Here is a 52,792-nt window from a genome sequence, read left to right as displayed (position 1 = left end):
CGCTCTGCCCGTGGTGACGACCAGCTTCACGGCCTCGTCTTTGTACTCAGGGGTGAAGTCCCGACGTGATCTTGCCATAGTGAACATTCTCTCTTGTGAGGTGTCCACACAACGGGGTCAAGGCCAGACTGATTCAAACGCACTGTGCGGGCGTTCTAGTGGCATCGCCAGGCTCAGCGACGTGACGCTGACAATCGAATCGACTGCGGCTCTTTCGCAGCCTTCACGACTGAGTGTGCCGACATAGATAACGTCGCCTGATACGTAGCCTTCGGTGCTCACCACAGGCAACAGGTTTACGCCAGCAGGGACATCCGCGATCAGCTCTGTTCGTTCGCGTAGGTTGATGTTCTTGAATGATGCTGTGCGAAGAGTTGTTGGCATTAATTCAGATGTGTCCTTTGCCCTGAATATGAACGAGCGGCTAGGAAAAGTAAATAGGAGCACACCCCAACTGCTAAAGTCGCCGTGTGACTCCAACTCCTACACCCTCTCCAATACTGATTGAAGTAGTAGGAGGTCAACCAGGTACACCGTCATGGGTCGTGCCAGTTATCGCAGGCATCTTTCTGGTTATCGGTGGTGGGCTGGGTGGAATTATCAGCTTTGTCACCGCTAAGGCGGCTGATATTCGAAAGGCTAAGCGTGACGACACGCAGCTATGGAACGAACGGCTGCTACTCCGAGCCAGCGAGTTTCTGGCGGCACGAGAGACGGCCGTTCACGAGCTCCGGGCTTTGCAACGTATCCCCACCATTCCGGGATCAGCGGATGCTTACAACGCCCAACACCACATCTACGGGCTCGCCATTCGCGCGATGGTATTAAAGGGTCAAGCTCTTGCTTTGATTGCGCCAACCAACGTTCGCATTGCTTCCAAGGGGTTCCTGCCTGATCTAGCACAACTTGAGAGCGACAAGACTGCCAACGACATCCAGTTGTTGAATACGTTCAACCAGAAGAATCTCGACTTCATTGACATGGTTCGCGAGATAGTGGGCGTTCCGGAGTACACAGGGGCCACGAACTAGTTTCGCAAAATCTAGTCCTTACGCCAGAACAGGAACATCGGCTCGTTTGGGGCGCACTGGCTGACTGATACGAGCGTCCACTCCCTTCGGTTCGCATAGACCGCAGAGTCCACGTTTTGCTTCTTCACGGGTGGAACGAGAGTTGTGACCTTATGATCCATGCGGTGACTGTACTCGAAGTGCTCAAAAGAGCTAGGGGATCAGGTGAGCGACCCTGCAAGACGGGCAGATCCAATACAGCGACACGTCAAAGCCAGCGACTTCTAGGCACTGCAAGCAGGCGTGACAGTTCGGGGTCTCGATGTCGTAAACGCTTTCAACGTAATGAGCCAAGTCAAGCGCTAGCCAACACCCCATCCAGCCGCTATCGTGCGATTACTGGGTCGGGCACAGGCGTCCAACCCTCATCGCCATACCAACTCCAGGGAGAGCTATGCGCATCACAGGCCCTACGACAGCACTCGTCAGTGGACTGCTAGCGATCAGCCTTCTGAGCAGTTGTTCGACGAAAGCTAGTACCGATGCTCCCGATCCGGCAGTTGACACCCCGGACACCGTATCCAGCCAAGAACCCATAACGCCCACCGAGCATATCTCCAACGGTAACGACCCCGCAATTACCCCTGAAAATGAAATAGCTACCTTAGAAAGCCTTCGTTTTACTCCCGATTTAGACGGTCAAGCGGTTGGCGAAAAATATACAAGTAATATTAGCCGATGGGGATCAGCTGGCGCGACCTCCGAAACTTTTTATGCATGGGTAGAAGCTGGGCTTCCAGATATGGATATATACGCAGCAGAAATTGCAAAAAACAACGTGCATGTATATGCTACTGGATTGTTCGGTCAGGACTATGAATCTAATCCGTACGTAATGGATTATATAAGCGGTGTCGAAAAAAGCAACGCTGCTGCAATTATCGGCTTCACACAAACCTATAGTGATGAAAACAGGCAAAACTCCAATTCTTTAAACAAAGAACCCCTACAAAGCGAGATCAAAACACTTAGCGTTTCGGTTGAGAGCGAATCCGAAGAAAAATTGATAATTGTGGTTCAACAGCGAGTAGAAATCAACGACGAGAATACTATGTATGCAGGTAGACTACCTAATGGTAATCATATGTCAAATACATACTTAGGGTTAATTAAAGATCCAAATATCGAAGGAAACCGCATTATCTCAACTTTAGATATCAACGATATTAACTAAAGTTAGTCTCCTCGCGTCGAACATAACCGATCAATAATGTCGATACAGTCTGTGAGCCTTCTTCTCTCGCAGGCTTTTGGGGAGATAAATAGCGCCCCGTGGGGCGCTAGATGTCGCGTTGACTGACGTTATTCAGTTTCAACAGGTGTTTCAGCTGGGGTCTTGGCTTGGACTTCGACAGGTGGTTCTACAACTTCTTCCGGTGTACGAGCCGCTTCGATAGCCGCGTCGATCTCTTTGTGAGTCTTCAGTCCAATGACGTCCAGGGTTAAGCCTTCAGCTTCCGCAGACCGTACGTGATGCTCCTATAGTTGTCAATTGATATTTTGGACGGCTTTTTGCTCGTGGAGCCAGTCCCGGAATTGGCTCGCGAGGTTGTCGTCTCGGCTGAGTTCTCGTTCGATTCGGGAGAGGGTGCCGGGCCAGGTGTTGAAGTGTCCGGCCGATTCGCGGAGGGTGATGTGGAGGTCTTCGCGAAATCGGGTGTTTCGACGCGGTTGGTTCGATGCGGCTGCCGTCGAAATCGGCGTGCCGGGACTGACTCCTCATGAACTCCGCCACACGTGCGCAAGCCTGGCCGTTTCTGCGGGAGCAAACGTCAAAGCGCTTCAACGAATGCTCGGGCATGCCTCCGCAAAAGAGACGCTCGACACGTACAGCGACCTCTTCGACGACGACCTTGACAGCGTCGCAACGGCGCTGAATCAGGTCATTATGAAACTAAATGTGGGCAAAATGTGGGCAAGTGACGATACGCCAGCTTTGGCGACAGCTGCTGAAGGGGCTTAGATCCGCGTGATTACGCGGATTTGGCCAATGTGCCCCCAGGCAGATTCGAACTGCCGCCCCTGCCTCCGGAGGGCAGTGCTCTATCCCCTGAGCTATGGGGGCCAGGGTGATTCAAGGTTAGCATCCTGGCTCGGCTGCCAAGACCCATGACGAGCCAGCTGGCAGAATCTGCTAGCCGAGGTGCGACAGCACCGTCGAGATGAGGGACTCCGCATCGCCGGGCTCAAAGAACGCGGAGGTGCTGAGAGTGACCCAGTACTGTTCCGTGAAGACCTGCGCCTGGCCCACGCCACCGGCGTAGGTGAAGAAACCGTCGACGGCCGGCGGGGTACCGTACGTCGGCACGGCCTGGCTGTCGGCATCCGCCTGCTGCTTGAGCGTGGTCATCAACACATCGTTGGGCGCGACGACCGAGACCTCGATGAGTTCGCCGCTGGTCTGGTTTGACCAGCCACAGGTTAGCCCGTTGTAGGTCGTGGCGGTCTCGGCGAGACCGTCAGCGGTTGGCGAATAATTCGGGGCGGTGCCGTAATTCGGGTTGAAATCGTAGACATCCTGCAGGGTGAGCAGGTCGCCACAGAGCTGCGCAATCGGAGAACCGGTCGCTTCCGCTGTCGGGGTGGGAGACGACGACGGCTCAGCTCGCGTCGTCGGGTCAGCGGATGCTTCGCCCGTCGCGGCCGCGGAATCCGTCGGCGTCGGTTCTTCTGCTCCGCTGCAGCCGGCCAAAAGGAGAGCGAGCAGTGCTCCGCCTGCGAGCATCAACCCGGCATGTCGGCGCGTGGCAGCTCCGCCGGTGCGTGCAGCGGTGCGAACAAAAAGGGGGTAGACGCGGGTATCAGTCACGCGTTGACCTTACCAACAGGAGGGGCCGGTACGATTGTGCAGTGACTCCTGCCGAACTCTCCCAGTCCCTTTTCGACCTCATCCAGGGCGTCAGCGAACGCCGACGCGAGGCTGACACGGCAGGGGTAGACCTCGGACTCACCCTCGCCGACGTCGCTGTCGAACGCCCGCGCAACCGCGACCACGGCGACTGGGCTTCAAGCATCGCGCTGAAGATCGCCAAACCCCTCGGTGCGAACCCGCGTGAAATCGCGGCCGAACTGGCCGCTGGTCTCGAACAGCTGGCGGATGTCTCATCCGTTGAAATCGCCGGCCCCGGCTTCATCAACATTCGCCTTGAGGCTGCCGCCGCCGGCGCGCTCGCCAAGACCATCGTCGACCAGGGCACTGTCTACGGCACCGGCCACCTGTATGACGGTCTCAAAATCAACCTCGAATTCGTTTCGGCTAACCCCACCGGGCCCATCCACATGGGCGGCGTGCGCTGGGCCGCGGTCGGCGACAGCCTGGCCCGCGTGCTGGCGGCCGAGGGCGCCGACGTGACCCGCGAGTACTACTTCAACGACCACGGTTCGCAGATCGACCGCTTCGCCCGCAGCGTGCTCGCCAGCTACCTCGGCGAACCCACCCCCGAAGACGGCTACGGCGGAGCGTACATCGGCGATATCGCCGCCAACGTGCTCGCGAAGTACGACGGCGACGTCGCCGCCCTTCCCCGGGACGCTCAGCAGGAGGTGTTTCGCTCGATCGGTGTCGACCTCATGTTCACCGAGATCAAGGACAAACTGCACGGCTTCGGTGTGGACTTCGATGTGTACTTTCACGAGGATTCCCTGCACGAATCCGGCGCCGTCGACCGCGCCATCGAACGCTTGCGCGAGCAGGGCCACATCTTCGAAGCGGATGGCGCCATCTGGCTGCGCACGACCACCTTCGGTGATGATCGTGACCGGGTAATCATCCGCTCGAATGGCGAACCGGCCTACATCTCCGGTGACCTCGGCTACTACCTTGATAAGCGCGAGCGCGGATTCGACCAGTGTCTGATCATGCTCGGGGCCGACCATCACGGCTATGTCGGCCGCATGATGGCCATGGTGTCGGCCTTCGGCGACGAGCCCGGCGTGAACCTGCAGATTCTGATCGGCCAGATGGTCAACCTGCTCAAAGACGGCGAACCGGTGCGCATGTCAAAGCGGGCCGGCACCATTGTCACCCTCGACGACCTCGTCGATGCCGTCGGGGTCGACGCCGGCCGCTACGCCCTGGTGCGCTCGAACAGCGACTCACAGCTTGACATCGACCTCGACCTGCTCGGAAAACGCACCAACGACAATCCCGTCTTCTACGTGCAGTACGCCCACGCCCGCACCTGCTCGGTCGCCCGCAACGCCAGTTCGAGCGGCGTCGAACGCACCGTCTTCGCCCCCGAACTGCTCGTGCACGACAGCGAATCCGCACTGCTGGGCGTGCTGCAGGAATTTCCGCGCGTCGTGGCCCAGGCCGCTGAACTGCGGGAGCCCCATAGGGTGGCCCGCTACATCGAAGAGGTCGCCGGCTACTACCACCGCTGGTACGACAACTGCCGGGTTATTCCCCTCGGCGAAGAACCGGTCACCGACCTGCACCGCACCCGTTTGTGGCTCAACGACGCGACGTGTCAGGTGATCCGCAACGGCCTCGGCCTGCTCGGCGTCACCGCCCCGGAGCGCATGTGATCATGGCCAAAACCAAGCGTCGCGGCCTTGTTCCGCTCATCATTGTCGGCGTACTCGCGATTCTGCTGGTCGTCGCCTATTTTCTCATCGACAGCGGCGTACGTGCGTTCGCGCAGGACCGCGCCGAAGTCGAAATCAGCAACCGGATGCCCGCTTCCGTGACCGGCGACATCACAGTCGCTATCGGCGGCACCTCCGTCATTGCGCAGTTCATCGCCGGCAGCTTCGATGAGATTGAGCTCACCGCACCGAACCTGGCGGTCGACGGCGTGCCGGCCTCCGTTCACGTCGTTGCCCGCGACGTGTCGACCAACACCGCCAAGGCCATCGGCTCGCTCAACGCCACGCTCGACCTCGATCAGGACGCGCTCAATCAACTGGTGCAGGCCTCCGGCACCGCTCCCGCCGACGCCGTGATGACCCTCGGCGACGGCACCGTGGCGTATACCGGCACCGTGAAGTTGTTCGAGTTCAATGTGGGCTATAGCGCCACGGCCACGGCCAGCGCAGCCGGGGACACGCTGAACTTCAGCCCCACCGACGCCACCGTGACGAGCGGCGTCGGCGACATCGACGCGACACCCCTCGTCAACCTGATCCTGCAGCAGGCACCGATCGGGGTCTGCGTTGCGAGTTATCTGCCCGAAGGAATCGAGCTGAGTGGCGTTGATATTTCGCCCGAGCGCGCACGCGTTACGCTGGAGTCAAGCACGCTTATGCTTACCGCGCAGTCGCTGACCACCCTCGGCAGCTGCGCTGGTTAATTCGAACGCCACCATCTGCGGCGGTAGAATACCGCAGGCACACCCGCTCACCCGGGCTGTCAATTTTCCGGCTTCAGGGACCAATCCGGGTTCGCTCGCTGAGATTCCCCTTCGACTCTCGTGAGGTAGTTCCCGTGACACCTAGACCAAATCCGCTGGCGCCCGACTGGCTGCGCCTACCCGCCGACGCCAACGACATCGCGCCCGGTCTGTGGCCCGCCTCGGCGACCCGCAGCCGCACCGGCGAACTCGTGCTCGGCAACGTGAGTGCCACGGCCCTCGCTGCCGAATTCGGCACCCCCCTCTACGTCATCGATGAAGCGGATGCCCGCGCGCGCGCCGCCGAGCTGCTGGCCGTGTTCCAAGCCGAGTTCGCCCGCATCGGCACGAGCGCCAAGGTGTACTACGCCGGCAAGGCTTTTCTCTCGACCGAGGTAGTGCGCTGGATGATCGCTGCCGGGCTCAACATCGACGTGTGCAGCGGCGGCGAACTGGCCGTCGCTCTGGCCGGCGGCGCCGATCCGGCCCGGCTCGGTTTTCACGGCAATAACAAGTCACTCGCCGAACTCGATCAGGCCACTCGGGTCGGTGTCGGCACGATCGTGATCGACAGCGAGGTCGAAATCGGCCGTGTTGCCGAAGCCGCCGCTCGAAACGGTCGGGTGCAGAACGTGCGCCTGCGCGTGAACAGCGGCGTGCACGCGCACACCCACGATTTTCTGGCCACCTCCCACGAAGACCAGAAATTTGGCATCGTGCTCACCGATGCGCCGAGGCTCGTCACGCTTATTCGCGCCGAAACGGCTCTCAACTTCGTCGGCCTGCACTGTCACATCGGCTCGCAGATCTTCGGTGCCGACGGATTCGCCGAGTCGGCCGCTCGGTTGCTCGATCTGCACGCCGTACTGCTCGCCGATGGCCCGATACCCGAGCTCAACCTCGGCGGGGGCTTCGGCATCGCCTACACGAGTGCCGACGAACCCACCCCGATTCGCGAACTGGCCGTCGCCCTGGCCGACATCGTCGCGGCCGAGTGCGCTCGGCTGAACATTCCGCTGCCGATCGTCGCGTTCGAACCCGGCCGCGTCATCATCGGTCGCGCCGGCGTGAGCCTCTACCGCGTTGGCACCACCAAGGCCGTCGACGTCTCCGGCACCTCGCGGCTCTACGTGAGCGTCGACGGTGGAATGAGCGACAACGTGCGCCCGGCCCTCTACGGCGCCGACTACGCTGTGCGCCTGGCTGATCGAGCGTCGAGCAGCGAGCCGGTGCTCGTGCGCATCGCCGGCAAGCACTGCGAGAGCGGCGACATCGTGGTCGATGCCGACTATCTGCCCGGTGATGTGACTCCCGGTGATCTGCTCGCTGTGCCGGCCACCGGCGCCTACTGCTGGGCACTTTCCAACAACTACAACTTTCAGGGCCGTGCGCCCGTCATCGCTGTACTCGACGGCACAGCACGAGTGCTCGTGCGCGGCGAGACAATTGCCGATCTGCTCGCGCGGGACACCGGGGCGCAGCAGCCCTCCAACGGAGGAAAATCTTGAAGATCGAATACCGTAATCTGCGCGTAGCCCTCCTCGGCGGTGGATCGGTCGGCGCCCAGGTCGCCCGCCTGCTGCTGGAACAGGGGCCAGAACTCGCCAACCGCATCGGCGCCACGCTCGAACTGGTCGGCATCGCGGTTCGCGATGTCAACGCGGAACGCTCTGTCGACCTGCCACGAGAACTATTCACGACCAACGCCGAGGAACTCATCCTCAGCGCCGACATCGTCATTGAACTGATGGGCGGCATCGAGCCGGCCCGCAGCCATATTCTGCTTGCGATCAGCAGTGGAGCGGATGTTGTCACCGCCAATAAGGCGCTGCTGGCCCTCCATGGATCCGAACTGTTCGAGGCCGCGAACCAGGTGGGCGCCCAGATCAACTACGAGGCCGCCGTCGCCGGGGCTATTCCCATCGTGCGTCCGCTGCGGGAAAGCCTCGCCGGAGACCAGATCAAGCGAATCCTCGGCATCGTCAACGGCACCACCAACTTCATTCTCGACCGGATGGATACCGAAGGGTCCAGTCTCGAAGACGCGCTGGCCGAGGCGACCGCGCTCGGTTACGCGGAGGCCGATCCGACCGCCGACATCGGGGGCTACGACGCGGCGCAGAAAGCGGCCATTCTGGCGAGTCTGGCGTTTCACACGACGGTTCCGCTGGCATCCGTTTATCGCGAGGGCATCACCTCGGTCACCTCCGCGCAGATCGAATCGGCACGCAAAGCTGGCTATGTCGTGAAATTGCTGGCTATCTGCGAGCGTGTTACCGACGAGAACGGCGTGGACGGGGTGTCGGCACGGGTCTACCCGGCGATGGTGCCGCGCAGCCATCCGCTCGCTGCGGTGCACGGCGCGAACAATGCCGTCTTCGTCGAAGCGGAATCAGCCGGCAGCCTCATGTTTTACGGGGCCGGGGCCGGGGGAGTGGAGACGGCTTCTGCTGTGCTTGGCGACGTCGTTTCCATTGCCAGGCGTCACGTCGCCGGAGGGCCGGGAGTGGCCGCATCGAGCTACGCTGCGCTGCCCGTCTTTGACATCGGCCGGGTCACGACCCGGTACGCGGTGACCCTCGAGGTCACCGACGAGCCCGGCGTACTCGCGACCATCGCGAGCGTGTTCAGCAAACGTCTGGTCTCGTTGGCGCTCGTGGAGCAATCCATGACACCGGCCGTGATGGCTACACAGAGTCGCGCAGCGCGCTCAGCCACGGCTACCCTAGTAATCGGGACCCATGACGCAACGGAGGCCGCACTCGCCGCCACCGTGCATGATCTGGCCACCAATAGTGTCGTCAGCGAAGTCGCATCCGTATTGAGAGTTGAAGGAGTCTGATGTTTAGCCCAAGCGAGACCAGTGCCAACCTGACCAAGCCCGGCGCGATTGTCAGCCGCCAGTGGCGTGGGGTGCTGAACGAATACTCCGATCGGCTGAATATCTCGGCCGCGACGCCGATCATCACTATGGGTGAGGGCGGAACGCCGCTTATTCCAGCCGCCGCGCTCTCCGCCCGCACCGGCGCCAAGGTCTGGATCAAGTTCGAGGGTATGAACCCGACCGGGTCGTTCAAGGACCGAGGCATGACCATGGCCATCTCCAAGGCCATGGAAGACGGCGCGAAGGCGGTCATCTGCGCGTCGACCGGCAACACCAGCGCCTCCGCTGCCGCCTATGCCGCCCATGCCGGTATCACCGCCGCAGTGCTCGTGCCGGAGGGCAAGATCGCCATGGGCAAGCTCAGCCAGGCCGTCGCGCACAACGCGCAGCTGCTGCAGGTGCAGGGCAATTTCGACGACTGCCTCGACATCGCCCGCGACCTCGCCACCAACTACCCGGTGCACCTGGTCAACTCGGTCAACCCCGATCGCATCGAGGGCCAGAAGACGGCCGCGTTCGAGGTCGTCGAGGTGCTCGGTGACGCTCCCGACTTTCAATTCGTTCCGGTGGGCAACGCCGGCAACTACACGGCCTATTTTCGTGGTTACAGCGAAGAGGTAGCTCGCGGCGCCACCACGAAGCTGCCGCGCATGTTCGGCTTCCAGGCCTCCGGCAGCGCCCCGATCGTGCTGGGCCACCGCGTCGACCAGCCCGACACCATTGCGAGCGCCATCCGCATCGGCAACCCGGCATCCTGGGACCTCGCGCTGAACGCACGTGAGCAGAGCGACGGCTACTTCGGCGCCATCACCGACGCGAAAATTCTCGAAGCCCACCGCATCCTCTCGGCCGAGGTCGGCATTTTCGTGGAACCGGCATCCGCTATCGGTGTGGCCGGTCTGCTGGAGCGTGCCGAAGCCGGGTTCATTCCCCGCGGCTCGACCGTGGTCATCACCGTGACCGGCCACGGTTTGAAGGACCCGCAGTGGGCTCTGCGTACCGCAGACGGCTCCGACGTTGCACCGACCATCGTTCCGGTCGACACCGCCGAAATCGCCAGCGTTCTCGGCCTGGCCAAGGCATGACCAGTCCCGTCTCGCTGATCGGACGCGCCGTCTCGGTACAGGTGCCGGCCACGACGGCCAACCTCGGTCCGGGTTTTGACACTCTCGGCCTTGCGCTGGCAAAATACGACCAGCTCGAGGTCACCGTGCGAAGCGTTCCCGGTGTGTCCGTCGAGGTGCACGGTGTGGGTGCCGGTGTGGTTCCCACCGACGAGAGCAACCTCGTCGTGCGCGCCATCGCGCACGCGTTCGCCGCCGTCGGCCAGCCCCTGCCCGGGCTCAACATCGTCGCGCACAACGTTATCCCGCACGGGCGCGGCATGGGCTCGTCGGGTGCTGCGATCGTGTCGGGCATCATGGCCGCAAAGGGCCTGCTCGAGGGTATCGTCGACATCGATGCGGAAATGCTGCTCGTGCTTTCCACCGAGATGGAAGGACACCCCGACAACGTCGCGCCGGCGCTGTTCGGCGGTCTGACCATAGCCTGGACCACCCCGGAGGGGCCGCGTCACAAGAAGCTCATGGTGCATCGGGGCGTCAAACCGCTGGTGTTCGTGCCCGAGCAGGAGATGTCCACCGCGCTCGCGCGGAGCCTCCAGCCGACCTCGGTGCCGCACGAGGATGCCGTCTTTAACCTCTCGCGCTCCGCACTTCTCATCGCCGCGCTTATCCAGAGCCCGGAGCTGCTGCTCGCTGCGACCGAGGACAAACTGCACCAGAGCTACCGCGCCGCCGCTATGCCGGAGACGAATAAACTCATCACCCTCCTGCGCGCCGCCGGCTTCGCAGCCGTCGTGTCCGGTGCCGGACCATCCATTCTCGTGCTGGCGAGTGATCCGGGCCAGCGCCTGGTGGCGGCCGAACTCGTTGCGAGCAAATCTGATACCCCGTGGCGTGCCCTGATGCTGGCCGTCGACGTTCAGGGCGCCACCGTGCATCCGCTTACCGCGGAGAACGCCGCGTAACGGGTATTCTGACCGGGCCGACCTGCCGCGTGCACGTCGGCCCGACTGGCGGTTCGGCTGGTTCGGGAGTGCTATGATTTTTGTGTACCCGATAGAGACCGCCCACGGCGACATCTTCTCCGGTGCATTCCCTGTACCTCACTGCTATTGCGATTTCGTGCGTAGCTGTGTGTGTTTACACCAATCCCCTCCACTGTCGGATTGGATCACCCGCAGCGCATTCGTCGCTGCATACATCTCTCCTGGCCTGAATTTTTGTTCGGCAGGGGAAAGGAACCCCTTTCGTGACTGATGTCAACCTCCGCGCCACTGGCTCGGATCTTCCCCGCCTGAGTACCCTCCGCGTGTCTGAGCTTCAGGCTCTGGCGCTTGGATTGAAAATCCCCGGCGCTTCCAAACTTCGTAAAGGAGAACTCGTTGAGGCAATCGAAACCGCTCAGGCCGGCTCGAGCGCCGCTGCTCCGGTTGAGGCTGCCCCGGTAGTCGAGGCTGCACCGGTCGAGGCTGCTCCGGGCGAGGCTGCTCCCGAGAGCGCACCAATCGCGAGCCTGGCTGAGGCACTCGAAACGGTTCCGCGCAAGCGTGCACCGCGTCGCGCCAGTACCACTACCGCCGCTCCCGCCAAGTCCCACGTCAATGCCGACGCCAGCACCGGATTCGGTATCATCCTGCCCGATGCTCCGGCGGCTGGCTCGCGGATCGCGCGTAATGCCCGTGGCGCGGTGGCATCCAACACCGTTGCTCCCGCCGTTGACGATGCTGCAACCGCCGCACCCGACACCGACAAGCCGGTACGGCAGGCACGCAAGCGCGTGCAGGTCTCACCCGTTCACCGCGATGACGCGGTTGCGGTCGTCGACTCCTCTGATGCTCCGGCCGATGCACCCGTCGAGGCCACACCGCCCGCTCGTCGTCCATCCCGCCGCGCTTCGTCGCTGCGCCCAGCCGCTGTGGTTCCCGATGAGTCGGCCGCCGAGTCGCCCGCTGAGCCAATTGATGTCGTCGTAGCCACTCCCGAAGCTGGCGATTTTGCCGATTCGGCCGACGAGACAACCGACCAGGCAAGCGATTCCGCGGCGCCCCGTCAAGGGCGCAGCCGGAGCCGAAGCCGTGGTGGTGACCGTGCGCAGGCTGCCGATCGCAACCAGGGTGACCAGAGCACCCAGAACCAGAACACCCAGAACCAGAGCACCCAGAACCAGAACACCCAGAACCAGAACGACCGCGGTCAGAGCGACCGCAACCAGAACGGCACCAACGACGAGGGCATGACCCGGGCGCAGAGCCAGCGTCAGGCTCGCAACGAGCGCAATCAGGAACGCAACCAAGAGCGTGCCCAGGCGCAGGCCGACCGCAATCAGGGTCAGAACGATCGTGGGCAGGACCGCAATCAGGGTCAGAACGATCGTGGCTCAGACCGCAACCAGGGCCAGGACCGCAACCAGGGCCAGGACCGTAACCAGGGTCCCGATCGGCTCGACGACGACCTGAACGGCCGTGGCAACCGCAACCGGTATCGTGACCGCAAGCGTCGCGGCCCGAACCAGGGTGACGACTTCGAACCCGAGGTCAATGACGACGACGTACTCATTCCCGTCGCCGGCATCCTCGATGTGCTCGACAACTACGCGTTCGTGCGCACCTCGGGCTATCTGCCCGGTGCGAGCGACGTCTACGTCTCGCTCGGACAGGTCAAGAAGTACAACCTGCGTAAGGGTGACGCCGTTGTCGGTTCCATCCGGCAGCCGCACGAGGGTGACCAGTCCGGTCGTCAGAAGTACAACGCCATCGTGAAGGTCGACTCGATCAACGGCCAGACCGTTGAGGAGGCCCAGGCCCGCGTCGACTTCCACAAGCTCACCCCGTTGTACCCGACGGAACGCCTGCGCCTCGAGACCGAGCCGGGCAAGCTCACCCAGCGCATCATCGACCTCGTCGCCCCGATCGGCAAGGGCCAGCGCGGCCTGATCGTTGCGCCGCCCAAGGCCGGCAAGACCATCGTCATGCAGCAAATCGCCAACGCCATCGCCACCAACAACCCCGAGGTTCACCTCATGGTCGTTCTGGTCGATGAGCGGCCCGAAGAGGTCACCGACATGCAGCGCACGGTGAAGGGTGAGGTCATCGCCTCGACCTTCGACCGTCCTGCCGAAGACCACACCGTTGTCGCCGAGCTCGCCATCGAGCGTGCCAAGCGTCTCGTAGAACTGGGTCACGATGTCGTCGTGCTGCTCGACTCGATCACCCGCCTCGGCCGCGCCTACAACCTCGTCGCGCCGGCCTCTGGTCGAATCCTTTCCGGCGGCGTCGACGCATCCGCTCTGTATCCGCCGAAACGTTTCTTCGGTGCGGCGCGCAACATTGAGAACGGTGGCTCGCTCACCATTCTCGCCTCCGCGCTCGTTGAGACCGGTTCCAAGATGGACGAGGTCATCTTCGAAGAGTTCAAGGGCACCGGCAACATGGAATTGCGTCTGTCGCGTCAGTTGGCCGACAAGCGCATCTTCCCCGCCGTCGATGTGAACGCCTCGGGCACCCGTCGTGAAGAAATGCTGATGAGCCCCGATGAAGTAAAGGTCACCTGGAAGCTGCGTCGCGCCCTCGCAGGGCTCGAACAGCAGCAAGCTCTCGAACTCATCCTCGGCCGTCTCAAGGAGACTACGTCGAACGTTGAATTCCTCATGCAGGTTCAGAAGTCGATGCCGACCCTGAACGGGTCAGATAAGGACAAGTAATGTTCGAATCCGTCCTCACGCTGCTGGCCGAGCATGATGACCTGCAGTCGCAGTTGGCGGATCCGGAGCTGCACGCGAATCCGGCCCGTTCGAAGAAGGTCAACCGGCGTTATGCCGAGTTGAGCCGCATCATCGCGGCTTACCACGAGTGGAAAGAGGTTGACGATAACCTTGAAGCCGCTCGTGAACTCGCCGATGAAGATGCTGCGTTTGCCGAAGAAATTCCAGATCTGGTGGAACAGCTCGATGTCACGGCTGAGAAGCTGCGACGCCTGCTAATTCCGCGCGACGAACTCGATGCCCGCGACGTGATCATGGAGATCAAGATGGGGGAGGGCGGGGCCGAATCGGCGCTGTTCGCCGCCGATCTGCTGCGCATGTACCTGCACTACGCCGAGTCGAATCGCTGGAAGACCGAGATCATCGAGCAGACCTCGAGCGACCTCGGCGGCATCAAAGATATTCAGCTCGCGATCAAGGGTAATTCGAGTGACCCGGCCGAGGGCGTGTGGGCGCACCTGAAGTATGAGGGCGGTGTGCACCGCGTGCAGCGGGTGCCAGCGACCGAGTCTCAGGGACGCATTCACACCTCCGCGGCCGGAGTGCTCGTCTTCCCCGAGGTCGACGAGCCCGAAGAGGTCGAGCTGCACCCAAACGATCTTAAAATCGACGTGTACCGCTCGAGTGGCCCCGGTGGTCAGTCGGTCAACACGACCGACTCCGCCGTGCGTATCACCCACCTCCCCACCGGAATCGTCGTCGCGATGCAGAACGAGAAGTCCCAGCTGCAGAACAAGGAAGCCGGTATGCGCGTTTTGCGGGCCCGGGTTCTGGCCCGCCAGCAGGAAGAGATCGACGCGGCGGCCTCGCTCGTGCGCAAGGGCCAGATTCGCACGATGGATCGCTCTGAGCGCATCCGCACGTACAACTTTCCGGAGAACCGCATCGCGGACCACCGTACCGGCTACAAGGCCTACAACCTCGACGCCGTTATGAACGGTGCCCTTGGCCCCGTCATCGACTCCTGCATCCACGCCGACGAGGAGACCCGCCTGGCAGAGCTAGGCGACCCCGAGTAGGACCCGCATTAACCGACCGGGCCCGGGCCCGGAAAGCCGGCCCACGATAGAACATGGGCCCACTTTCCGGGCCCGGGCCCGGTCGCTGTATTAGAGGTAGTACTCCGGTTCGAGGGTCCCTCCGCGGGCAGACTCGACCGTCGCGGGGGTTTGCGGGCGTATCGTCGCCGGTACGCCGACCAGCAGGGAGCGCGGAGGGGAATTTTTGGTCACGACGGCGTTCGAGCCGATCGTGCTCCAGGCCCCGATCGTGATCGGGCCGAGCACCTTGGCGCCCGCCCCCACAGTGACGCCGTCATCGAGAAACGGATGCCGCCGCACCCCCCGCGCATGCCCGTGACGGCTCTTGCCGCCCAGCGTCACCGCGTGGTACAGCATCACATCGTCGCCGAGCACTGCAGTCTCCCCAATCACTACGCCCATGCCGTGGTCGATGAACAGCCGGCGGCCGATCGTGGCCCCCGGATGAATCTCAATTCCGGTGAGAAACCGGGTCACCTGAGACAGCAGACGTGCGGGCAAATGGAGCCCGGCACGCCACAGGCGATTGGCAACCCGGTACGACCAGACCGCGTGCAGCCCGCTGTAGGCAAGGAACACCTCGGTGTTACTGCGCGCGGCGGGGTCGTGGGTGCGCGCAGCCGCGACGTCTTCGCGTAGGCGCAGGAAAGAATTCATTGAGGGGCAGGCAGCGTTCTCTTAGTCCAGCAGGTCTTCGTACAACACGGTCGAGATGTATCGCTCGCCGAAGCCGGGAATGATGACGACAATGGTCTTACCAGCGTTCTCCGGGAGTTTTGCCTGCTCAAGCGCTGCCCAGACAGCGGCGCCGCCGGAAATGCCGCCGAGGATTCCTTCATCCGTGCCGAGTGAACGCGCTGCGGCGAGCGAGTCGGCCAGGGTTACGTCGATGATCGAGTCGTAAACGCCGCGGTCGAGGGTTTCGGGCACGAAGTTGGCGCCGAGGCCCTGAATCTTGTGCGGGCCAGGCTTGCCGCCGGTGAGAATGGGGGAGTCGATCGGCTCGACACCGACGACCTTGAGACCCGGCTTCTGCTCCTTGAGGTAGCCGCCAGCGCCCGAGAGTGTACCGCCGGTACCGATGCCAGCGACGAGAATGTCGACCGTGCCCCCGGTGTCGTTCCAGATCTCGACGCCGGTGGTCGCGCGGTGAACGGCCGGGTTGGCCGGGTTCGTGAACTGGCTGGCCAATACGGCGCCCGGGGTATTCGCGACGATCTCGGCGGCCTTTTCGACCGCTCCGCGCATGCCGTCGGCCCCGGCGGTCAGCACGATCTCCGCGCCGTACGCCCGCATCATGACGCGGCGTTCCTTACTCATCGTTTCGGGCATGGCCAGGATGACGGTGTAACCGCGGGCCGCGCCGACCATGGCGAGGGCGATGCCCGTGTTGCCACTGGTCGCTTCAACGATGGTTCCACCGGGCTTGAGCGAACCGTCCTTCTCTGCTGCGTCGATGATTGCAACGCCGATACGGTCCTTCACGCTGCTCGAGGGGTTGTAAAACTCGAGCTTGGCAAGCACGGTGGCACCGAGGCCCTCGGTCAAGCGGTTCAGCTTGACGAGGGGGGTTCCACCGACGGCTTCGGTGATGTCGGAGTAGATCTTGGGCACGTGAGCAACTTTCGTTCGGTGGAATTTTGCTAAATCCAAATAAATTGGGTGGCAGGGCCGTCTTCAGCCTATGCCCACGGCTGCTAACGGCCGGGTGCGTTACATTTCACTACGTGCCTTCTTCAGATTCTGCCCTGCCTGCCACCGTGACTTCCCTGCGTAACCGAGCGGTCAGCCTGCTCACAGCGGCCGGCATCACCGACCCCGAAGTTGACGCCGACCTGCTGATCGGCCACGTGCTCGGACAGAGCCGTGGCGAAGTGCAGGCCGGCAGCATCCTAAATCGACCGATCAGCCCAGCGGATGCCGCCACCATCGACATCCTGCTCGCCCGCCGCGGCAGGCGCGAACCACTGCAGCACATCACTGGGCGGGCCCCGTTCCGGTCGTTGTCGTTGAACGTTGGTCCCGGTGTTTTCGTGCCGCGGCCCGAAACCGAACAGGTCGCCCAGCTCGCCATCGACGCCCTGCGGTCGATGCCCGATCCGGAGCCGATTGGCGTTGACCTGGGCACCGGGAGCGGCGCGATCGCGTTGGCTCTGGCCACCGAAGTGCCCCACGCGCGCATCTTCGCGATTGAGAATTCGCCAGAGGCTTTTTCGTGGACCACTCGAAACTTTAAGGAAGTGGCCGCCGAAAACGCCATCCTCACCTTCGGTGATCTCGTGGACGCATTCGTGGAACTCGACGGTACGGTTGCCGTCGTTATCTCCAATCCACCGTACATTCCAGCCGATGCGATCCCCCGTGACCCCGAGGTGCGTCTGTTCGACCCCGCCCACGCCCTGTTCGGCGGACCAGACGGCCTCGACGTGGTGCGCAGCGTGTCGGCAACCGGTCTTCGGCTGCTGCGCCCCGGCGGGGTGCTCGTGATCGAACACGGCGAGCTGCAGGGTGCCGCGATCAGGGAGTTGCTGGCGATCGATGGCTGGCGCGCCCCCGCCACCCACCGCGACTACACCAGTCGCGACCGGGCCACGACAGCACTTCGGCCCTAAACAGCACGTGCCGAGGCCGTCGTTCAAACGCCCAGCCCGCGTATCCGCTCTTCACAACCGCACTGGGTTAGAATTGCCGGAAATGACACGCATCTACGATTGCACGAGCGACTCGCAAGCGAGCGAAGACTACCAAGCGCACATTTCACTGGCGCGCACGGCCATCGGACGCGGGGCGCTCGTTGTCATCCCTACCGACACGGTCTACGGCATTGCCGCTGACGCATTCAACGCCGAAGCGGTGCAGCTGCTCCTCGACGCAAAGGGCCGAAGCCGGCAGTCGCCCCCGCCGGTACTCATTCCGGGCGTCTCCACCCTTGACGCCCTCGCCGTGGACGTACCGCAGCCGGTACGCGACCTGGTCGCGGCGTTCTGGCCCGGGGGACTCACGGTCATCGTCAATGCTCAGCCCTCGCTGGTCTGGGATCTCGGTGAGACCCGCGGTACCGTGGCGCTGCGCATGCCGAGCAATCAGGTCGCCCTCGACCTGCTCGCGGAGACCGGCCCGCTTGCCGTATCCAGCGCAAATCTCAGCGGCATGCCGGCCACCGTCGACGCCCAGGCTGCCGCCGCCGCGCTCGGCGAGAGCGTCGACATGTACCTCGACGGTGGAACCGCTGGCAGCACCTATGACAGCGTGTTTAGTCAGACCAGCGACGTGTCGTCGACGATCGTGGACGCCTCCGGTTTCGAGACCAACGGTGGTTTTCTGCACATCGTGCGTAGCGGCGTTATCTCCCGCGAGGCCATCGCGAACGTCGTGGGCGATGTGCTCGCGGCCGTGCCGGCTATTCCAGGGACACCGGCGGTACCGGCTGAAACGGATGCTGCGCCAACCGTCGTTGCCCCGTCCCAGGATGCCAGCATTGGCGACGCTCCCGACGAAACGGATGCCAGCCGGTAGCCCATGACCCTTTTCCTCCTGCTCGCGCTCGTTTCGGCGATCGTGACCTTCGTTTTGTCAATCGTGGTCTACAAACTGAGCCACAAGTATCGCCTATACCCGAAAATCCGCGCACGCGACGTGCACACCCGGCCGACGCCGCGTCTCGGCGGCATCGCCATGTTCCTCGGAATTCTCGTGGCTTTCGGCATCGCCTATCTCATTTCGGCTCCCTTCGCCCCGCTGCGTCTGGTCTTCGCCGACCCGCAGCAGATTCTCGCGATCCTCGGCGCTGCACTTTTGATCGTGCTTGTCGGCGTCGCCGACGATATCTGGGACCTCGACTGGATGACCAAGCTGGCCGGACAATTTATCGCCGCTGGTCTAGTCGCCTGGCAGGGCGTACAAATCTACTCCCTGCCGATCGGCGGACTGACGGTCTGGAGCGGCTGGACGTCGATCGTCGTCACGGTCGTCGCGATCGTCGTGGTCATGAACATGATCAACTTCATCGACGGCCTGGACGGCCTCGTCACCGGCGTGGCATTGATCGCAAACGGGGTGTTTTTCCTCTACAGCTACTTGCTCGTGCGAGACACCTCACCGACCAATTACTTCAACCTCGCCTCGCTTATCGCCGCCATCCTGGTGGGCGCCTGTGTCGGTTTCCTCCCCTTGAACTGGCACCCGGCCAAAATGTTCATGGGCGATGCCGGTGCGCTCCTGGTTGGACTGCTCATGGCAACGAGCGCCATCGCCATCACCGGCCAGATCGACCTGACAGCGATCAATCGCTCCCAGCTGTTTCCGGCCTTCATTCCCATCCTGCTGCCGGTGGCGATCATGATCATTCCGCTGCTCGACTTTGGGCTGGCCGTGATCCGTCGCGTGCACGCCGGCAAATCACCATTCAGCGCCGACCGAAAACATCTGCACCACCGGCTGCTCGATATGGGACATTCCCACCTGCACGCCGTGCTGATCTTTTATGGGTGGACGGCAGCAGCAGCCATCGGATGCCTCCTGTACTACATCCTGCCGGTCTATTTCGGGCTGCCGACCTGGTACGCGACCATCTTTGTGGTCACGTCGCTGCTGATCTGCACCATCGTCACGCTCGCCCCGCTCGGCCGCCGCAAGACCGGTGAATGGATCAGCCAGTCGGCTCCGGTGCAGATGGCAGCGCTAGACCGATTTGACCCGCTTGACGAAGCCGCTGCGCCCACGACAGTACTATCAGCCCCAACAACGACACGAGCGACCGCCTCCGCGGCGGCGCCTGCCGAGGAGAACGTATGACCAGCGCCACCCCACCCGTTTCCACCCAGCCCACCTCGATCCCCGTGCTGCGCCGCATCCTGATGTACGGGGGATATGTCGCCCTCGCCATCGCCGTGGTGGGCTCGATCATCGGCTACCTCGTCGGGGGCGGCACCGGTGTACTCAGCGCCCTGATCGGAACGCTCATGTCGGTGGCCTTCATGGGGATCACGGCCGGCAGCATTCTGCTGGCCAACCGCGTCGCCGGAAACGAATCCGCCATCGCCGGCTTCTTCGGCATCATCATGGGCGGCTGGTTATTCAAATTCGTCGTATTCCTGGTGCTGCTCGTGGTGCTGCAGGATCGCGCGTGGATTGAACCCATGGTGCTGTTCTTATGCATCGTCGCCGGTGTCGTGGGTTCCCTCGTCGTGGACGCTGTCGTGGTCATGAAGAGCCGCATGCCCTACGTCAGCGACGTCAGACTGCCCCCCGCCCCGGTCGACGACTAACCCTTCGACCCATACGCCCACGGATCCTGCTCTCGATTCGGCTCCGCGCCTGATCTTTGCTAGAGTAAACACCGATCCCACCCCGGTTTGCACATGCTTTTTTGCGTCGTGAACCTGCCCATATTCGTCGTTGCGCGAGCAGAGCTCACCGCCCCGAAACAGGAGAAAGCGCTGCTAGAAATCGCCGTAAACCTGATGGTCCCGTCTGCCACCGGCGACGGTGAATTCCACGGTCCCACCATCAATGAGTTTTTTCCCGACGTAATATTTTTTGCTGATACTCCGTTCGAGATCAACCGCATCATTCTGATTCGCTTCCTCTCGGTTGCAGTTCTGATGTTGCTCTTTTGGCTCGGCACTCGCCGCATGAAGATCATCCCCACACGCGGTCAGAGCCTGGCCGAAATGGGCCTCGACTTCGTTCGGGTCAACATCGCTGAAGACCTGCTCGGCAAGAAAGAGGGCAAGCGTTTTCTGCCGTTGCTGACGACCATTTTCTTCATGGTGTTGTTCATGAACATCACGGGAATCATTCCGTTCCTCAACATCGCCGGAACCTCGGTGATCGGGGTTCCGCTGCTTCTCGGTGCCATTTCCTACGGAACCTTCATCTACGCCGGCGTCAAGAAGAGCCCGGGAAACTTTTTCCGCAACTCGCTCTTCCCGCCCGGAGTCCCCAAGGGTCTCTACCTCATCGTGACGCCGATCGAATTCATCTCGACGTTCCTGGTGCGACCAGTCACCCTGACGCTCCGACTGATGATGAACATGATCGTCGGACACCTTCTGCTCGTGCTGTTCTTTAGCGCTACCCAGTTCTTCTTCTTCACTGCGGATGGCGGGTTCAAGCTCTTCGGTGCTGGCACCCTCGTCTTCGGCTTCGCCTTCACCCTCTTCGAAGTGTTGATTGCGCTCCTCCAGGCTTACATTTTTGCCCTACTCACCGCCGTCTACATCCAGCTCGCGCTGGCTGAGGAACACTAGACACTTTAGGAATCCGGCACTCGCCGAATTCACCATCACGGAAGGAAACATACGTGGACGCAACAACCGTTCTCGCGGAAATCAACGGAAACATCGCGACCGTCGGTTATGGCCTCGCAGCCATCGGCCCGGCAATCGGTGTAGGTATCGTCGTTGGCAAGACCATCGAAGGTGTCGCGCGTCAGCCTGAGCTGGCCGGTCGCCTGCAGGTGCTGATGTACATCGGTATCGCCTTCACCGAGGCGCTCGCCTTCATCGGTATCGCCACCTACTTCATTTTCACCGGCGTCTAAACCTCTTCACCACCTAACTAGGAGGCATGATGCTTCACGCAGTAATTGCAGCCGCGACGGAAGAAGCGGCGCCAAACCCGCTTATCCCGGAGATCTACGACATCATCTGGTCGGCGGTCTGCTTTGTCGTGATTTTGTTTTTCTTCTGGAAGCTCGTTCTTCCTAAGATGCAGAAGCTTCTTGACGATCGTGCAGAAGCCATCGAGGGCAATATCGCTAAAGCCGACGACGCCCAGCGCAAGGCCGAAGCTGCACTCGTGCAGTACACGGCCCAGCTGGCTGACGCTCGCGCCGAAGCCGGTCAGATTCGTGACCAGGCCCGCACTGATGGCCAGCGCATCGTCGCTGAGCACAAGGAGGTGGCCACGGCTGAGGCCGGTCGCATCGCGTCCAGTGCGAAAATGCAGATCGAAGCCGAACGTCAGGCCGCCGTCGTGTCGCTTCGCAGTGAGGTCGGCACACTTGCCATTGACCTCGCTTCGGGTGTCATCGGTGAAAGCCTGTCCGACGACGCTAAGGCCAGCGCCATTGTCGATCGTTTCCTGGCCGAACTTGAAGCCAGCGAAGTAACGTCCGAGGCGACAGCTCCTACAGTCGGAAAGATCTAGCACATGGGAAGCGCCACCAGAGAAGCACTGGCAACGTCGAGGGCGGCACTGTCCGTTCCCGGCGGGACGACTGATCTGGCGACGGGCGAAAGTTTGTTCGGTGCCGGTCGCGTGATTGGTTCGTCATCCCAGCTGTTGTCAGCCCTCGGCGACGCGTCAGCGGATGCTGCGGCTAAGGTCACCCTCGCGCGCGCGGTTTTCGGTGCAACTGTGACACCTCGCGCGCTAGACCTGCTTGCCGCTGCAGCGTCCGAACGCTGGTCCAGCCACGACGACCTATTGGCCGGCATTGAAGAACTCGGCCTGCGGGCCCTGGCCCTGTCTGTGACGGCCGGCGTTGCGTCAGCCGCCGGCACGTCCATCGAGGGTGAACTGTTCGCCTTCGGTAAGAGTGTGGCCTCCGACGCTGAGCTGGAGCTGGCTCTGGCCAGCAAGCTCGGCAAGCCAGGCGCCAAGGCTGCCCTGGTTGAGAAGCTTCTGGCCGGCAAAGTTTCCGGTCAGACGCTCGCCATTGTTCGCCACCTGGTGCAGCAGCCTCGCGGTCGCCGCATCGGTGAACTGCTGCGACACGCAGCAGCGGTCGTCGCGGATGAGACTGGCACGTCGATCGCTACCGTCACGTCGGCACATGTCCTCACCGCCGACCAGCTTGCCCGCCTGCAGAAGAACCTCGAGCTGCGTCACGGACGAGCACTGACCATCAACCAGGTCGTCGACCCGGAATTGGTTGGTGGCGTGCGCGTACAAATCGGTGATTTGGTCATCGACGGCAGTATTGCAACCCGCTTGGCGGACTTGAGACTCCAGCTCGCTCGCTGAGTCACCTCAGCAGCACCATAAACCCAGCAGTACCAGATGACTCAGGGCGGCAGCGTCCTCGAACAGACAGAACCTGTACAGCCGTACAGAAAAGGGAAGATGATGGCAGAACTAACGATCAGCCCCGATGAGATCCGTGGCGCTCTCCAGGACTTCGTCAAGTCCTACGAGCCGAACAAAACATCAACGACCGAGGTTGGCTACGTCACCACGGCCGGCGACGGTATCGCCCACGTTGAGGGCTTGCCCGGCGTGATGGCGAACGAACTCATCAAATTTGCCGACGGCACCCTGGGCCTGGCCCAGAACCTCGACGAGGATGAGATCGGCGTCGTCGTTCTCGGCGAATTCGGCGGCATTGTTGAGGGCATGGAGGTGCACCGCACTGGCGAAGTACTCTCCGTACCCGTTGGCGACGGTTACCTCGGTCGGGTTGTCGACCCGCTCGGTGCCCCCATTGACGGACTCGGCGACATCGCGACCGAAGGCCGTCGTGCCCTCGAGCTGCAGGCCCCCGGCGTCATGAGCCGCAAGTCGGTTCACGAGCCGATGCAGACCGGCATCAAGGCTATCGACGCCATGATCCCGATCGGCCGCGGCCAGCGTCAGCTGATCATCGGTGACCGCCAGACCGGCAAGACGGCGATCGCGATCGACACCATCATCAACCAGAAGGCCAACTGGGAGTCCGGCGACACGACCAAGCAGGTTCGTTGCATCTATGTCGCCATTGGACAGAAGGGCTCCACCATCGCTTCGGTGAAGGGTGCGCTCGAGGATGCCGGAGCGATGGAATACACCACCATCGTCGCTGCTCCCGCCTCTGACCCGGCCGGCTTCAAGTATCTCGCCCCGTACACCGGATCGGCCATCGGCCAGCACTGGATGTACGCCGGCAAGCACGTTCTCATCGTCTTCGATGACCTCTCCAAGCAGGCCGAGGCCTACCGTGCGGTATCGCTGCTTCTGCGTCGCCCGCCGGGACGCGAAGCGTACCCCGGAGACGTGTTCTACCTGCACTCCCGCCTGCTCGAGCGTTGTGCCAAGCTTTCCGACGAGCTCGGTGCCGGATCGATGACCGGTCTTCCGATCATTGAGACCAAGGCCAACGACGTTGCCGCCTACATTCCGACCAACGTGATTTCAATCACCGACGGTCAGATCTTCCTGCAGTCCGACCTGTTCAACGCCAACCAGCGTCCCGCTGTCGACGTTGGTATCTCGGTCTCCCGTGTCGGTGGTGACGCGCAGGTCAAGTCGATCAAGAAGGTCTCCGGAACCCTCAAGCTCGAGTTGGCCCAGTACCGTTCACTCGAGGCCTTCGCCATGTTTGCCTCCGACCTCGACGCAGCGAGCCGTCGTCAGCTCGCCCGCGGAGCCCGCCTCACTGAGCTGTTGCGTCAGCCGCAGTACTCGCCGTACCCCGTCGAGGATCAGGTCGTCTCAATCTGGGCCGGCATCAACGGCAAGCTCGACGAGGTTCCCGTTGCCGACGTGCTGCGCTTCGAGCGCGAGCTGCTCGACTTCCTCGGTCGTAACACTGAGATCCTGAAGACCCTGCGCGAGACCAACGTTCTCTCTGACGAGACCGTGACAGCCCTCACCGCCGGCGTCGACAAGTTCAAGCTTGAATTCCAGACCGGTGAGGGCAAGCCGCTCGCCTCGGTGGGCAAGGAAAAGTTTGAGGCTATTGCTGCTGAAGACGTCAACCAGGAAAAGATCGTCAAGCACCGCCGCTAGTCCTCGGCGATTCGCACGATGCAGAACCACTGACGACGGTGTAACAATGACGACGACAAACTGAAAGACAAGGAAGCAGACACATGGGAGCGCAACTTCGGGTCTACCGGCAGAAGATCAAGTCTGCCCAGACGACCAAGAAGATCACTCGGGCCATGGAGCTGATCTCCGCCTCGCGTATCCAGAAAGCGCAGGCGCGAGTGGCGGCGTCAACCCCGTACTCGCGCGCGGTAACGCGTGCTGTTTCCGCGGTGGCCACGTACTCGAACGTTGAGCACGTGCTCACCACGGAACCCGAGAAGATCGAGCGCGCAGCGGTCGTTATTTTCGCGTCCGACCGCGGCCTGGCCGGTGCGTTCAGCTCGCAGGTGCTGCGGGAAGCCGAGTCTCTGAGCGAGTTGCTCCGTGGCCAGGGCAAAGAGATCGTGTACTTCCTGGTCGGCCGCAAGGCCATCGCCTACTTCAACTTTCGCAACCGAGCCTCGGAGCGAATTTGGACTGGTGGAACAGACCAGCCACAGTTTGAAACGGCCAAAGAAATCGGCGAAGCCCTTCTGGAGACGTTCCTTACGGACTATGCCGATGGTGGCGTCGACGAGATTCACATCGTCTACAACCGTTTCGTCAGCATGGTCACCCAGGTTCCCGAAGTCGTTCGACTGCTTCCCCTCGAAGTCGTCGAGGGGGTGGAAGAGCCCGGTGAAAATAAGGTCCTTCCTCTCTACGAGTTTGAACCCGACGTCGAAACCGTTCTAGATAGCCTCCTCCCGGTATACATCGAGAGTCGTTTGTTCAACGCGATGCTGCAGTCGGCGGCGTCCGAGCACGCGAGTCGCCAGAAGGCGATGAAGTCGGCCAGTGACAACGCCGACAAGCTAATTACGGACTACACACGCCTGTCGAACAACGCGCGTCAGTCCGAGATTACCCAGCAGATTTCCGAGATCGTGGGTGGAGCCGACGCGCTCTCATCCGCTAAGAAGTAGTTCACATGTCCTATGGGCAGAGAAGAGAGAGCAATGACTGACACCGCAATCGCGCCAGTCCGGGCGGACGACACGGCCGGCTCTGTTGGCCGCATCGCGCGCGTCACGGGCCCCGTTGTCGACATCGAGTTTCCGCATGACTCGATCCCCGGCATCTACAATGCCCTGAAGACCACGATCACCATCGGTGACGAGTCGAACGAGATCACGCTTGAGGTCGCATTGCACCTCGGTGACGACCTCGTTCGTGCCATCGCGCTCAACCCGACCGACGGACTCGTCCGCGGACAGGAAGTACGCGACACCGGCAGCCCCATCACCGTTCCGGTCGGAAACGTCACCAAGGGCAAGGTCTTCAACGTCATCGGCGATGTCCTCAACGCCCAGCCCGGCGAGAAGATCGAAATCACCGAGCGCTGGCCCATCCACCGCAAGCCGCCGGCCTTCGACCAGCTCGAGTCCAAGACTCAGCTGTTCGAAACTGGAATCAAGGTCATCGACCTTCTGACGCCGTACGTTCTCGGTGGAAAGATTGGCCTGTTCGGTGGTGCCGGAGTCGGCAAGACCGTCCTCATCCAGGAAATGATCCAGCGCGTTGCGCAGGACCACGGTGGAGTATCGGTGTTCGCCGGAGTCGGCGAGCGTACCCGTGAGGGCAACGACCTTATCGCCGAGATGGAAGAAGCCGGCGTTTTCGACAAGACCGCCCTAGTCTTCGGCCAGATGGACGAGCCGCCGGGAACGCGTCTGCGCGTTGCCCTCTCCGCCCTCACCATGGCTGAGTACTTCCGCGACGTGGAGAAGCAAGACGTCTTGCTCTTCATCGACAACATCTTCCGTTTCACCCAGGCCGGTTCCGAGGTGTCGACCCTACTGGGCCGTATGCCTTCCGCCGTGGGCTACCAGCCCAACCTGGCCGACGAGATGGGCATCCTGCAGGAGCGCATCACGTCGACCCGCGGCCACTCGATCACCTCCCTCCAGGCGATCTACGTTCCCGCCGACGACTACACCGACCCGGCACCGGCGACCACGTTCGCCCACCTGGACGCAACGACCGAGCTGTCCCGTGCGATTGCGTCGAAGGGCCTGTATCCGGCCGTCGATCCGCTCACCTCGACCAGCCGTATCCTCGACCCCCGCTACCTGGGTGCCGATCACTACAACACGGCCGTTCGCGTCAAGGCCATCCTGCAGAAGAACAAGGAACTCCAGGAGATCATCGCGATCCTCGGTGTTGACGAGCTCTCTGAGGAAGACAAGGTCACGGTTTCCCGTGCCCGCCGCATCGAGCAGTTCCTGTCGCAGAACACCTACATGGCGAAGAAGTTCACCGGTGTCGAGGGTTCCACCGTTCCGCTCAAGGACACCATCGAGTCGTTCACGGCCATCGCTAACGGCGACTTCGACCACGTGGCCGAGCAGGCTTTCTTCAACGTCGGTGGCATCAACGACGTCGAAGAGAAGTGGGCTCAGATTCAGAAGGAGAACGACTAAGCATGGCGAAGTCGTTGTCCGTCAGTGTTGTTTCTGCCGACCAGCAGGTGTGGTCCGGCGAGGTGACCATGGTCGTTGCGAAGACCGTCGAGGGCGAGATCGGCATCCTGGCCGGACACGAACCGATGTTGGCGATTCTGGCCGCGGGTGACGTGCGTCTCACCCTGGCGGACGGCTCAAAGGTTCTGGCCCAGGCTGAGGATGGCTTCTTGTCGGTTGACAACGACGTGATCACCATCGTGGCCCGCAAGGCCGAACTCGTGGGTTCCAAATAACCCGTTTGAAACACCAGTGCTGATACTGCTTCCGCCGTCGGAGACGAAACGCTCCGGCGGCGAAGCTGTACCCCTGGACTGGGCAGAACTGGCCTACCCGACCCTGAACGTGAAGCGTCGGGTTCTGGCGCGGGCACTCGTCGCACTGACGCGGCATCCCGAGGCGGCCCGCACCGCCCTCAAACTGGGCCGCACACAGTTGTTTGAGATTGACCGCAACCGTGAGTTGTTTGCGGCTCCGACCCTTCCCGTGATCGACCGGTACACCGGGGTGCTCTTCGACGGCCTGGCTGCTGCGACCCTTTCGGGGCCGCAGCGCGAGTTCGCACATGCCCACCTGGTCGTGCACTCCGCACTCCTTGGGCCGCTCGCTGCCCTCGATCCGATCCCGGCGTACCGGCTGTCCCACGATTCGCGCGTGCCGGGAGTCACGCCGGCCAATCACACTCTCAAACAGCACTGGAGCGCCGACGTTCAGAAGCTTCTCGGCCGGACCACCGGACTGTTGCTCGACCTGAGGTCTGAGGCTTATGTTGCCCTGGGCGCCCGACCCGTGCGGCCGGAGTCACTGTACCTTCGGGTAGTCACCGATATCGGAGAGGGTCAGAAGCGTGCCCTGAACCACTTTAATAAGAAATCCAAGGGTGAGTTCACCCGGGCGCTGCTCGAAAACGAACACAATTTCAGGAACGCGCACGAACTCATCCGCTGGGCACAATCGGTCGGAATCCGACTCGACCATGGCGCGCCCGGCGAACTCGAGCTTGTCGTCGAGCAGCACCTCGCCGCCCCGGGTCGCGCGGCCTCGTCGACGATCTATACCGGGGTTAGGCTGGGCGCGTGACTACAGACACCGGCACCTTCCCCAAAGCGGTCAACGTCCCGATCCTTCGGCAACCGGTCAATGTGACCGTCACCGGAGCTGGCGGGCAGATCGGTTATGCGCTGCTCTTTCGCATTGCCGCCGGTGCGCTGCTGGGGCCGATGACGCCGATCCGTCTCACCCTGCTGGAAATACCTCAGGGGTTGAAGGCTGCCCAGGGCACTGCGCTCGAGCTTGAGGACTGTGCATTCAGCCTGCTGCGCGGGGTGAGCGTCACCGATGACCCGGCGGTCGCATTCGACGGAGTGAATATCGCTCTGCTCGTCGGGTCGCGCCCACGTGGTCCGGGCATGGAACGTGCCGACCTTCTTGAAGCAAACGGCCGCATTTTCGGTCCGCAGGGGGCCGCCATCAACGCGGGCGCGGCCGATGATGTGCGCGTGCTGGTGGTGGGCAACCCCGCCAATACAAATGCCCTCATCGCCGCCGCTCACGCGCCGGATGTGCCGAGTGACCGTTTCACTGCCATGACCCGGCTTGACCACAACCGGGCCGTCGGGCAATTGGCCAACCACCTCGACGTCGCCGTCGGGGCGATTCACGGGCTGACCGTCTGGGGCAACCACTCGGCCAGTCAATACCCGGATGTCTTCCATGCCACGGCAGAGGGCCGAGCGGTTCGCGATCTCGTCGACGAGCAGTGGCTGGCGGAGACATTCATCCCGCGAGTCGCCCGGCGCGGGTCGGAGATTATCGCCGTGCGGGGAGGCTCTTCGGTCGGCTCCGCCGCCAATGCGGCCATCGACCATGTGGGCGACTGGGTCACCGGCCGCGGCGTCGACTGGACCAGCGCCGGGGTCGTTTCCGATGGCTCCTACGATGTTCCGCTCGGCTTGGTGTGCTCCTTCCCGGTGCGATCGGTTGACGGGAATTGGCGCATCGTAAGCGGGCTGCAACTCAACGAATTCTCGCGCAATCGAATCGAGGCATCCGTCGCAGAACTCGTGGAGGAACGCGACGCGGTGCGGGCGCTCGGCCTGCTGCCATTGGGGCGTCGCTGAGTTTCACGGTCACGCTGGCGCTACCGGTGCGCGATGCCCTCGTGGTTGAGCAGCCAGGCCTTGGTGGGGATACCCTGCCCGGCGCTGTAGCCGGTGATCTGACCGCTCGTGGCCAATACACGGTGACAGCCGATGATGATCGGCACCGGATTCGCGCCGACGGCGCCGCCGATGGCGCGGCCCGATCCCGGCCGGCCAACGTCACTGCCGAGCGCCCCGTAGGAGATGACGTTGCCAAAGTTGAGGCTGGCCAAACGCGCCCAGACGCTTCGCTGAAACTCGGTGCCGCGCGTCAGATGCACGGGAAGATCGAACGACTGCCGGGTTCCGGCAAAGTACTCGTCGAGCTGTTCGGCTGCAAGTCGCAACACGGAGGAGGGCGACTCGGGGGTCGAATCTAGCGGTAAGTGACCGTCGGTTTCGATGGAAAGAGAGAGGATACCCTCATCGTCAGCGGTGAGTTCCAGACGGCCGACGGGGCTGGGGAGGCGAAGGAGCGCGTGCGTCGTTTCGGCGAGCTGGGTGACGTGCGTCGGGATGCTGTCCATGATTCGACTGTAGCCGTCGCCTCGGCCGACACCTCGCGGGTTTCGGACAGGGGTGTACAGGGGCCCGGCACGCGCACCTGTGCAGGAGGGGGCCGCGCCCCTAGTCTGTAGTGATGGCTCAAATTGAATATCGCAGGCTTGGCTCCTCCGGACTGACCGTCTCGACGATCGGGCTCGGGTGCAACAATTTCGGTCGTACCGGTACCGCGTCGGAAAGCCAGGAAGGCACTACGGCGGTGATCGACGCCGCATTCGAAGCAGGGGTTACGCTGTTCGACACCGCCGATATTTACGGTGCGGAACGAGGACTGAGCGAAACGCTCATGGGACACTCGCTGCGGGGCAAGCGCGACCAGATCGTGCTGGCCTCAAAATTCGGCCTGGACATGGGCGGGTCGAACGGTGCGGACTGGGGCGCGCGCGGCTCACGCCGGTACATCCGCTTGGCCGTCGAGGCATCCCTCCGGCGACTGCAGACCGACTGGATCGATTTGTACCAGCTGCACTTTCCCGACCCGTCAACGCCCATCGAAGAGACCCTGTCAACCCTGCACGACCTCATTACCGAGGGCAAGATTCGATACATCGGTCACTCCAACCTAACTGGATGGCAGATCGCGGAAGCCGAGTTCACCGCCCGCATGAACGGTCATCCCGCGTTCATCTCGAGCCAGAACGAATACAGCCTGCTTGCACGTGATGTCGAAGACGAGGTGTTGCCGGCCGTGAACGCCTACGGTCTCGGGTTTCTGCCCTTTTTCCCGCTCTACAATGGCCTGTTCACCGGAAAATTCTCGCGCACGGGCGGGCCGGCCGACAGCCGCATCATGATGATCAGGCGCCATCTCGTCGACGATGCCCCGTGGGACGTGATCGAGCAGTATCAAAAATGGTGTGACGCGCGCGGGGTGAGTATGCTGGCCGCGACGTTCGCCTGGCTACTGGCGCAGCCGGGACTGACCAGCGTCATCGCCGGCGCCACCAAGCCTGAGCAAATCATTCAAAACGCGGATGCCGCGGCGTCCTGGCAGCCGTCGGTCGACGAGGTTGCGTTTATTTCCAACCTCTTCGCCTGACCTCACTCTGGGAGAACTTCGTGCTGCGGTCCTTGCTCGTGCGTTACCTGCGTCCATACTGGAAGCTGCTGCTGGGAGTGATTCTCTTTCAACTGGCCCAATCGATCGCCTCTCTCTTTCTGCCCACCCTCAACGCCGACATCATCGACGAGGGCATCGCAACCGGTGACACCGGCTACATTCTGCGTGTTGGCGGACTGATGTTGCTGATCACTTTCGCGCAGATTGTCTGCGCGATCGTGGCTGTGTACTTCGGTGCGAAGGTGGCGATGAAGGTTGGGCGTGACCTTCGCGGGGCCGTCTTCAGCCGGGTAGGCGAGTTCTCCGAGCAAGAGGTCACCCAATTCGGGGCCCCATCGCTCATCACCCGCTCCACCAATGACGTGCAACAGGTGCAGATGCTTGTGCTCACTACCTGCACCTTGCTGGTAACTGCACCCATCCTCAGCATCGGCGGTGTGATCATGGCGATCCGTCAGGACGTGCAGCTGTCCTGGCTCATCGCGGTGAGCGTGCCGATTCTGCTCATCGCCGTCGGATTCATCGTGGTCAAGATGGTGCCCCTGTTTCGCAAGATGCAGACCCGCATTGACACCGTCAACCAGGTGCTGCGGGAACAGCTCACCGGCATCCGGGTCGTGCGCGCCTTCGTCCGTGAAGACGTGGAGGTCGCTCGGTTTGCCCGGGCCAATCAGGATGTCACCGACCTCGCCCTCAGCTCGGGTCGGCTGATGGCGCTCATGTTTCCCATCGTGATGCTCGTGCTCAATGTGTCCAGCGTCGCCGTGATTTGGTTCGGCGCGTTTCGCATCGAAGACGGATCGATGCAGGTGGGTACGCTGATCGCGTTCCTCAGCTATCTCATGCAGATTCTCATGGCCGTCATGATGGCCACGTTCATGGCCGTCATGATCCCGCGCGCTGCCGTCTCGGCGGACCGCATCGGTGAGGTGCTCGCGACCGAGTCGAGCGTTGTGCCGCCCGCCAACCCGGTGAACACAACGGTCGGTCAGGGCGAACTCGAACTGCTCGATGTTGGATTCGCCTATCCGGGCGCCGAACAGCCGGTGCTGCAGAACGTCAGCTTCATCGCCCGTCATGGCCGGACCACCGCGATCATCGGCAGTACCGGCAGCGGCAAAACCACCCTGGTTAATCTGTTGCCGCGCTTGTTCGATGCCACGAGCGGCTCCGTGCTTGTCGACGGCGTCAACGTGCGCGAGCTCAATCCCGACCTGCTCTGGGGGCAGATTGGCCTCGTGCCGCAAAAGCCCTACCTGTTCTCCGGAACGGTGCGCAGCAACCTGCTCTACGGCAAACCGGATGCGACCGAGGACGAACTCTGGCAGGCCCTCACGATCGCCCAGGCTCGGGACTTCGTCACGGAAATGGACGGCGGACTCGACGCACCGATTTCACAGGGAGGCACCAACGTGTCGGGTGGCCAACGCCAGCGCCTCGCGATTGCCCGCGCCCTCGTAAAACGGCCGAAGCTGTACATCTTCGACGACTCATTCTCGGCCCTCGACTTCGCCACCGATGCCCGACTGCGGCTCGCCCTGAAGCAGAGCACCAATGGCGCCACCCTGGTCATCGTTGCCCAGCGGGTGTCGAGCATCATCGATGCCGACCAGATTCTTGTGCTCGAAGACGGCCGCATCGTCGGTCGGGGAACCCACGAGGAGCTCCTCGATACAAACACCACGTACCAGGAAATTGTGTTGTCCCAGCTCACCGCGGAGGAGGCAGCGTGAGCGAGACGCACGCCGATGACAAGCCGGCCCCGCGTCCGCAGCGCGGCGGCGGGCCGTTTGGCGGTATGAGCCTGCCGGCCGAGAAATCGATGAACTTCACCGCGTCGGGCAAACGCCTGCTCGGCAAGCTGCGCCCCGAGCGGCTCTGGCTCGTTCTCGTGCTCGTCCTCGCCGTGATCAGTGTCTCGTTTTCCGTATTGGGCCCGCGTCTGCTCGGCGAAGGCACCAACCTGATCTTCTCCGGCGTTGTATCCAAATCGCTTCCGGCTGGCAGTAGCCAGGCCGACGTGATTGCGGGGCTCCGGGTATCTGGTGACAGCACGCAGGCCGACATGCTCAGCGGCATGACGCTGACACCTGGCCTCGGCATCGACTTTGCGATGCTCTCGACCGTGCTGTTCTGGGCGCTCGCCCTCTACGTGCTCTCCAGCGTGTTCAGCTGGATGCAGGCATATCTGCTCAACGGCGTCGTGCAGCGCACCGTCTATCGGCTGCGCGAAGAGATCGAGGCGAAGATCAACCGTCTGCCGCTGAGCTACTTCGACAAAAAGCCGCGCGGTGAGCTGCTCAGCCGGGTCACCAACGACGTCGACAATATTTCGCAGAGCCTGCAGCAGTCACTCAGCCAGGTGGTCACGAGCCTGCTCACTGTCATCGGCGTGATTGTGATGATGCTCATCCTCTCGCCGCTGCTGGCCCTGATCGCGCTGGTGACCGTTCCGCTGACCCTCGTGATCACGGCGTTCATCGCGAAGCGTTCCCAGAAACTGTTCGTAGCCCAGTGGGCGAACACCGGCGAACTCAACGGTCAGATCGAGGAGACGTTCACCGGCCATGCCCTGGTCAAGGTATTCGGACGGCAGAAAGAGGTCGACGCCCGGTTCACGGCCAAGAACGACGAACTCTATGAGGCCAGCTTCGGCGCCCAGTTCATCAGCGGCATGATCATGCCGGCCATGACCTTCATCGGCAACCTCGTCTACGTTGCTATCGCGGTCGTCGGCGGACTGCAGGTCGCTTCCGGCGCCATGCAGCTGGGGGACGTGCAGGCGTTTATCCAATACTCCCGCCAGTTCACTCAGCCGCTCGCGCAGCTCGGGTCGATGGCGAACCTGCTGCAGTCGGGCGTGGCATCCGCTGAACGCGTGTTCGACCTGCTCGATGCCGACGAACAGAGCGAAGACCCCGACCCTGCCGACTCACCCACCGAGGTGCACGGACGTCTGGTCTTTGAAAACGTGTCGTTCCGGTACACCAAGGACAAACCGCTGATCGAGGAACTTAGCCTCGTCGCCAAACCAGGGCAGACCATCGCGATCGTCGGTCCTACCGGAGCAGGCAAGACCACGCTGGTCAACCTCATGATGCGGTTCTACGAGATCGACTCGGGGCGTATCCTGCTCGACGGCGTCGATGTTGTCACCATGACCCGGCACGACCTGCGCAGCCGGATGGGCATGGTGCTGCAGGACACCTGGCTGTTCGGCGGCACGATTCGCGATAACATCGCCTACGGCCGACCGGATGCGACGGAGCAGGAGATTCTCGCTGCCGCCGCCGCGACCTATGTGGACCGTTTCGTGCACTCGCTGCCCGACGGCTACGACACCGTGCTCGACGATCAGGGCAGCAACGTGAGCGCCGGCGAAATGCAGTTGCTGACCATCGCTCGCGCGTTCCTGGCGCAGCCGAGCGTGCTCATCCTCGACGAAGCGACAAGCTCGGTAGACACCCGCACGGAAGTTCTCGTGCAGAAGGCGATGAGCGCCCTGCGGGCCGAACGCACGAGCTTCGTCATTGCCCACCGCCTGTCGACGATTCGTGACGCCGATCTGATTCTGGTCATGGAAGCGGGCCGCATCGTGGAGCAGGGCAACCACGTGCAGCTGCTTGCCGCGAACGGTGCCTACCAGGCGCTGTATGCCGCCCAATTCGCGGCGCCCGTTGCCGACGAGGTCTAGAGGCGACTCCTCCCCAACCGGTCGCCTAGCCGAATCAACCCCAAATTTGGTCCGGCGCAGATCCGTGCGCGGCGGCGCTGGCACTCTGACAACATGCATCCCACCATTGTCAAAGCCCAGAAGGCCCAGGACTTTCTGGCACTCGTTCCCCAGCTGCTCGGTTTTACTCCCGAGGCCAGCGCCGTGCTTGTGGCGTTTCGTGGCAATCGCACCTGCGGCGCGCTGCGTTTCAACCTGCCGGACGACGGCGCACCCCACAAGGTGTACAAACGCATCGCGACGACCCTCGCGGGGATGCTGTGCAAGATTCCCGGAGTGGATGCCGTCGTTCCGGTCATCTACACCGATGATTCCTTTATCGATGCCGTCGGTATCCCGCGCGAACAATTTGCCGAGATTTTGAATCGGCGACTCGAATGGAGCGGTTTTCTGGTGCGCGATTCCCTATGCGTGGCAGCGGATGCCTGGGGAAGCTACCTCGATCCGGAGTGCCCCGCTGGCGGGCATCCACTCAGTGATATTGCTACGTCACCGGTGTACACGGCGGCGAACGAGGAGGCGGGGATCACGACCGCACGCCCGCTCGGCACTCTGCAGAACGGCGCGGATCCGATCGGAGTCAACCTGGCGACCCAGGAACGGCTGGCCCGGATCTACCGGCGGTACCGCCACCTACTCGCGCGAGCCGAGAACTCTCCACCACTGTTTAGCGCCTTCGGCATTGCACTCGACCCGGTAGCGATCGCTGAGGAGGCACTCACCTGGCCGAATCCGCCCACCGAGGAAAACGCCGCCGCGCTTCTCGTGCTCGTGCAGTCCCCGCCTAACCGCGATCAGATCATGGTGCAGTTCGCCTTTGGGCACGATGAAGGGGTGCGGGCCCACGACATCAACGGGCGGTACGCTCGGCTCCAGCACGAAACCGGGCGCAGCCTCGATGACCTTGTAGCCGAGGAGATCGATATCGGTGACCCGACCGCCGCGCACACCGGCGATATCATGCTCGGCCTGCAGTGCGAACGGCCCGACATTGACCGGATCCGTATCGCGATCACGCTACTACGCACCGTCGTTGCCATGGCTCCTCGATCGGCCAGGCCGGCGCCGCTCTGCATGCTGGCCTGGTTGTCATGGGCACTCGGCAGTGGATCTGTAGCCGGCTTCTTCGTGGACCAGGCCCTTGCCATCGACTCGCAGTACAGCATGGCGATCCTGCTGGAACTGCTGCTCGACTCGGGGCACCTGCCGGAGTGGGCGTTCGCGGTCCCGCGCGACGATGACAGCGATGATGACGGCGCAGTTGATGAGAGCGATGGCTACGAACTCGACGAAGACTTGGACCAAGACTGGGGTGAAGACTTCGACGAGCGCGCAGCCGACCGCTGAACCTCGTGCGCAGCGGTTACATATACTTCGGCGCGTCCGACAGCACCCCGTGCAGAATCTCGCCCATCTCGGCGAATTCCTTCGGGCCCACGGTCAGTGGGGGAGCGAGCTGGATGACCGGGTCGCCGCGGTCGTCGGCGCGGCAGTACAGTCCGGCCTCGTAGAGCGCCTTCGACAGGTAGCCGCGCAGCAGACGTTCAGATTCCTCGTCACTGAAAGTTTCCTTGGTGCCTTTGTCCTTGACCAGCTCGATACCGAAGAAATACCCGGCACCGCGCACGTCGCCGACGATGGGCAGGTCGAGCAACTTCTCCAGTTCCTTGCGGAACACCGGCGAATTCTCACGAACGTTCTCGTTGAGCTTTTCCTCTTCGAAGATGTCGAGGTTGGCCAGGGCCACGGCCGAGGAGACCGGGTGGCCACCGAACGTGTAGCCGTGGTAAAAGGTCGTGTCGCCGTGTTTGAACGGTTCGTAGATACGGTCGCTAATGATGGTCGCGCCGATTGGTGAGTATCCGCTCGTCATGCCCTTGGCACAGGTGATCATGTCGGGCTGAATGTCATAGGTCGTCGAGGCGAATACGTTACCAATGCGACCGAACGCCGTGATGACCTCGTCGGCGACCAGGAGCACATCGTACTTGTCGCAAATCTCGCGCACCCGTTTGAAGTAGCCGGGCGGCGGAGGGAAGCAGCCGCCGGAGTTCTGTACCGGCTCCAGGAAGACGGCGGCGACGGTTTCGGGGCCCTCGAACTCGATCATTTCCTCGATGCGGTTTGCGGCCCACTGCCCGAACATTTCGAGGTTGTCACCGAGGCCGAGGCCAGGGCTCATCTCGTCGGCCCGATAAAAGTTCGTGTTGGGAACGCGGAAACCACCGGGGGTGACCGGCTCGAACATCTCCTTCATCGCCGGGATACCGGTGACGGCCAGGGCGCCCTGCGGGGTGCCATGGTAGGCGACATTGCGGGAGATGACCTTGTGTTTGGTCGGGCGCCCCATCAGCTTCCAGTAATACTTGGCGAGTTTGAACGCGGTCTCGACCGCTTCACCGCCTCCGGTGGAGTAGAACACCCGGTTGAGGTCGCCGGGAGCATAGGAGGCGAGCCGATCGGCGAGTTCGATTGCGTTCGGGTGAGCGTACGACCAGATCGGGAAGAAGGCGAGTTCCTCGGCCTGCTTGGCAGCGACTTCGGCCAAACGCTTGCGTCCGTGCCCCGCGTTGACCGTGAACAGGCCGCTGAGGCCGTCAATGTACCGCTTACCCTTGGAGTCCCAGATGTGGTGTCCCTGGCCCTTGACGATGATAGGCACTCCAGCGCCGGATTCCATCACCGACTGACGCGAGAAATGCATCCAGAGGTGATCCTTGGCCTTCTGCTGCAGTTCGGCGTTGTGGGCGTCGCTGAAGGCAACAGTCGTTTCGGTGAGCGTGGTGAGAGTCATTTTTTTACCGTGTTCCCCAGTTATAGAACTGTTTATGGAGTTTGAGATAAACGAACGTCTCAGTGGAGAGGACTCCATCGAGATTGCGGATCTTGGAGTTGAGCAGTTCGAGCAGTTCGTCGTCGTCTTCGCAGACGACCTCGGCGAGAATGTCAAAGGTGCCAGCCGTGAGCACGACGTAGTCCACGGCATCGATTGCGGCCAGCTGATCGGCGAGCACACGGGTGTCGGCCGAGGCGCGAATGCCGATCATGGCCTGACGGAAGAAGCCCAGCTGCATCGGGTCCGTTACAGCCACCACCTGCATGACACCGGAGTCAGTGAGTTTCTGGACCCGTTGGCGCACGGCCGCTTCGCTGAGACCGACGGCTTTGCCGATCTCCGCGTACGACCGACGTCCGTCGGCTTGAAGCTGTTCGATGATCTTTTTCGAGACATCGTCGAGCTGGGCCGGCTTCGGCGACTGACCGCGCCTTTGTCCATTCATGCATCGATTCTGTCAGTGCGAATACACTTCGGCAAGCGAATCCGTCGCGTATTATGCAAATTACTGCGGATTTCATTTGTGAATCTCCGTGCATCTCAAATTGAGATGGATACACTGGGCCGCATGAGCGCCTTCGAACTGCGTAACTTCATCAATGGTCAGTATGTCGACTCCACAGCGACAAAATGGTTCGACCTCATCGATCCCGCGACCGAAACGGTCTACGGCACCAGTCCTGTATCGAATGCAGCCGATGTGGACTCGGCCTACCGTGCCGCAGCATCCGCTTTCGAAATTTGGGGCGAGACGACCCCGGCCGTGCGGCAGCTAGCGCTGTTTCGCATAGCGGATGCGATCGAGGCGCGTGCCGAAGAATTCGCCGACGCCGAGTCGCTCGACACCGGCAAGCCTCGCTCCACCCTGGTTGACGATGAGATTTTGCTCTCGGTCGACCAGATTCGATTTTTTGCCGGCGCAGCCCGCAACCTTGAGGGTCGCGCGGCCGGCGAGTATATGACTGACCACACCTCATTCATCCGGCGTGAACCGATCGGTGTCGTCGGCCAGGTCACGCCGTGGAATTACCCCTTGAACATGGCGGTGTGGAAATTCGCGCCAGCGCTCGCCGCCGGCAACACCACGGTGCTGAAGCCCTCGGATACCACCCCAAGCGCGACCCTGCTGCTCGCCGAGGTCGCGGCAGAATTTCTTCCAGCCGGTGTGCTCAACGTGCTCGTCGGCGACCGCACGACCGGTGCGGCCATGGTCGACCACAAAACCCCGCAGCTTGTGTCGATCACCGGTTCGGTGCGGGCGGGAATGGCCGTGGCCGAAGCCGCGTCACACGATTTGAAACGGGTGCACCTCGAGCTGGGCGGCAAGGCGCCGGTCGTGGTGTTCGACGATGCGGATATCGAGCTTGCCGTTGCCGGGATCGTCGCCGCCGGCTTCTTCAATGCCGGTCAGGACTGCACGGCCGCAACGCGGTTGCTCGTGCAAAATGGCATTCACGACGAATTCGTCGCGGCGCTCGCCGTATATGCCCGGGACAACGCCCGCACGGGGGCCCCACGCGAAGCGGGCATTCTGTTTGGACCGGTCAACAATGCCAGTCAGCTTGCCCAGGTAACTGGCTTCGTCGACCGGCTGCCCGACCACGCCAGGGTCGAACTCGGCGGACATCGGGTTGGCAGTATCGGATATTTTCACGACGCGACCATCGTGAGCGGGCTTTTGCAGACCGATGAGGCGGTGCAGCAGGAAATCTTCGGGCCGATGATGACCGTGCAGCGCTTCACCGACGAGGCCGAGGCGCTTCGCTGGGCCAACGACGTGCACTACGGTTTGGCGTCGTCGGTGTGGACCCGCGACCACGGCCGCGCGATGCGCTTTGCCAAGCACCTTGACTTCGGTTGCGTCTGGATTAACACGCATATTCCCATCGTTGCCGAGATGCCACACGGTGGTTTCAAGCACTCCGGTTATGGCAAGGATCTGTCGATATATGGGTTCGAGGACTACACCCGGATCAAGCACGTGATGAGCTACATCGGGCACTAGTCGGTGCAGTGGCCGTGAGCGGTGACGTTATTATGGTCCAAGTCCTTCGGTGAACGTTGGAACGGCGGGGACGAACTCGTGCCCAGACTCGGAAGGCACCACCCGTGACCCAGATTGGTCAAGGTTCGACCGAATTTCGCGTCGAACTGCCCAGCGTTGCCACGACGCTAACGCTGGCATGGGCAGCCCTGACCGATGTCGGCCATCGCCGTGAGGTCAACGAGGACAGCCTCCTCGCCGCCCCGCCCCTGTTCGCCGTCGCCGACGGTATGGGTGGCCATTCGGCCGGCGATGTCGCAAGTGCCGCAGTCGTGACCAGGCTCTCCGAGCTGTCCGGGACCCTCGTGGCGGAGGCCGGTTCGATCGATCGGGCACTCGCTCTCGCCGTGGAGGACATGGCGCAGGGTGCCGGCGTCACCGACCAGGGCACCGGAACCACCGTGACCGGCGTAGCGCTGGCACTCGTCTCGGACGTCGTTAGCTGGATCGTCTACAACATCGGTGATTCCCGGGTCTACCAGCTGGCCGGTGGTGTTCTCGAGCAGGTCACCAACGACCACTCGGTCGTGCAGGAACTCGTCGACGCCGGTCGCATCACCCGCGAAGAGGCGGACGTGCACCCGCACGGTAACATCATCACTCGCGCCGTCGGCTTTCACGAACCGCCAATTCCCGACTACCGTATTCTGCCGATCCAGGCCGGCATGCGCATTCTGGTCTGTTCAGACGGACTCACGAAAGAACTCACCCCCTACGGAATTCGTCATTTTTTGCTCGAACAGAAGCTTGCAGCGGATGCCGTCGCGGCGATGGTCGAGGCGGCCCTGGAAAACGGTGGTCGCGACAACGTCACCGCCATCGTGGTTGACGTGCTCGCGGTCGAGGCGTACGAGGCGCCCAACACCTGACCCGACCCCTGCTAGCAAGTCTTCCCAGCTATTAGGCATTACCCACTAGCTGCCCTAGGGTAATAGCCATGAAGCAACCACCGTCCACGTCGGAAGTGCAGCAAGACGCGCAGTCTCTGCGCGGTGTGCTGCCCATGCTGATCCTGAGCCAACTGCACCTCGCCGAATCGTACGGTTACGAACTCGTCGTGCGACTGCAGAACATCGGCCTGGGCGACCTTGCGACCGGAACGGTCTACCCGGTGTTGTCACGGCTCGAACAGGAGGGCTCACTCACCAGCCGCCTCGTGGCATCCACAGCTGGACCGGCGCGCAAGTACTACGCACTCAGCCCGGCCGGGGAAAAAGCCCTCATGCTCGCGACGGCGCGATGGCATTCCCTGATTGCGATCGTGCACACGGGGCTGGGCGCCTTCGCCACAGCTGAACCAGACGAGCGAGAACCAGCCGGAGAGGAACAGAAATGAACACGCACACCACCGAGGTCAGATCAACGTTTGCAGTCTGGCGTCGCCGCGAGTCCTATCTGTTTCGGTTCGACCTCGCCCTCGAAGAGTCGGTCACTACGCGCGAACGCCGATCGATCCTGCGGGAAATTCGCGACAATATCGAAGTGGATGCCGCCGCCCGCGGCATCGACGCCGCCCTCGACTCGCTCGGCTCTCCTCGCGCCCTGGCCCGAAGCTTCGCTGAGGACGGCCGCAGTAACCGGCCGTCCTGGGTTCGGTCAATCTACTGGTTCACCGGCCTGCTATTGCTCTGGTGGACCCTGGCCTTCACGTTCACCGCTGGCATGTTGTCTGCCCTAATGGACAACGGAGCAGAGTCGGCCGAGTCATACTTTCTCGGGCTGCTGGTATCGGCTTTCAATCGTGATTCCGGAATCGGGATTGGCTGGGAAGCATCCTCTGTCGTCGCCTACATTCCGCTCATGTTCATGGTTATCGCGGCCATCATCGCCGGGCGGCTCTGGCGCGTGCTGACCCGTCGCCGCTAGCACGCCCGTGCCGGCGCAGTCCAGTCGCGTATTATGAATCGAGTGAATGAGTCCCTGCCGCCGTGCCCTGAATGTTCCAGCGACCTGACCTATGAGATGGGCTCCCTGTTGGTATGTCCGCTCTGCGCCCACGAATGGTCGAACGAACCGGTCGACGAAGAACAGGAAGCCGTTGTCAAGGATGCCTTCGGAACCGTGCTGACCGACGGTGACACTGTCTCGATCATCAAGGACCTCAAAGTCAAGGGCCAGTCATTGTCGATCAAGGTCGGCACCAAGGTTCGCAACATTCGTCTCGTCGACCCGGTCGATGGCCACGACATCGACTGCAAGGTCGACGGATTCGGATTCATGCAGCTCAAGTCCAGCCTGGTCAAAAAGGTCTAGGCCAAGCTGATCGTGACGTGTCAGATTTGCGGGGCCTGGTTGCCGGCCTTAGCCATGTTCTGCGGCGAATGTGGCAGCTCGCGTACCGCTACCGTGGAGTCGCGCAAGCGCCGGGACCCTCGCCCCAATGACACGACGATCATTGCGCGACTGCCGCGCACCACAGTGGTCATCTCCGTACCGATTCCAGCAGAGGTGCCGGCGCCGGTGCGGGCCATCGCTGTCGTGAACGCCGCACCGGCCGCCGCACCGCACGCAGTCCCCGCCGCCGCGCTGCCGACCCGGGCGACCTTCGTGTTGACCTTCAGCACCGGTCAGGTGGTCTCCGTGCAAGGCTCCGGCCTGATCGGCCGCAAACCCCTGGCCCAACCCGATGAGATTTTCGACGAACTCATTCGGGTAGCGGATGCCGACCGCTCGGTCTCGAAGACGCACCTCGAGTTCGGCCAGCACGACGGCGAGTTCTGGGTCAGCGACCGGGTCTCGGGCAACGGCACCGTGATTCGCCGTCCCGGCGAAACGGCCGAGGTGCTCGAACCGGGCCGACGGTTCGTTTTGCCGCGTGGTACCCGGGTTGAAATCGCTGACCACTCGTTCACTGTCGCTTGAACACCTCCTCCACCGCTGACCAGAACACCGGTTATGCACCGATAATCACGTCGCGGATGTTTCTCGACCGATAGACGGGTCTGCTGGTTGGGTGTCCGCCGTCGATGAAACCCTCACGCTACCGCCCGCGCCGGCCGTTCTGCCGCCCGCGGGTTTTCCCTTGCTCGCCACTGTGGCGCCCCTGGTCGCTGCAGGAGTGATCTGGATGATCACCGGCTCGGCCTTCGCGCTAATTTTCGCCGTTCTGAGCCCGATCATCGCGGTGGCCAGCATGTTCGACGCGAAACGTTCGGGCCGTAAACGCCGTCGGGCCGAGACGGTTTCGCACGGCGAGGCCGTCGCGGTGTTGCGTTTGATGATTACCGAACGTCACACCCGCTGGCGCGACGAAGCCTGGCGGCAGACGCCTTCGGCGAGAAACATTGTGCTCGGGCGTGCGGCAGTTTCGCGTTGGCGACTAACGGAAGGCACGCTCGTCTCGCTGGGCGTTGGCCCGGCCCCGAGCGGCATCCGACTCGGCGGAGGGAGCGGCCCGAATGATAACCGGCAACTGCGGGACTGGGCTGCAACAGTCACGGGCGCGCCCGTCGTCGTTGACCTGGCCCAGGGGCTTGGCATCGTCGGGCCGGTGCCGCTCGCGGCGGCGCTCGGCCGTGCCGTTGTCGTGCAGGTCGCTTTCGCGGTGCCGCCGACCGACTTGGGTGTCGCCGGCCCGAGCGATGCCGGGTCCACCGACTGGGACTGGGTGACACAGTTGCCGCACGTGGCGCCACCGCCGCGCCGGTTTACACTCCGACTGCGAACCACCACCAGCAGCACCGATCCGCTCCATGGGGAACCAGAAAGCGGGCGGCTGTTGCTCGCCCTGGCGATGCGGCTGGAAGACTTGCCGCCGGGCTGCGGAACGGTCGTGCGCGTGAACGGTCCGGCCCGGGCACAGATTATTCGTTCGCCGAATCGGGCGCCCCCTCTGGATTTCTCTCCGGAACTTCTCGCCAGGGCCGAAGCCGTCGATTTTGCCGTGGCACTCGCCGGGCAGGCCAAGTCGGCAGGCCTCGTGAGCACGATGGGGGTGATCCCGGCCATGGTCCCGGTCATGCAACTCCTTGAGCACGTCACCGATGCTTCGGCGATGGATCGGGCGATGGACCGTTCGATGGCCCCGTCGAGCCTTGCCTGCCCGATCGGAGTCGGCCGAGAGGGGTCGGTGCACCTTGACCTGGTGCAGTCCGGGCCTCACGCCGTCGTCGGTGGAACGACCGGCAGTGGAAAGAGCGAGCTCTTGACCACCTGGGTTGCCGCGCTGGCCGCGACGTACTCGCCGCGGCAGGTGAACTTTCTCCTGGTCGATTTCAAGGGCGGTGCGGCCTTTCAACCGCTTGCTCGACTGCCGCACTGCGTCGGACTCATTACCGACCTCGACTCGAACGCGGCCACTCGGGCTCTCGCCAGTCTGGGGGCCGAACTGCGTTACCGGGAGCGCATGCTGAGTGCGGCCGGGGCGCGGGACGTGACCGACGCGCGCCTGGAGCATCCGCTTCCCCGGCTGATCATCGTCGTCGATGAATTCGCTACCATGCTCGGGCTGTTTCCCGAGCTGCACGCCCTCTTTGTAGACATTGCCGCCAGGGGACGGTCGCTCGGGGTGCACCTGATTCTGTGTACCCAACGGCCGGCCGGGGTCGTACGTGACGCGTTGCTGGCTAACTGCAGCCTGCGTTTGTCGCTCCGAGTGAACAACCGGGCCGACAGCCAGGCCGTGATCGGCACGGATGCCGCGGCGGCGTTGGCACCGAATGAGCCCGGCCGGTGTTTGGTCGCCACGGAAGCCGGAGAACCGGTGCTCTGCCAGATTGCGACGACCGGGGAACTCGACATTGCGAGCATCATCGCGGCGCCACGGTCGTCGTCGTCCGGATATGTTCCCAGACGTCCATGGCTCGATGCGCTCCCGCCGATTGTGACCGAGCACGATCTGGAAGTGGCGACGGTGGGGGTGGCGCCGGCGACGGGGTATCCGGTCGGGTTGCTCGACGAACCCGAGCGCCAGCGGTACTGCGTGTTCGCCTACGACCCCGACACTGATGGACACCTGTTGGTGGTCGGCGGGGCCGGCTCGGGTAAATCCACCCTGCTGCACACGCTCACCCGGGTGGCCGAACATCGGGTCGAGACCCAACTGGTCACGGCCGACGTGGAGTCGGTTTGGGATGTGCTGGCGACCCTCTGCGCCCGCGTCGAAACCGGGCAGCAAACTTCGACCTCGCCCCGGTTGGTCCTGTTCGACGACTTCGATTCCGTCTGCGCCCGCTGGCAGCCCGACCACCGGCTGGCAGCCGTTGATCTGCTCGTCGGTCTGCTGCGGGACGGACCGGCCGCCGGTGTGCGTGTCGTCGTCGCCGTGCAACGACACACGAGCGTTGTTCCGGGGCTGGCAACCTTGTGCCAGAGTACGCTGCTGCTGAAACTGCCGAGCGTGCAGGACCACCTCGCGGCCGGGGGACAATCGGCCGGTTACATCTCGTCGCTGCCGCCGGGTGGGGGAGTATGGCGCACCCTGCGCGTGCAGCTGCTGGCACCGACTCCTGGCATGATCATTCCTGCTGTCGTGGTGCCCGATCCGCTACCAGCTCGCGGTCCGCTTCTGATCGTGTCATCGTCGCCGACAAACACGGCCACCCGCCTGCGTAATGCCATGGGTATCCCGGTACTGGAACTTGCCGGAACCAGCGGACCAGCGGCTTCCGCTCTGCTGGATCCAGGCGCTGCGGGCCAAGCGGATGCTGCCGGTCGACTGATTGTCGTCGGTGACGCCGAATCCTGGCAGGTGCACTGGGCGTTGCTGGCACGGCTTCGTGGTCCGACGTCGAGCGACCGAGCGGCCAGCCTGGTGTTCGACCGCTGCAGCCTGTCGGACTTTCGGCTGGTTAGTCATCGCCGGGAACTGCCGCCTCCGCTGGCACCCGGACGTGGACGGGTTTGGATCTTGTCTCCCGACGGAGAGGTCACCAGGGCGATATTGCCGGACTAGCTCAGGGCCTCGGCCAACGGCTGGTGCAACAATCTGTGCAGCGTCACCTGCCGGATCGTGGCACACCGACGATTTCACGGGCACATGCTGCAAGTTTGTGCTGATTTCGTGATAGAACGATTGCAAGATCAATGTTTTGACCTCTTTTAGGTGTTTCTACCGCTGATATGTGCAATTATCGACCAACTCGCAACGCAGCGAGCGTGACTGTGTGCGTGCCCAGAACGCTAGGAGAACCATGATGAAGTCCAGGCCGTTACCCGCCGATCCCCTGATCCGCCAGCTTATTCGCCAGGCGCAGAGCGCGCAGCTGGGCCGTCGTACGCTGCTGGCCGGTGCGGGTGCTGGTGCCACGGCACTCGCGCTCGCCGCGTGCTCGTCCGGAGCGGCGGCCAAACCAACCGCTGCCGCAGATACCTCGGCCACCGACAAGACCATCCGCTGGGACAACTGGGCGCTCTACATCGACGTCGATGACGCCGGCAAGTACCCCACCCTCGACGCCTTCAAGGCGCAGACGGGCATCTCGGTCAAGTACACCGAAGCCGTCGACGACAACAACTCCTATTACGGCAAGGTGAAGGATCAGCTTGCCCTCGGCCAGGACATCGGCGCAGATGCCGTGTGCCTGACCGACTGGATGGTGAGCCGCATGATCAGATTCGGCTACACCCAGGAACTCGATCATGCCAACATTCCCAACCTTGCCAACCTGCTGCCCTCATTGCAGGACGTCGACTTCGACCCTGGTCGGGCTATGAGTGTTCCCTGGCAGGGCGGGTTCGCCGGTCTGGCCTGGAACAAGGAAAAGTATCCGCAAGGCCTTAAATCGGTTGAAGACCTCTGGGCACCCGAATTAAAGGGGCGCGTCGGGGTGCTCTCCGAAATGCGCGACACCATGGGCCTGATTATGCTCGACCAGGGCGTCGACATCTCCGGCACGTGGGACGAGGAAGAATTCACTGCCGCCATCGACGAGTTCAAGAAGCAGGTTTCCGACGGCCAGATTCGCAACATCAAGGGCAACTCGTACAAGGAGGACCTCGCGAACGAAGACACCCTGGCCGCGATCGTCTGGTCCGGCGACATCGTGCAGCTCAACGCCGAAAACGGCGACAAGTGGGGCTTCGTCGTTCCCGAAAAGGGCGGCACCCTCTGGAACGACAACTTCGTGGTACCGATCGGGTCGCCCGGCAAGAAGAATGTCGAAGAACTCATCAACTACTACTACGACCCTGCCGTTGCTGCCGAGGTTGCCGCGTACGTCAACTACATCACCCCGGTGGCTGGCGCCAAGGAAGCCATGATGGCCATCGATCCGACGCTGGCCGAAGATCCGCTGATCTTTCCCGACGACGCTACCCTCGCCAACGCCTACGTCTTCCGTGGGCTCGACGGCACCGAGGAACAGACTTTCAATAAGCAGTTCCAGGCCATCCTGCTGGGCGCAGCCTAATGGCCGTCGGTGCGTTCGCTGATCGTGGAGCCGACCTGGAGCTGGTCGGCATCGAGAAACGTTTCCCCGGGTTCACCGCCATTGAAAATCTTAACCTCACCATCCCGGCCGGGTCGTTCTTCGCGCTGCTCGGCCCCTCTGGCTGCGGCAAGACAACCACGCTGCGGCTGGTCGCGGGACTGGAAGAACCCACGAGCGGTCGCATCCTGATCGGGGGAGCGGATGTGACGAATCAGAAATCCTTCCAGCGCCCGGTCAACACGGTGTTCCAGAGCTACGCGCTGTTTCCCCATATGACCGTGCTGGAAAACGTCGCGTTCGGGCTGCGACGACGCAAGATCGGCGATCCGGTCGCCAAGGCACACGAGGCCCTGCTCCTGGTGGAACTTGATCACCTCGCCCACCGAAAACCGCAGCAGCTTTCCGGCGGCCAGCAGCAACGCGTTGCCCTCGCTCGTGCCATCGTCAACCGGCCGTCGCTGCTGCTGCTGGACGAGCCGCTCGGGGCCCTCGACCTGAAACTACGGCGTCAGATGCAGCTCGAGTTGAAAACCATCCAGGAAGAAGTGGGCCTCACCTTTCTGCACGTCACGCACGATCAGGAAGAGGCCATGACCATGGCCGACACCATCGCGGTCATGAACAAGGGTCGTATCGAGCAGATGGGGGAGCCGCAGGAGCTCTACGAACTGCCCAAGACCGCCTTCGTCGCGAACTTTCTTGGCCAGTCCAACCTGTTCACCGGGCCCGTCGTCGGGGCCACGAGCACTGCCATAGCGGTTGATGTTTCCGGTCAGAAGATCGTGGTGCCGTTGGGGCGTGCACACCGAGTTTCGGGCGAGGTCACCGTCGGTGTGCGTCCTGAAAAGCTCACTCTGCACGCCCAGGCGCCCACCCACGATGACGGATGCAACGTGATGGGGCCTGGACGAGTCATCGACGTGTCGTTCAGCGGGGTCAGCACGCAATACCTCGTAGCGGTTCCGGGAGTCGGGACCCTGGTCGTCTTCGCCCAGAACATGGCCTTCGGTCCGGCCGCGCACGTCGGAGCCGAGGTCTGGCTCAGCTGGAACATCGACCATGGTTTCGGGCTCGACGACGATCCGGATGATGCCCCGCGGTTCGAGGCCGATCTCGACACCCAGACCATCGCCCGGCAGCGCCGGTCCTCGTTGATCACGGAGCTTGAGGAGGCCTAGGGATGGCCTTCGCTGCATTCTCAACCGCGACTTCGCCGTCGACCGAGCCGGTCGCCCGGCGGCGCAGCCCGGTGGCGCTGTTCCTGCTGTTGCCGGGCATCCTCTACCTGGTGCTGTTCTTTCTCACGCCGCTCGTGTCGCTGCTTCTGACGTCGTTCCAGGCGCCGCGCGAGTTCGGCGACATCGGCCAATACGACTACGCCTTTCGCTGGCAGAATTATGTCGAGGTCGTCACGACCTACTGGCCGCACATCGTGCGCTCGTTCAGCTATGCCCTCGCCGCGACGTTCTTCGCATTGCTGATCAGCTACCCGCTTGCCTACTTCATCGGAGTAAAGGCTCGGAGGTGGCCGCTGCTGCAGAGCCTCATGCTTGTGCTCGTGATCGCGCCGTTTTTCATCAGCTTTCTGCTGCGCACCCTGGCCTGGAAGCAGCTGTTCTCCGACGAGTCGTTCGTCGTGCAGTCACTGAAAGCGCTGTCCCTGCTGGGGCCGGAAGCCCACGTGACCGGCACCGCTTTCTCGGTGATCTTTGGCCTGACCTACAACTTCATTCCGTTTATGACCCTGCCGTTGTACACGACCCTGGAACGGCTCGATGTGCGCTACCTCGAGGCCGGCAACGACCTCTATGCCAGCCCCTTCCAGGTTTTCCGCAAGGTGACCATTCCGCTGTCTATGCCCGGCATCGTGGCGGGAACCCTGCTCACTTTCATCCCAGCGGCCGGTGACTATATCAACGCCAGTCGGGACTTTCTCGGCGGCACCGGTACCCAGATGATGGGAAACGTGATCGAGGCGAACTTTCTCGTACTGCAGAACTATCCCACGGCGGCAGCCCTGTCGATCATTCTGATGACCGTGATCCTCGTGATCGTGAGTATCTACGTCAAACGATCCGGAACGGAGGAACTGCTGTGAAGCTCTCCCTCGGCAAGTGGCTGCTGCCCGTGTACAGCGGGTTGGCACTGCTGTTTTTAATGATCCCCATCGGCTACACCTTCGTTTACTCCTTCAACGACTCGCTCAAATCGAACATCACCTGGCGCGGATTCACCTTCGACAAATGGCTCAATGTCTGCAACGTACAAAACGGCGCGGTCTGCCAGGCCTTTGGCAACAGCCTGTTCATCGGAGCCGTCGCCACGGTCATAGCGACCGCCCTCGGCACCATGATCGCGATCGCCATCGTGCGTTACCGGTTTAAGTTTCGGTCACAGACCAGCCTGCTGCTGTTTCTGCCGATGGCTACCCCGGAGGTCGTGCTTGGCGCCGGGCTGGCTGCCCAGTTTCTGTCCCTCGGTGTGCCAAAGGACATGCTGACGATTATTCTCGCGCACACGATGTTCTGCATCAGCTTTGTGGTGGTCACGGTGAAGGCGCGTGTTGCGAGCCTGGACCCGGCGCTGGAGGAAGCGGGCCGCGACCTGTATGGCTCGGCCTGGCAGGTGTTTGCGCGCATCACTTTTCCATTGCTACTGCCCGGCATCCTGGCGGCCGCGCTGTTGTCTTTCGCGTTGTCCTTTGACGACTTCATCATCACGAACTTCAACTCCGGCGCGGTGACGACGTTTCCCAAGTACATCTACATCTCGGCGGCTCGCGGCATTCCAGCCGAGGCCAACGTGCTCGCCTCCGCCGTGTTCATCCTCGCGCTGGTCGTGGTCGTGACGGTGCAGGTGTCGGGGGCGGCGAAGGCGCGGCGGCTGGCCAAGCTCAGCTGACCGACCCGGCACCGTGCGAACCTTCGACCTACTGGTCAACCCGGCGGCCGGCCAGCCCATGACCGTCGGCTGGGGCCTCGAAGTGGCGCGGCGCCTCCGTGAAGCAGGAGCCCAGGTCACGGTGACTCGCACCCACAGCGCACACCACGGCCGCCAGGCTGCGACCGAAGGGGCCGGGCGTGGCAACATCGTCGTCGCCGTCGGCGGGGACGGTACGGTCGGTTCCCTCGCCGGCGCGGTCGTGGCGGCGGGCGGCACCCTTGGCCTCGTGCCGGTGGGCCGGGGCAACGATTTTGCGCGGCAATTAGGAATTCCGAACGATCTTGCGGCAGTCGCCGACCTGTTGCTGACCGGATCGGTGCGTTCGGTCGATGTGATCGATGTCAGGGGGCAGATCGTGGTGGGCAGCGTTTACGCCGGGATAGATTCGCTCACGTCAGCGCTCGTCAACCGGGTTCACCGATTGCCGGCCAGGCTGCAGTACCCCATAGCCGCCGTCTGGGCGATCGCTACCCAGCGGGCGACCGAGTATCGCATTGTGATCGACGGCGTGACCCAGAGCATCGATGCACACACCGTGATCGTGGCCAATTCGGGCTTCTACGGTTCGGGCATGCACGTGGCGCCCTCGGCGCAGCTCGACGATGGCCTGCTGGACATCGTCATCTTTAGCGCGGCCGGACGACTGCGGCTACTGAAGGCGCTGCGCCGGGTTTACAGCGGAACGCACCTGCAACTAGCAGAGGTTACGGTGCGGAAGGGGCGGGTGGTGGCGATCGACGCGGCTGGGGCCGTCGCAGCCTACGCCGACGGCGACCGCATCGGGCCGCTTCCGGTCGGGGTACGCGTGCGGCCCGGCGCACTCAACGTGATCGCACCGCCCAGCCGAATCAGCTAAACGTAGCTGGCGCGGATTTCTCCTACCGGCCGTCCGCCGCCGGTCACGGTGAGACCGAGCTCGGGTAGCAGCTGCGCGACATCCGTTCGAGCGATTGCGCCGGCATCGGCCAGCAGGCTCAGCGCGACAGCAGCTGCGGCGCGAAGGTTGCCGTCGAGAATTTTCAGCGCCACGGTGGTGCCGTTCTCGGCGGCAGCGACCATGATGCCCTCGGCGCCGCCCTTCATGAACAGGCCGAGGCGGTCGATCACGATGCTGTCGGAATGGCCGGGTCCGGCCACGACCCAGCCATTGGCGCGCACCGCTTCGGCCAGAAAACCGGCCTCGCGGTAAATCGCAAACGGTGAGTTGGACTTGCTCGTGGCAATGCGCGCGATGCCGCGGGCCAGACCGGTGAGAGAGATCGCGTGCACGGGGGCGCCACAGCCATCGACGCCCGAGGCCACCGGCCGTTCGCCGGTGAAACGTTCAAGCACGTCGAGAATGCGCTTTTGCAACGGATGCGCCGGGTCCAGATACCCTTCCAGTGCCCAACCATTCTGCTGGCACGCGACGAGCATCGCCGCATGTTTACCCGAGCACTCCATGTACACCGGTGCCTTGCTGGCGCCGAGGCGCACGAGGGTGTCGCGCGCGGCGGAGTCGATCGGCCAGGCAGCCGGGCAGGCGAGCGCCGTTTCTGGCACCCCGGCCCGGGAGAGGAGTCCGCGAACGAGATCGACGTGGGCGGCGGTGCCGCTGTGACTGGCGGTGGCGATGGCAGCATCCGCTCCTCGCAGGGCGGCGCCGCTCGCCAGGACCGCCACGGCCTGGAACGGCTTCATCGCCGAACGTGGAAAGACCGGGCTGGTCACGTCGCCGAGCGCCCGCAACACCTCACCATTGGTGCCAAGCACGATTGCCGCGCCGGCGTGCCGGGATTCGACGAAGCCGCTGCGCTCGACGACGGCGAGTTCGACGGAATCGTCGACCGTGAAAGTTTCAGTCACGGCGTCAGTGTGTAGGCGTGGTCAGCGCTGCAGCGTGGGCGGCCATGGCATCGTCGATCACCGAGAGGGCATCGACGATCAGGGCATCGGACAGCGCCAGGCTCGGCAGGAAGCGCAGCACGTTGCCGTAGGTGCCGGCCGTCAGAAGCAGCACGCCGTGCTGGCCGGCGTAGGCCGAGATAGCGCTCACCGCGGCAGCGTTCGGCGTTTTTGTAGTGTCGCCGGTACCGGGCTGCACGAGCTCGATGGCCATCATGGCGCCGTGGCCGCGAATCTCGCCGATGATGTCGTACTTGTTCTTCAGCGCGGTCAGTCCGGCGGTGAGGGACTTCTCGATGCGCATGGCCTCGCCGAGCAGGTTGTTGGCCTCGATCGCGTCAAACACGGCGATGGCCGCGGCGCAGGCGACCGGGTTGCCGCCGAAGGTGCCGCCGAGGCCACCGGGCTGCGAGGCATCCATGATCTCGGCGCGGCCGGTGACGGCAGCGAGCGGGAAGCCGCCGGCGATGCCCTTGGCGGTGAGGACGAGGTCGGGGATCCAGCCGAAGTGTTCGCTTGCGAAGTACTTGCCAGAGCGGGCCATGCCGCTCTGGATCTCATCGGCGATCATGACGACACCGTTGGCGGTGCACCATTCCTGCAGGGCGGGAAGGTAGCCGTCCGCCGGCACCATGAAACCGCCCTCACCCTGGATGGGTTCGACGACGAGGCAGGCCAGGTCGGCTGCCCCGATCACCTTGTCGAGGTAGGCGATGGTGCGGGCGGCCGCTTCGGCGCCGGTCAGGCCGTCGTGGTAAGGGTAGGAACTCGGTGCATGGTAGACGTCGCTGGCGAGCGGGCCGAAGCCGGTGGCGTACGGCATGGCCTTGTAATTC

Annotated in this window: 49 protein-coding genes, 1 tRNA gene and 1 pseudogene (1 of these 51 only partly in view); 41 read left to right on the top strand and 10 right to left on the bottom strand. The window is 62.8% G+C overall.

Features of this window, described 5'->3' with window-relative positions; translation table 11 throughout:
- Positions 1-117 precede the first annotated feature (117 nt).
- On the bottom strand, positions 118-384 hold the full coding sequence (locus E3T51_RS09240) for a hypothetical protein (protein WP_134529585.1): 267 nt from the start codon (positions 382-384) through the stop codon (positions 118-120).
- Between the two features lie 161 nt (positions 385-545).
- On the opposite strand from E3T51_RS09240, the gene E3T51_RS09235 reads away from it, so the two are divergent.
- From E3T51_RS09235 to E3T51_RS09225, 3 genes and pseudogenes are all read left to right on the top strand, one after another.
- Entirely contained in the window at positions 546-1,031 is a 486-nt protein-coding gene (locus tag E3T51_RS09235; protein WP_134529584.1) for a hypothetical protein, read from the top strand.
- A 433-nt stretch (positions 1,032-1,464) separates the two neighbouring features.
- On the top strand, positions 1,465-2,244 hold the full coding sequence (locus E3T51_RS09230) for a hypothetical protein (protein ID WP_134529583.1): 780 nt from the start codon (positions 1,465-1,467) through the stop codon (positions 2,242-2,244).
- A gap of 498 nt (positions 2,245-2,742) precedes the next feature.
- Positions 2,743-3,033 (top strand): annotated as a pseudogene (locus E3T51_RS09225) (tyrosine-type recombinase/integrase); the annotation flags it as partial.
- A 30-nt stretch (positions 3,034-3,063) separates the two neighbouring features.
- On the opposite strand, the gene E3T51_RS09220 reads toward E3T51_RS09225, so the two are convergent.
- Both E3T51_RS09220 and E3T51_RS09215 read right to left on the bottom strand, forming a co-directional pair.
- Positions 3,064-3,135, bottom strand: a tRNA-Arg gene (locus E3T51_RS09220).
- 69 nt (positions 3,136-3,204) lie between these two features.
- Entirely contained in the window at positions 3,205-3,879 is a 675-nt protein-coding gene (locus E3T51_RS09215; RefSeq protein ID WP_134529582.1) for an iron ABC transporter ATP-binding protein, read from the bottom strand.
- A gap of 41 nt (positions 3,880-3,920) precedes the next feature.
- On the opposite strand from E3T51_RS09215, the gene argS reads away from it, so the two are divergent.
- The 8 genes from argS (at position 3,921) to prfA (ending at position 15,127) form a co-directional block, all read left to right on the top strand.
- Positions 3,921-5,597, top strand: coding sequence for an arginine--tRNA ligase (argS, locus tag E3T51_RS09210; protein ID WP_134529581.1), 1,677 nt, complete (start codon positions 3,921-3,923; stop codon positions 5,595-5,597).
- 2 nt (positions 5,598-5,599) lie between these two features.
- Positions 5,600-6,361 carry an LmeA family phospholipid-binding protein gene (locus E3T51_RS09205; protein WP_134529580.1) on the top strand — a complete coding sequence of 254 codons (762 nt, stop codon included), beginning with the start codon at positions 5,600-5,602 and terminating at the stop codon, positions 6,359-6,361.
- Between the two features lie 134 nt (positions 6,362-6,495).
- Positions 6,496-7,908, top strand: coding sequence for a diaminopimelate decarboxylase (lysA, locus tag E3T51_RS09200; protein WP_134529579.1), 1,413 nt, complete (start codon positions 6,496-6,498; stop codon positions 7,906-7,908).
- Complete coding sequence (locus E3T51_RS09195; protein ID WP_241989241.1) at positions 7,905-9,242, top strand: homoserine dehydrogenase; 1,338 nt, start codon at positions 7,905-7,907, stop codon at positions 9,240-9,242. The genes lysA and E3T51_RS09195 overlap by 4 nt, the downstream gene beginning before the upstream one ends.
- On the top strand, positions 9,242-10,369 hold the full coding sequence (thrC, locus tag E3T51_RS09190) for a threonine synthase (RefSeq protein WP_134529578.1): 1,128 nt from the start codon (positions 9,242-9,244) through the stop codon (positions 10,367-10,369). Before E3T51_RS09195 ends, thrC begins: the two co-directional genes overlap by 1 nt.
- Positions 10,366-11,313, top strand: a complete 948-nt coding sequence (gene thrB, locus E3T51_RS09185; protein ID WP_134529577.1) for a homoserine kinase — start codon at positions 10,366-10,368, stop codon at positions 11,311-11,313. The genes thrC and thrB overlap by 4 nt, the downstream gene beginning before the upstream one ends.
- A gap of 284 nt (positions 11,314-11,597) precedes the next feature.
- Entirely contained in the window at positions 11,598-14,048 is a 2,451-nt protein-coding gene (gene rho / locus E3T51_RS09180; RefSeq protein WP_134529576.1) for a transcription termination factor Rho, read from the top strand.
- Positions 14,048-15,127 (top strand): peptide chain release factor 1, encoded by a 1,080-nt coding sequence (gene prfA / locus E3T51_RS09175; protein ID WP_092109373.1) that lies wholly within the window; start codon positions 14,048-14,050, stop codon positions 15,125-15,127. Before rho ends, prfA begins: the two co-directional genes overlap by 1 nt.
- Positions 15,128-15,217: 90 nt before the next feature.
- Here the strand turns inward: prfA and epsC are convergent, their stop codons facing one another.
- Positions 15,218-15,805: a serine O-acetyltransferase EpsC gene (gene epsC, locus E3T51_RS09170; protein ID WP_134529575.1), complete on the bottom strand. Its 588-nt coding sequence runs from the start codon at positions 15,803-15,805 to the stop codon at positions 15,218-15,220.
- Between the two features lie 21 nt (positions 15,806-15,826).
- Positions 15,827-16,762, bottom strand: coding sequence for a cysteine synthase A (cysK, locus tag E3T51_RS09165; RefSeq protein WP_134529574.1), 936 nt, complete (start codon positions 16,760-16,762; stop codon positions 15,827-15,829).
- Positions 16,763-16,875: 113 nt separating this feature from the next.
- Between cysK and prmC the strand changes: the two genes are divergently transcribed.
- The 14 genes from prmC (at position 16,876) to E3T51_RS09095 (ending at position 29,501) form a co-directional block, all read left to right on the top strand.
- Entirely contained in the window at positions 16,876-17,760 is an 885-nt protein-coding gene (prmC, locus tag E3T51_RS09160; protein ID WP_420898423.1) for a peptide chain release factor N(5)-glutamine methyltransferase, read from the top strand.
- Between the two features lie 82 nt (positions 17,761-17,842).
- Positions 17,843-18,664 (top strand): L-threonylcarbamoyladenylate synthase, encoded by an 822-nt coding sequence (locus tag E3T51_RS09155; RefSeq protein ID WP_134529573.1) that lies wholly within the window; start codon positions 17,843-17,845, stop codon positions 18,662-18,664.
- A gap of 3 nt (positions 18,665-18,667) precedes the next feature.
- On the top strand, positions 18,668-19,942 hold the full coding sequence (locus E3T51_RS09150; RefSeq protein ID WP_134529572.1) for an MraY family glycosyltransferase: 1,275 nt from the start codon (positions 18,668-18,670) through the stop codon (positions 19,940-19,942).
- Complete coding sequence (locus E3T51_RS09145) at positions 19,939-20,415, top strand: Cg1360 family ATP-synthase-associated protein (RefSeq protein WP_134529571.1); 477 nt, start codon at positions 19,939-19,941, stop codon at positions 20,413-20,415. Before E3T51_RS09150 ends, E3T51_RS09145 begins: the two co-directional genes overlap by 4 nt.
- 195 nt (positions 20,416-20,610) lie before the next feature.
- Positions 20,611-21,399, top strand: coding sequence for a F0F1 ATP synthase subunit A (gene atpB, locus E3T51_RS09140; RefSeq protein WP_241989243.1), 789 nt, complete (start codon positions 20,611-20,613; stop codon positions 21,397-21,399).
- Positions 21,400-21,452: 53 nt separating this feature from the next.
- Positions 21,453-21,692, top strand: coding sequence for an ATP synthase F0 subunit C (atpE, locus tag E3T51_RS09135; protein WP_134345972.1), 240 nt, complete (start codon positions 21,453-21,455; stop codon positions 21,690-21,692).
- 29 nt (positions 21,693-21,721) lie between these two features.
- Positions 21,722-22,300, top strand: coding sequence for a F0F1 ATP synthase subunit B (locus E3T51_RS09130; RefSeq protein ID WP_134529569.1), 579 nt, complete (start codon positions 21,722-21,724; stop codon positions 22,298-22,300).
- 3 nt (positions 22,301-22,303) lie between these two features.
- The gene (locus E3T51_RS09125) at positions 22,304-23,119 is read left to right on the top strand and encodes a F0F1 ATP synthase subunit delta (protein WP_134529568.1); all 816 of its coding nucleotides are present in this window, start codon (positions 22,304-22,306) and stop codon (positions 23,117-23,119) included.
- A gap of 102 nt (positions 23,120-23,221) precedes the next feature.
- Positions 23,222-24,859: a F0F1 ATP synthase subunit alpha gene (atpA, locus tag E3T51_RS09120; RefSeq protein WP_134529567.1), complete on the top strand. Its 1,638-nt coding sequence runs from the start codon at positions 23,222-23,224 to the stop codon at positions 24,857-24,859.
- Positions 24,860-24,942: 83 nt separating this feature from the next.
- Positions 24,943-25,845, top strand: coding sequence for a F0F1 ATP synthase subunit gamma (locus E3T51_RS09115; RefSeq protein WP_134529566.1), 903 nt, complete (start codon positions 24,943-24,945; stop codon positions 25,843-25,845).
- Between the two features lie 33 nt (positions 25,846-25,878).
- Positions 25,879-27,342, top strand: a complete 1,464-nt coding sequence (atpD, locus tag E3T51_RS09110; RefSeq protein WP_134529565.1) for a F0F1 ATP synthase subunit beta — start codon at positions 25,879-25,881, stop codon at positions 27,340-27,342.
- Positions 27,343-27,344: 2 nt separating this feature from the next.
- Positions 27,345-27,617 carry a F0F1 ATP synthase subunit epsilon gene (locus E3T51_RS09105; protein WP_134529564.1) on the top strand — a complete coding sequence of 91 codons (273 nt, stop codon included), beginning with the start codon at positions 27,345-27,347 and terminating at the stop codon, positions 27,615-27,617.
- Positions 27,618-27,633: 16 nt separating this feature from the next.
- Entirely contained in the window at positions 27,634-28,461 is an 828-nt protein-coding gene (locus E3T51_RS09100) for a YaaA family protein (protein WP_134529563.1), read from the top strand.
- A complete protein-coding gene (locus E3T51_RS09095) occupies positions 28,458-29,501 on the top strand; it encodes a malate dehydrogenase (RefSeq protein ID WP_478213443.1) in 1,044 nt (347 codons plus the stop codon). Before E3T51_RS09100 ends, E3T51_RS09095 begins: the two co-directional genes overlap by 4 nt.
- A gap of 20 nt (positions 29,502-29,521) precedes the next feature.
- Here the strand turns inward: E3T51_RS09095 and E3T51_RS09090 are convergent, their stop codons facing one another.
- A complete protein-coding gene (locus tag E3T51_RS09090) occupies positions 29,522-30,049 on the bottom strand; it encodes a methylated-DNA--[protein]-cysteine S-methyltransferase (RefSeq protein ID WP_134529562.1) in 528 nt (175 codons plus the stop codon).
- Between the two features lie 113 nt (positions 30,050-30,162).
- Here E3T51_RS09090 and E3T51_RS09085 point away from each other — a divergent pair, with 113 nt between their 5' ends.
- The 4 genes from E3T51_RS09085 to E3T51_RS09070 all read left to right on the top strand — a co-directional run bounded on the left by E3T51_RS09085 (position 30,163) and on the right by E3T51_RS09070 (position 36,226).
- On the top strand, positions 30,163-31,125 hold the full coding sequence (locus E3T51_RS09085; RefSeq protein ID WP_134529561.1) for an aldo/keto reductase: 963 nt from the start codon (positions 30,163-30,165) through the stop codon (positions 31,123-31,125).
- A gap of 20 nt (positions 31,126-31,145) precedes the next feature.
- Positions 31,146-32,879, top strand: a complete 1,734-nt coding sequence (locus tag E3T51_RS09080) for an ABC transporter ATP-binding protein (RefSeq protein ID WP_134529560.1) — start codon at positions 31,146-31,148, stop codon at positions 32,877-32,879.
- 65 nt (positions 32,880-32,944) lie between these two features.
- Positions 32,945-34,840 carry an ABC transporter ATP-binding protein gene (locus E3T51_RS09075; RefSeq protein ID WP_134529599.1) on the top strand — a complete coding sequence of 632 codons (1,896 nt, stop codon included), beginning with the start codon at positions 32,945-32,947 and terminating at the stop codon, positions 34,838-34,840.
- 93 nt (positions 34,841-34,933) lie between these two features.
- Positions 34,934-36,226: a DUF4192 domain-containing protein gene (locus E3T51_RS09070; protein WP_134529559.1), complete on the top strand. Its 1,293-nt coding sequence runs from the start codon at positions 34,934-34,936 to the stop codon at positions 36,224-36,226.
- A gap of 16 nt (positions 36,227-36,242) precedes the next feature.
- Here E3T51_RS09070 and E3T51_RS09065 read toward each other — a convergent pair whose 3' ends face one another.
- Positions 36,243-37,673: an aspartate aminotransferase family protein gene (locus E3T51_RS09065; RefSeq protein ID WP_134529558.1), complete on the bottom strand. Its 1,431-nt coding sequence runs from the start codon at positions 37,671-37,673 to the stop codon at positions 36,243-36,245.
- Positions 37,674-37,677: 4 nt separating this feature from the next.
- A complete protein-coding gene (locus tag E3T51_RS09060; RefSeq protein ID WP_134529557.1) occupies positions 37,678-38,160 on the bottom strand; it encodes an Lrp/AsnC family transcriptional regulator in 483 nt (160 codons plus the stop codon).
- Positions 38,161-38,283: 123 nt separating this feature from the next.
- Here E3T51_RS09060 and E3T51_RS09055 point away from each other — a divergent pair, with 123 nt between their 5' ends.
- The 12 genes from E3T51_RS09055 to E3T51_RS09000 all read left to right on the top strand — a co-directional run bounded on the left by E3T51_RS09055 (position 38,284) and on the right by E3T51_RS09000 (position 50,928).
- A complete protein-coding gene (locus tag E3T51_RS09055; RefSeq protein ID WP_134529556.1) occupies positions 38,284-39,720 on the top strand; it encodes a gamma-aminobutyraldehyde dehydrogenase in 1,437 nt (478 codons plus the stop codon).
- 104 nt (positions 39,721-39,824) lie between these two features.
- On the top strand, positions 39,825-40,628 hold the full coding sequence (locus E3T51_RS09050) for a PP2C family protein-serine/threonine phosphatase (protein WP_338145154.1): 804 nt from the start codon (positions 39,825-39,827) through the stop codon (positions 40,626-40,628).
- 68 nt (positions 40,629-40,696) lie between these two features.
- Positions 40,697-41,095, top strand: a complete 399-nt coding sequence (locus tag E3T51_RS09045; protein ID WP_134529555.1) for a PadR family transcriptional regulator — start codon at positions 40,697-40,699, stop codon at positions 41,093-41,095.
- The gene (locus E3T51_RS09040) at positions 41,092-41,625 is read left to right on the top strand and encodes an HAAS signaling domain-containing protein (protein WP_134529554.1); all 534 of its coding nucleotides are present in this window, start codon (positions 41,092-41,094) and stop codon (positions 41,623-41,625) included. The genes E3T51_RS09045 and E3T51_RS09040 overlap by 4 nt, the downstream gene beginning before the upstream one ends.
- A gap of 42 nt (positions 41,626-41,667) precedes the next feature.
- On the top strand, positions 41,668-42,012 hold the full coding sequence (locus E3T51_RS09035) for a zinc ribbon domain-containing protein YjdM (RefSeq protein WP_338145153.1): 345 nt from the start codon (positions 41,668-41,670) through the stop codon (positions 42,010-42,012).
- A 12-nt stretch (positions 42,013-42,024) separates the two neighbouring features.
- The gene (locus E3T51_RS09030; protein ID WP_134529552.1) at positions 42,025-42,621 is read left to right on the top strand and encodes an FHA domain-containing protein; all 597 of its coding nucleotides are present in this window, start codon (positions 42,025-42,027) and stop codon (positions 42,619-42,621) included.
- A 91-nt stretch (positions 42,622-42,712) separates the two neighbouring features.
- Positions 42,713-45,652, top strand: a complete 2,940-nt coding sequence (locus E3T51_RS09025; RefSeq protein ID WP_134529551.1) for an FtsK/SpoIIIE domain-containing protein — start codon at positions 42,713-42,715, stop codon at positions 45,650-45,652.
- 241 nt (positions 45,653-45,893) lie between these two features.
- Positions 45,894-47,108 carry an ABC transporter substrate-binding protein gene (locus E3T51_RS09020; RefSeq protein WP_134529550.1) on the top strand — a complete coding sequence of 405 codons (1,215 nt, stop codon included), beginning with the start codon at positions 45,894-45,896 and terminating at the stop codon, positions 47,106-47,108.
- A complete protein-coding gene (locus E3T51_RS09015; RefSeq protein WP_134529549.1) occupies positions 47,108-48,307 on the top strand; it encodes an ABC transporter ATP-binding protein in 1,200 nt (399 codons plus the stop codon). Before E3T51_RS09020 ends, E3T51_RS09015 begins: the two co-directional genes overlap by 1 nt.
- Positions 48,308-48,309: 2 nt before the next feature.
- The gene (locus E3T51_RS09010; RefSeq protein WP_134529548.1) at positions 48,310-49,227 is read left to right on the top strand and encodes an ABC transporter permease; all 918 of its coding nucleotides are present in this window, start codon (positions 48,310-48,312) and stop codon (positions 49,225-49,227) included.
- On the top strand, positions 49,224-50,030 hold the full coding sequence (locus E3T51_RS09005; RefSeq protein ID WP_174844579.1) for an ABC transporter permease: 807 nt from the start codon (positions 49,224-49,226) through the stop codon (positions 50,028-50,030). The genes E3T51_RS09010 and E3T51_RS09005 overlap by 4 nt, the downstream gene beginning before the upstream one ends.
- A 13-nt stretch (positions 50,031-50,043) precedes the next feature.
- The gene (locus E3T51_RS09000; RefSeq protein WP_198417849.1) at positions 50,044-50,928 is read left to right on the top strand and encodes a diacylglycerol/lipid kinase family protein; all 885 of its coding nucleotides are present in this window, start codon (positions 50,044-50,046) and stop codon (positions 50,926-50,928) included.
- Here E3T51_RS09000 and E3T51_RS08995 read toward each other — a convergent pair.
- Positions 50,925-51,917: an asparaginase gene (locus E3T51_RS08995; RefSeq protein ID WP_104192250.1), complete on the bottom strand. Its 993-nt coding sequence runs from the start codon at positions 51,915-51,917 to the stop codon at positions 50,925-50,927. The genes E3T51_RS09000 and E3T51_RS08995 overlap by 4 nt on opposite strands.
- A gap of 4 nt (positions 51,918-51,921) precedes the next feature.
- On the bottom strand, positions 51,922-52,792 hold the 3' portion of the coding sequence (gabT, locus tag E3T51_RS08990; RefSeq protein ID WP_104192251.1) for a 4-aminobutyrate--2-oxoglutarate transaminase. It continues 530 nt past the right edge of the window; only the last 871 of its 1,401 coding nucleotides appear in the window; its start codon lies off the right edge, out of view — the gene reads right to left on this strand; its stop codon occupies positions 51,922-51,924.

This window comes from Cryobacterium serini, from assembly GCF_004404025.1.
GTDB classification, from domain to species: domain Bacteria; phylum Actinomycetota; class Actinomycetes; order Actinomycetales; family Microbacteriaceae; genus Cryobacterium; species Cryobacterium serini.
Note: the sequence above shows the minus strand (reverse complement) of the source record. Positions and strands in the feature narration are given on the sequence as shown.

Coding starts and splice junctions, on each gene's coding strand:
- E3T51_RS09015 (WP_134529549.1), top strand. CDS start 47,108: ATGGCCGTCGGTGCGTTCGCTGATCGTGGAGCCGACCTGGAGCTGGTC.
- E3T51_RS09085 (WP_134529561.1), top strand. CDS start 30,163: ATGGCTCAAATTGAATATCGCAGGCTTGGCTCCTCCGGACTGACCGTC.
- atpB (WP_241989243.1), top strand. CDS start 20,611: ATGGTCCCGTCTGCCACCGGCGACGGTGAATTCCACGGTCCCACCATC.
- E3T51_RS09070 (WP_134529559.1), top strand. CDS start 34,934: ATGCATCCCACCATTGTCAAAGCCCAGAAGGCCCAGGACTTTCTGGCA.
- E3T51_RS09045 (WP_134529555.1), top strand. CDS start 40,697: ATGAAGCAACCACCGTCCACGTCGGAAGTGCAGCAAGACGCGCAGTCT.
- atpA (WP_134529567.1), top strand. CDS start 23,222: ATGGCAGAACTAACGATCAGCCCCGATGAGATCCGTGGCGCTCTCCAG.
- E3T51_RS09125 (WP_134529568.1), top strand. CDS start 22,304: ATGGGAAGCGCCACCAGAGAAGCACTGGCAACGTCGAGGGCGGCACTG.
- E3T51_RS09115 (WP_134529566.1), top strand. CDS start 24,943: ATGGGAGCGCAACTTCGGGTCTACCGGCAGAAGATCAAGTCTGCCCAG.
- E3T51_RS09075 (WP_134529599.1), top strand. CDS start 32,945: ATGAGCCTGCCGGCCGAGAAATCGATGAACTTCACCGCGTCGGGCAAA.
- E3T51_RS09130 (WP_134529569.1), top strand. CDS start 21,722: ATGCTTCACGCAGTAATTGCAGCCGCGACGGAAGAAGCGGCGCCAAAC.
- E3T51_RS09010 (WP_134529548.1), top strand. CDS start 48,310: ATGGCCTTCGCTGCATTCTCAACCGCGACTTCGCCGTCGACCGAGCCG.
- thrC (WP_134529578.1), top strand. CDS start 9,242: ATGTTTAGCCCAAGCGAGACCAGTGCCAACCTGACCAAGCCCGGCGCG.
- E3T51_RS09105 (WP_134529564.1), top strand. CDS start 27,345: ATGGCGAAGTCGTTGTCCGTCAGTGTTGTTTCTGCCGACCAGCAGGTG.
- E3T51_RS09020 (WP_134529550.1), top strand. CDS start 45,894: ATGAAGTCCAGGCCGTTACCCGCCGATCCCCTGATCCGCCAGCTTATT.
- prfA (WP_092109373.1), top strand. CDS start 14,048: ATGTTCGAATCCGTCCTCACGCTGCTGGCCGAGCATGATGACCTGCAG.
- E3T51_RS09055 (WP_134529556.1), top strand. CDS start 38,284: ATGAGCGCCTTCGAACTGCGTAACTTCATCAATGGTCAGTATGTCGAC.
- E3T51_RS09060 (WP_134529557.1), bottom strand. CDS start 38,160: ATGAATGGACAAAGGCGCGGTCAGTCGCCGAAGCCGGCCCAGCTCGAC.
- E3T51_RS09240 (WP_134529585.1), bottom strand. CDS start 384: ATGCCAACAACTCTTCGCACAGCATCATTCAAGAACATCAACCTACGC.
- E3T51_RS09230 (WP_134529583.1), top strand. CDS start 1,465: ATGCGCATCACAGGCCCTACGACAGCACTCGTCAGTGGACTGCTAGCG.
- E3T51_RS09205 (WP_134529580.1), top strand. CDS start 5,600: ATGGCCAAAACCAAGCGTCGCGGCCTTGTTCCGCTCATCATTGTCGGC.
- E3T51_RS09090 (WP_134529562.1), bottom strand. CDS start 30,049: ATGGACAGCATCCCGACGCACGTCACCCAGCTCGCCGAAACGACGCAC.
- E3T51_RS09155 (WP_134529573.1), top strand. CDS start 17,843: ATGACACGCATCTACGATTGCACGAGCGACTCGCAAGCGAGCGAAGAC.
- atpD (WP_134529565.1), top strand. CDS start 25,879: ATGACTGACACCGCAATCGCGCCAGTCCGGGCGGACGACACGGCCGGC.
- thrB (WP_134529577.1), top strand. CDS start 10,366: ATGACCAGTCCCGTCTCGCTGATCGGACGCGCCGTCTCGGTACAGGTG.
- E3T51_RS09065 (WP_134529558.1), bottom strand. CDS start 37,673: ATGACTCTCACCACGCTCACCGAAACGACTGTTGCCTTCAGCGACGCC.
- epsC (WP_134529575.1), bottom strand. CDS start 15,805: ATGAATTCTTTCCTGCGCCTACGCGAAGACGTCGCGGCTGCGCGCACC.
- E3T51_RS09040 (WP_134529554.1), top strand. CDS start 41,092: ATGAACACGCACACCACCGAGGTCAGATCAACGTTTGCAGTCTGGCGT.
- E3T51_RS09145 (WP_134529571.1), top strand. CDS start 19,939: ATGACCAGCGCCACCCCACCCGTTTCCACCCAGCCCACCTCGATCCCC.
- E3T51_RS09150 (WP_134529572.1), top strand. CDS start 18,668: ATGACCCTTTTCCTCCTGCTCGCGCTCGTTTCGGCGATCGTGACCTTC.